The 56970-nt window shown below is 68.4% G+C and carries 49 protein-coding genes, 1 tRNA gene and 1 pseudogene (1 of these 51 only partly in view); 25 read left to right on the forward strand and 26 right to left on the reverse strand.

Translation table 11 applies throughout. The annotated features are described in order from the left end of the window. From AC1RL8_RS29900 to AC1RL8_RS29925, 6 genes are all read left to right on the forward strand, one after another. A partial coding sequence (locus AC1RL8_RS29900) for a DUF2345 domain-containing protein (RefSeq protein ID WP_492687290.1) occupies positions 1-598 on the forward strand: 598 nt, incomplete at its 5' end. Further along, on the forward strand, positions 595-1251 hold the full coding sequence (locus tag AC1RL8_RS29905) for a hypothetical protein (RefSeq protein WP_492687291.1): 657 nt from the start codon (positions 595-597) through the stop codon (positions 1249-1251). The genes AC1RL8_RS29900 and AC1RL8_RS29905, both read left to right, overlap by 4 nt. Beyond that, complete coding sequence (locus AC1RL8_RS29910) at positions 1241-1993, forward strand: MINDY family deubiquitinase (RefSeq protein ID WP_492687292.1); 753 nt, start codon at positions 1241-1243, stop codon at positions 1991-1993. The genes AC1RL8_RS29905 and AC1RL8_RS29910 overlap by 11 nt, the downstream gene beginning before the upstream one ends. 447 nt (positions 1994-2440) lie before the next feature. Beyond that, positions 2441-3088 (forward strand): hypothetical protein, encoded by a 648-nt coding sequence (locus AC1RL8_RS29915; protein ID WP_492687293.1) that lies wholly within the window; start codon positions 2441-2443, stop codon positions 3086-3088. 229 nt (positions 3089-3317) lie between these two features. Then, a complete protein-coding gene (locus AC1RL8_RS29920) occupies positions 3318-4625 on the forward strand; it encodes an MFS transporter (RefSeq protein ID WP_492687294.1) in 1308 nt (435 codons plus the stop codon). Between the two features lie 142 nt (positions 4626-4767). Continuing rightward, a complete protein-coding gene (locus AC1RL8_RS29925; protein WP_095743481.1) occupies positions 4768-5748 on the forward strand; it encodes an AraC-like ligand-binding domain-containing protein in 981 nt (326 codons plus the stop codon). Between the two features lie 9 nt (positions 5749-5757). Here the strand turns inward: AC1RL8_RS29925 and AC1RL8_RS29930 are convergent, their stop codons facing one another. Next, positions 5758-7056, reverse strand: coding sequence for a hypothetical protein (locus tag AC1RL8_RS29930; protein ID WP_492687295.1), 1299 nt, complete (start codon positions 7054-7056; stop codon positions 5758-5760). A 4-nt stretch (positions 7057-7060) separates the two neighbouring features. Continuing rightward, a complete protein-coding gene (locus tag AC1RL8_RS29935) occupies positions 7061-8050 on the reverse strand; it encodes a tripartite tricarboxylate transporter substrate binding protein (protein ID WP_492687296.1) in 990 nt (329 codons plus the stop codon). 163 nt (positions 8051-8213) lie between these two features. On the opposite strand from AC1RL8_RS29935, the gene AC1RL8_RS29940 reads away from it, so the two are divergent. Further along, complete coding sequence (locus AC1RL8_RS29940; RefSeq protein WP_492687297.1) at positions 8214-9146, forward strand: LysR substrate-binding domain-containing protein; 933 nt, start codon at positions 8214-8216, stop codon at positions 9144-9146. Here AC1RL8_RS29940 and AC1RL8_RS29945 read toward each other — a convergent pair. From AC1RL8_RS29945 to AC1RL8_RS29990, 10 genes and pseudogenes are all read right to left on the reverse strand, one after another. Then, positions 9143-9850 (reverse strand): ABC transporter ATP-binding protein, encoded by a 708-nt coding sequence (locus AC1RL8_RS29945; protein WP_492687298.1) that lies wholly within the window; start codon positions 9848-9850, stop codon positions 9143-9145. The two genes, AC1RL8_RS29940 and AC1RL8_RS29945, sit on opposite strands and share 4 nt — an antisense overlap. 7 nt (positions 9851-9857) lie before the next feature. Continuing rightward, positions 9858-10565, reverse strand: coding sequence for an ABC transporter ATP-binding protein (locus tag AC1RL8_RS29950; RefSeq protein WP_492687299.1), 708 nt, complete (start codon positions 10563-10565; stop codon positions 9858-9860). Then, positions 10562-11632 carry a branched-chain amino acid ABC transporter permease gene (locus AC1RL8_RS29955; RefSeq protein WP_492687300.1) on the reverse strand — a complete coding sequence of 357 codons (1071 nt, stop codon included), beginning with the start codon at positions 11630-11632 and terminating at the stop codon, positions 10562-10564. The genes AC1RL8_RS29950 and AC1RL8_RS29955 overlap by 4 nt, the downstream gene beginning before the upstream one ends. Further along, the gene (locus tag AC1RL8_RS29960) at positions 11629-12498 is read right to left on the reverse strand and encodes a branched-chain amino acid ABC transporter permease (RefSeq protein ID WP_062476232.1); all 870 of its coding nucleotides are present in this window, start codon (positions 12496-12498) and stop codon (positions 11629-11631) included. Before AC1RL8_RS29960 ends, AC1RL8_RS29955 begins: the two co-directional genes overlap by 4 nt. A gap of 12 nt (positions 12499-12510) precedes the next feature. Next, the gene (locus AC1RL8_RS29965; RefSeq protein ID WP_492687301.1) at positions 12511-13776 is read right to left on the reverse strand and encodes an ABC transporter substrate-binding protein; all 1266 of its coding nucleotides are present in this window, start codon (positions 13774-13776) and stop codon (positions 12511-12513) included. A gap of 42 nt (positions 13777-13818) precedes the next feature. Next, positions 13819-15321: an aldehyde dehydrogenase family protein gene (locus AC1RL8_RS29970; protein WP_492687302.1), complete on the reverse strand. Its 1503-nt coding sequence runs from the start codon at positions 15319-15321 to the stop codon at positions 13819-13821. 46 nt (positions 15322-15367) lie between these two features. Beyond that, entirely contained in the window at positions 15368-15760 is a 393-nt protein-coding gene (locus AC1RL8_RS29975) for a nuclear transport factor 2 family protein (protein WP_492687303.1), read from the reverse strand. Positions 15761-15787: 27 nt separating this feature from the next. Next, entirely contained in the window at positions 15788-16588 is an 801-nt protein-coding gene (locus AC1RL8_RS29980; RefSeq protein WP_492687304.1) for a MoaF C-terminal domain-containing protein, read from the reverse strand. 13 nt (positions 16589-16601) lie between these two features. Further along, entirely contained in the window at positions 16602-17408 is an 807-nt protein-coding gene (locus AC1RL8_RS29985; protein ID WP_492687305.1) for an SDR family NAD(P)-dependent oxidoreductase, read from the reverse strand. A gap of 79 nt (positions 17409-17487) precedes the next feature. Then, positions 17488-19080: pseudogene (locus tag AC1RL8_RS29990) on the reverse strand (GMC family oxidoreductase); the annotation flags it as partial. A gap of 143 nt (positions 19081-19223) precedes the next feature. Here AC1RL8_RS29990 and hemE point away from each other — a divergent pair. Both hemE and priA read left to right on the forward strand, forming a co-directional pair. After that, positions 19224-20333 carry a uroporphyrinogen decarboxylase gene (hemE, locus tag AC1RL8_RS29995; protein ID WP_070063917.1) on the forward strand — a complete coding sequence of 370 codons (1110 nt, stop codon included), beginning with the start codon at positions 19224-19226 and terminating at the stop codon, positions 20331-20333. A gap of 413 nt (positions 20334-20746) precedes the next feature. Next, complete coding sequence (priA, locus tag AC1RL8_RS30000) at positions 20747-22894, forward strand: replication restart helicase PriA (protein ID WP_492687330.1); 2148 nt, start codon at positions 20747-20749, stop codon at positions 22892-22894. A 22-nt stretch (positions 22895-22916) separates the two neighbouring features. Here the strand turns inward: priA and AC1RL8_RS30005 are convergent, their stop codons facing one another. Next, the gene (locus tag AC1RL8_RS30005; protein WP_492687306.1) at positions 22917-24560 is read right to left on the reverse strand and encodes a S41 family peptidase; all 1644 of its coding nucleotides are present in this window, start codon (positions 24558-24560) and stop codon (positions 22917-22919) included. Positions 24561-24666: 106 nt separating this feature from the next. Continuing rightward, positions 24667-24876: a hypothetical protein gene (locus AC1RL8_RS30010; RefSeq protein ID WP_062476199.1), complete on the reverse strand. Its 210-nt coding sequence runs from the start codon at positions 24874-24876 to the stop codon at positions 24667-24669. 288 nt (positions 24877-25164) lie between these two features. Between AC1RL8_RS30010 and AC1RL8_RS30015 the strand changes: the two genes are divergently transcribed. Continuing rightward, entirely contained in the window at positions 25165-25803 is a 639-nt protein-coding gene (locus AC1RL8_RS30015; RefSeq protein ID WP_070063936.1) for a hypothetical protein, read from the forward strand. 9 nt (positions 25804-25812) lie between these two features. Here AC1RL8_RS30015 and AC1RL8_RS30020 read toward each other — a convergent pair whose 3' ends face one another. Further along, entirely contained in the window at positions 25813-26832 is a 1020-nt protein-coding gene (locus tag AC1RL8_RS30020) for an AEC family transporter (protein ID WP_492687307.1), read from the reverse strand. A gap of 149 nt (positions 26833-26981) precedes the next feature. Here AC1RL8_RS30020 and AC1RL8_RS30025 point away from each other — a divergent pair, with 149 nt between their 5' ends. The 7 genes from AC1RL8_RS30025 (at position 26982) to AC1RL8_RS30055 (ending at position 36518) form a co-directional block, all read left to right on the forward strand. Beyond that, a complete protein-coding gene (locus AC1RL8_RS30025) occupies positions 26982-29078 on the forward strand; it encodes an ATP-dependent helicase (RefSeq protein ID WP_062476196.1) in 2097 nt (698 codons plus the stop codon). Then, a complete protein-coding gene (locus AC1RL8_RS30030; RefSeq protein ID WP_492687308.1) occupies positions 29075-29533 on the forward strand; it encodes a hypothetical protein in 459 nt (152 codons plus the stop codon). The genes AC1RL8_RS30025 and AC1RL8_RS30030 overlap by 4 nt, the downstream gene beginning before the upstream one ends. Next, a complete protein-coding gene (locus AC1RL8_RS30035) occupies positions 29530-30711 on the forward strand; it encodes a phospholipase A (RefSeq protein WP_492687309.1) in 1182 nt (393 codons plus the stop codon). Before AC1RL8_RS30030 ends, AC1RL8_RS30035 begins: the two co-directional genes overlap by 4 nt. A 28-nt stretch (positions 30712-30739) precedes the next feature. After that, complete coding sequence (gene nadE, locus AC1RL8_RS30040; RefSeq protein WP_492687310.1) at positions 30740-31588, forward strand: NAD(+) synthase; 849 nt, start codon at positions 30740-30742, stop codon at positions 31586-31588. Positions 31589-31785: 197 nt separating this feature from the next. Then, the gene (locus AC1RL8_RS30045; RefSeq protein ID WP_070063911.1) at positions 31786-32523 is read left to right on the forward strand and encodes a response regulator; all 738 of its coding nucleotides are present in this window, start codon (positions 31786-31788) and stop codon (positions 32521-32523) included. 28 nt (positions 32524-32551) lie between these two features. Continuing rightward, on the forward strand, positions 32552-35218 hold the full coding sequence (locus tag AC1RL8_RS30050) for a hybrid sensor histidine kinase/response regulator (protein WP_492687311.1): 2667 nt from the start codon (positions 32552-32554) through the stop codon (positions 35216-35218). Between the two features lie 256 nt (positions 35219-35474). Next, entirely contained in the window at positions 35475-36518 is a 1044-nt protein-coding gene (locus AC1RL8_RS30055) for a helix-turn-helix domain-containing protein (RefSeq protein ID WP_492687312.1), read from the forward strand. Here the strand turns inward: AC1RL8_RS30055 and AC1RL8_RS30060 are convergent. The 5 genes from AC1RL8_RS30060 to AC1RL8_RS30080 all read right to left on the reverse strand — a co-directional run bounded on the left by AC1RL8_RS30060 (position 36509) and on the right by AC1RL8_RS30080 (position 42334). Beyond that, on the reverse strand, positions 36509-36964 hold the full coding sequence (locus AC1RL8_RS30060; RefSeq protein WP_492687313.1) for a hypothetical protein: 456 nt from the start codon (positions 36962-36964) through the stop codon (positions 36509-36511). The two genes, AC1RL8_RS30055 and AC1RL8_RS30060, sit on opposite strands and share 10 nt — an antisense overlap. Before the next feature lie 206 nt (positions 36965-37170). Then, a complete protein-coding gene (locus tag AC1RL8_RS30065; protein ID WP_492687314.1) occupies positions 37171-38298 on the reverse strand; it encodes a fimbrial protein in 1128 nt (375 codons plus the stop codon). A 43-nt stretch (positions 38299-38341) separates the two neighbouring features. After that, positions 38342-40948, reverse strand: a complete 2607-nt coding sequence (locus AC1RL8_RS30070; RefSeq protein WP_492687315.1) for a fimbria/pilus outer membrane usher protein — start codon at positions 40946-40948, stop codon at positions 38342-38344. 13 nt (positions 40949-40961) lie between these two features. Continuing rightward, positions 40962-41732 (reverse strand): fimbrial biogenesis chaperone, encoded by a 771-nt coding sequence (locus AC1RL8_RS30075; protein WP_492687316.1) that lies wholly within the window; start codon positions 41730-41732, stop codon positions 40962-40964. A 65-nt stretch (positions 41733-41797) separates the two neighbouring features. Then, positions 41798-42334: a fimbrial protein gene (locus tag AC1RL8_RS30080; RefSeq protein WP_492687317.1), complete on the reverse strand. Its 537-nt coding sequence runs from the start codon at positions 42332-42334 to the stop codon at positions 41798-41800. 578 nt (positions 42335-42912) lie between these two features. Between AC1RL8_RS30080 and AC1RL8_RS30085 the strand changes: the two genes are divergently transcribed. The 5 genes from AC1RL8_RS30085 to AC1RL8_RS30105 all read left to right on the forward strand — a co-directional run bounded on the left by AC1RL8_RS30085 (position 42913) and on the right by AC1RL8_RS30105 (position 49124). Further along, complete coding sequence (locus tag AC1RL8_RS30085) at positions 42913-43470, forward strand: fimbrial protein (RefSeq protein WP_095743456.1); 558 nt, start codon at positions 42913-42915, stop codon at positions 43468-43470. Between the two features lie 220 nt (positions 43471-43690). Further along, positions 43691-44476: a fimbrial biogenesis chaperone gene (locus tag AC1RL8_RS30090; protein ID WP_492687318.1), complete on the forward strand. Its 786-nt coding sequence runs from the start codon at positions 43691-43693 to the stop codon at positions 44474-44476. Between the two features lie 80 nt (positions 44477-44556). Next, positions 44557-47118 (forward strand): fimbria/pilus outer membrane usher protein, encoded by a 2562-nt coding sequence (locus AC1RL8_RS30095; protein WP_492687319.1) that lies wholly within the window; start codon positions 44557-44559, stop codon positions 47116-47118. A gap of 46 nt (positions 47119-47164) precedes the next feature. Then, entirely contained in the window at positions 47165-48160 is a 996-nt protein-coding gene (locus AC1RL8_RS30100; protein WP_492687320.1) for a fimbrial protein, read from the forward strand. 208 nt (positions 48161-48368) lie between these two features. Then, positions 48369-49124, forward strand: a complete 756-nt coding sequence (locus AC1RL8_RS30105) for a winged helix-turn-helix domain-containing protein (protein WP_095949443.1) — start codon at positions 48369-48371, stop codon at positions 49122-49124. A gap of 129 nt (positions 49125-49253) precedes the next feature. Here AC1RL8_RS30105 and AC1RL8_RS30110 read toward each other — a convergent pair whose 3' ends face one another. After that, a complete protein-coding gene (locus tag AC1RL8_RS30110; protein WP_492687321.1) occupies positions 49254-49616 on the reverse strand; it encodes a hypothetical protein in 363 nt (120 codons plus the stop codon). Between the two features lie 148 nt (positions 49617-49764). On the opposite strand from AC1RL8_RS30110, the gene AC1RL8_RS30115 reads away from it, so the two are divergent. Then, positions 49765-52023 carry a hypothetical protein gene (locus tag AC1RL8_RS30115; RefSeq protein WP_492687322.1) on the forward strand — a complete coding sequence of 753 codons (2259 nt, stop codon included), beginning with the start codon at positions 49765-49767 and terminating at the stop codon, positions 52021-52023. A 5-nt stretch (positions 52024-52028) separates the two neighbouring features. Continuing rightward, positions 52029-52457: a DUF1810 domain-containing protein gene (locus tag AC1RL8_RS30120; RefSeq protein ID WP_492687323.1), complete on the forward strand. Its 429-nt coding sequence runs from the start codon at positions 52029-52031 to the stop codon at positions 52455-52457. Here the strand turns inward: AC1RL8_RS30120 and AC1RL8_RS30125 are convergent, their stop codons facing one another. After that, entirely contained in the window at positions 52458-52784 is a 327-nt protein-coding gene (locus tag AC1RL8_RS30125) for a hypothetical protein (RefSeq protein WP_492687324.1), read from the reverse strand. Positions 52785-52814: 30 nt separating this feature from the next. Continuing rightward, entirely contained in the window at positions 52815-53306 is a 492-nt protein-coding gene (locus AC1RL8_RS30130) for a ferritin-like domain-containing protein (RefSeq protein WP_492687325.1), read from the reverse strand. A 266-nt stretch (positions 53307-53572) separates the two neighbouring features. Here AC1RL8_RS30130 and AC1RL8_RS30135 point away from each other — a divergent pair, with 266 nt between their 5' ends. Beyond that, positions 53573-54001, forward strand: coding sequence for a low affinity iron permease family protein (locus AC1RL8_RS30135; protein ID WP_492687326.1), 429 nt, complete (start codon positions 53573-53575; stop codon positions 53999-54001). A gap of 77 nt (positions 54002-54078) precedes the next feature. On the opposite strand, the gene AC1RL8_RS30140 is transcribed toward AC1RL8_RS30135, so the two are convergent. The 3 genes from AC1RL8_RS30140 to AC1RL8_RS30150 form a co-directional block, all read right to left on the reverse strand. After that, positions 54079-54154: transfer RNA gene (locus AC1RL8_RS30140), tRNA-Phe, on the reverse strand. A gap of 18 nt (positions 54155-54172) precedes the next feature. After that, positions 54173-54874, reverse strand: a complete 702-nt coding sequence (locus tag AC1RL8_RS30145) for a response regulator (protein ID WP_062480363.1) — start codon at positions 54872-54874, stop codon at positions 54173-54175. 77 nt (positions 54875-54951) lie between these two features. Beyond that, positions 54952-56970: the 3' portion of a sensor histidine kinase gene (locus AC1RL8_RS30150; RefSeq protein ID WP_070063903.1), read on the reverse strand. 312 nt of this gene lie beyond the right edge of the window; only the last 2019 of its 2331 coding nucleotides appear in the window; its start codon lies off the right edge, out of view; its stop codon occupies positions 54952-54954.

The raw sequence follows: 56970 nt of genomic DNA on the forward strand, positions 1-56970 counted from the left end.
CATGCTCATCACCACCGAAGCAAGGGGCAACGCGGCGAACCATGCCAAGGACATGGGAGAGACGGTTCAGCGACTAAGAGCAGCGCAAGATCAGCACGACGCGCTGGCCGAAGCAGCGCAAGTGCACAAGGCACAAGAGCAAGGCACCGATCAAGACATCGTGCAGAAGGCCTTGAAGGCGCAGAACGCCGCGATTCAAGGCAAGGAAGGCCAGGACGAGGATGGCCGTTTCCCTGAGCTGAACGAACCACACCTCGTGCTCGCCAGCCCCGCGGGCATCGAGGCCAGCACGCCCGGCAGCATTCACTTGCACACCGGAGAGCACACAGCCTTCACGAGCCAGGGGCACACCTCCATCGGCACCGCCAAGCGCTGGCTGGCCAGCGCGGCCGAGGGCATCCGTGCGTTCACGCACAAGAAGGGCGTCAAGCTCATCGCGAGCGAAGACCCGATCGAGATCCAGGCGCACAGCGACGAGGTGGTTCTTGTTGCGCACAAGGACGTCGTCATCAAGAGCGTGGAGGGCGAGCTGCACATCGCCGCCAAGAAGAAGGTCGTGATCATCGGCGGGGGCAGCTACTCGGAGTCACGTTCATGATCGATGCTGCAAAGAGCGGTGACTCCACAGAGTTGACGGAGTGCGTTCGAGAATTCGCTAGCACCATGTACCACGAGGCACGCCATGCGCAGCAGTTCTTCTGGGTGGCAGCCATGGCGCAGCAGTTCCCCGATGACTACAAGAATCTGCCCAGCATGCGGGGATTCTGGAAGAGCGTGATGCCTTCCAGAATATTCGAATTGGCCGGCACAACCCCCGTGCCCAATGAGCCCAGCGCTCGCGCGGGACTACACCGCATGGTCATCGGCATGTACTACTGGCAACTGACCCGCATCGCGGCGCATGTCAAACGCGCCCCTCCCACCGTGAACAAGCCCATCGCGTTCTCCGACATTCTTCCAATCGAACTTCCCCTGGCACGAAAGGCTGCCTATGACCTCCTTGAAAACGTGGGCCTCGGCGGCCTGTCCATCGACGTGGATGCGATGGCCAAAGCCGAGGGAGGTGGCACCGGCTACCGCATGCAGCCTTGGGAAGAAGACGGCTTCGCGTGCGACGAACTGGTCAAGCGCCTTTGGGTCGATGATTCTGACAATCATCTACCTGAACCCGGCTTTTGCACAACTGCGCTCCGCTACGCCCTTAGAGGTCGGGGTAGCGGCACCTCAGAAGCAGCCAGCCATGCGAACTGAAGCCGAGAAGAAATCCCAGCGCGAGGCCTACAAGGAGGAGGCTCAAAGAGCCCAGGATGCCTATGACAACTTCCGCTACACCGACGCGCAGCGCGAGCAGACGATCGAGTTCATCGCGGCGGCGATGAGGGTGATTCGTGGCGAGGTCGATTTCGACAGCTTGAAACGCTTGCTGCCTGTCCTGCGCACGGGCATCGGGCTGAAGCCAAACACCAGCGCCAGATTTGATTTCGATTCGAGTTTCTTGAATAAGTGGACCGGCATCGACATGAGCACGATTCCGAAGCGGGATGGCAGCGCGGGCTTCGAACCTGTGTGGTTCCAGATCGACTTCGGCCCCGAAATGAACATCCCGCGCGAGCGCCTGGAGACGCTGCTGCAGCTCAAGGTCGTACATGGGTGGACCATGGACGGGGGAAATCTTCGGTGGGAGATGGCTCCGCTCCATGGCTTGCCATATTTCAATGGCGGCTCATTCCTGTATTCACCCCTGAAGCAGCCACAGGAGGATTTTGATGTTGAAGTCAGATTCACCTACCTGAACGGCCCGGACAAGGATCCCTGGACAGCGCAGAGGCTTGTGCGTCTTCAAATCATCCGCGACTACTTGACGCCCGAGCAGATCAAGAAGCGCAACGACCAGAAGCTCCGCCATCTGCCTCAGACCGGTGAGCGCGCCCCGAAGGACGGGCACTGCGCGGCGGTGTTTGCAGACGACGCTTTGACCGCTTCGCCCCCTTGAACAGCGCACATGCACCTATCGCGAAGGCCAGTGGCTAGGAGTGATGGATGCCCCAAACCCCACGACCAGGCAGCGGCAACCTGTGTACGCGTGGTGGCAGTTGCTGGGGTCCGATCGACTGGCAACCGAACTGAACAGGCTTTTTCCATCGAGCGGACAACAGAGGCTTTGAACAGAGCCGCAGTGCACGAGAGGCCGCAAATGACCTTTAAGACGTCGGCCTTGGCGGCCTGTCCATCGACCTGGATGCGATGGCTAAAGCCAAGGGAGGCGGCTCTGGCGACCACATGCCCCCCTGGGAAGAAGACAGCTTCGCATGCGACGAGTTGGTCGAGCGCCTTTGGAGCGGTGATCCTGACAATCTGCTGCCTGAACCCGGCTTTTGCACAACTGCTCTCCGCTACGCCGTCCAGGCCCGGGAGAGCGGTACCCCGGGAGGAATCAGCCATGCAAACTGAAGCCGAGAAAAAAGCTCAACGTGCGGCGTACAAGGTAGAGGCGCAGAGGGCTCAGGCTGCCTATGACAACTTCCGCTACACCGACGCGCAGCGCGAGCAGACCATCGAGTTCATCGGTGCGGCCATGCAGGTGATTCGCGGCGAGGCTGAGTTCGACAGTCTGAAGCAGTTGCTTCCTGTCACCGGCACGGGTATGGGGTTGAGGCCGAACACCAGCTCCAGATTCGATTTCGATTCGGATTTTTTGAACAAGTGGACCGGCATCGACGTGAGCACGATCCCGAAACGGGATGGCGGCGCGGGCTTCGAGCCAGCGTGGTTCCAGATCGATTTCCGTCCCCCAATGAACATCCCACGCGAGCGCCTAGAGAAGCTGCTGCAGCTCAAGGTCGTGCATGGGTGGAGCCCGGACGGGGGTAACCTTCAATTTGAAATGGCCCCGCTTCATGGCTTGCCCTATTTCAATGGCGGCTCATTCTTGTACTCACCGCTGAAGCAGCCACAGGGGGATTTTGATGTTGAGGTCAGGATCACCTATCTGAACGGCCCAGACAAAGATCCCTGGACCGCCACGAGACTCAGTGATATTCAAATCCGTCGCCAATATCTGGTCTCAGAGCCCGTCAAGCTGCGCTGACCAGCAGTTCGACTTCCATCCCCGACGGTGATCCATGGCAACTCCTGGCCGATTTCAATCGACATGAGGACTGAAGACCCTTCCTTTGGATTGGGCCGCACAAGGCACCTGCACAAGCGCCCAAGCACGCGCGGCGCCGCATTGACAGCTACCTGACTCCCCCCGTCAGGTCCCGGTCGGGAACCCCGACCTACCCTTGGGCCCACAACACCGCCCCAGGGGACACACCATGACTTCCGCGCCTGCCAACGCGCATTCCTCCTCGAAATTCGCCACCGTCCTGCGCGTGACCGGCGGCAACTTCATGGAGATGTTCGACTTCTTCCTGTTCGGCTTCTACGCCACGCAGATCTCGAAGGCCTTCTTCCCCGCGGGCAACGAGTTCGCGTCGCTGATGCTGACCTTCATGACCTTCGGCGCGGGCTTCCTGATGCGGCCGCTGGGCGCCATCTTTCTCGGTGCGTACGTCGACCGCGTGGGCCGCCGCCAGGGGCTGATCGTCACGCTCGCGCTGATGGCCGTCGGCACGCTGCTCATCGCCTGCGTGCCGAGCTACGCGACCATCGGCGTCATCGCGCCGCTCTTGGTGCTGGTCGGACGGCTGCTGCAGGGCTTCTCGGCCGGCGTGGAACTGGGCGGCGTGTCGGTGTACCTGTCGGAAATGGCCACGCCCGGCCGCAAGGGCTTCTACGTGAGCTGGCAGTCGGCCAGCCAGCAGGTGGCGATCGTCGTCGCCGCCGCCCTCGGCTACTGGCTCAACGTGACCTTCACGCCCCAGGAGATCGGCGACTTCTACTGGCGCATTCCGTTCTTCGTCGGCTGCCTGATCGTGCCGGTGCTGTTCATCATCCGCCGCTCGCTGCAGGAGACCGAGGAGTTCATGGCGCGCAAGCACCGCCCCGACGCGCGCGAGATCTTCCGCTCGATGGTGGCCAACTGGGGCCTCGTGGTCGCCGGGATGATGCTGGTGTCGATGACCACCGTGTCGTTCTACCTGATCACCGTCTACACGCCCACCTTCGGCAAGGCCGTGCTGCACCTGAGCACGACCGACGCGCTGATCGTCACGCTGTGCGTGGCCATTTCCAACTTCTTCTGGCTGCCGGTCATGGGCTCGCTGTCGGACCGTGTGGGGCGCAAGCCGCTGCTCGTGCTGTTCACCGTGCTGACCATCCTCACGGCCTACCCGTCGCTCAAGTGGCTGGTCGGCGCGCCGAGCTTCGCGCGCATGCTCGAGGTGGAGCTGTGGCTGTCGTTCCTGTACGCCAGCTACAACGGCGCGATGGTGGTGGCGCTCACCGAAGTGATGCCGGTCAGCGTGCGCACCGCCGGCTTCTCGCTGGCCTACAGCCTCGCCACGGCCCTGTTCGGCGGCTTCACGCCGGCCATTGCCACGGGCCTGATCGAGATGACCGGCGACAAGGGCGCGCCCGGCCTGTGGATGACGGCCGCCGCGGCCTGCGGGCTGGTTGCGACGCTCGTGCTGTACCGCCGCAACGTCGACCCGGCCGACGCGGGCCGCGTGCCCGTCGTCTGATCCCCGGGCATTGACCCAGCGCGCACCGGCCGTTGACCGGGAGCGCACCGCCCCTGCCGCCCCGGGTGGAAGTACCGATGATGGCGCGCGCCGACCTGCCTATCCTGCACCAGCGCTTCCGGCGCCCCCAGGGAACCACGGCATGAACGCACACCACTTCAGCACCCGGCTCGAACACCCGGCCGACCGGCAGGCCTGCTGGGGCCGCATCAACGAGTCGTACTTCGGCGCGCTGCGCGTGCAGTGCCTCGACCCCGGCCCGTTCGACGCGCGCATGGACGCCTACGAGCTCGGGCCCCTGGGCATGTTCATGATCGAGGCGCCCTCGCACCGCGTGGCGCGGCCCGACACGCACCGCGAGATCGCGCTCGACGAGCACTACAAGCTGGTGCTGCAGCTGGAAGGCCACGGCCACATCTCGCAGCGCGACCGCGAGTTCCACCTGCACCCGGGCGACTGGAGCCTGTACGACCCGCGCGTGCCCTACGCCATCACCAACCCCGAGCGGTCGCGCCTGCTGGCCATCACGATCCCGCGCCAGCAGTTCAAGGGCATGAAGATGCCCGACCTGCACACCTGCGAGGCCCACACGCCGGCCATGCAGGGGCTGTACGCGGTGCTCGGTTCGTTCCTTACCTCGCTGGCCGACCAGCTGCCGTCGCTGCCCAACGCCGTCGGCCGCTCGGTCAGCGACACCGTGCTGGGCCTGCTGGCCTCCACGCTCGCCACGCATGCCGACGAGCAGTTCGGCGCGCAGCCGCTGCCCGGCGTGCTGAAGGCGCGCGTGAAGCAGTTCGTGCACGCGCACCTGGCCGACCCGGCCCTGTCGCTGGACCTCATCGCGCAGCAGCTGCGCTGCTCCAAGCGCTACCTGCACCGCGTGTTCGAGGACGAAGACCAGACGCTCGACCGCTTCATCTGGCAGATGCGCCTGGAGCGCTGCAGCGAGGCGCTGCGCCAGGCCGCGGGCGGCCGCGCCTCGGTGTCCGAGATCGCCTTCGCCTGGGGTTTCAACAGCAGCGCGCATTTCTGCCGCGTGTTCAAGGCCCAGTACGGCGTGTCGCCGCGCGAGTTCCAGCGGCGCGAGGCGCAGCGGGCGATGTCGCCGGCGCTCACGCACTAGGCGCCCCCTTCAGGGGCTGCCCACGATCCCCGACACGTCGACGATGTACATCTGCCGCTGCGACTCGTGCACGGAGTCGATGCACACCTGCAGTCCGTCGCGGCGCCAGCGCGGGTGCAGGTCGCACCGGTTCTCCTTGCTCAGGTCCGGCGAGGCGTAGAAGCTGCCCAGGTCGTGGCGGCGGCCGGTGACCATGTCGAACAGGAACAGCACGCGCTCGTGCGTGCGGGCGTCGGGGTAGGTGTCGCTCAGCAGCCAGCGCGTGTTGACCGGCGAGAAGGTCATGTGGCCGTTCTCCACCAGCACGCCATCGCCGATCACGCGGACCTCGCCGCCCACGCGGTCGTGGTACAGGTGGTAGTGGATCTTCCCGGCGTGCGGGCCCCACACGATGATGTGTTCGTCGTCCTGCCACAGCGGGTGCGAGATCTGGTACTCGGACTTCTCGTAGTCGAAGGTGCCCACGGCCGTCGGGTCGAAGTCGTCGGCCAGCTGCGGCAGCGGGTGGTCGGAGCACTCCAGCAGGCGCAGGTCGGAGCCGTCGGGGTTCATCGTGAGCAGGCGGTGCAGAAAGCAGGTCTCGTCCTCGACGCGCTCGGTCCAGCGGTGCAGGAACAGCACGCGCGACGACGACGGGTTGACCTCGATGTGGCTCACCCAGTGGATCGCCTTGTCCATCGACGCGCGCGGGTGGAATTGGCGCAGGTCCTGGTAGCTCAGCAGCAGGCGCGCCGTGCCGGTGGCCAGGTCGGTCGCGTGGATGCCGTCGTCGGCCGGTGCCAGCGGCAGCTCGAACGGCCCGCCAGCTTCGCTGTAGCCGATGGTGCGGTGCGTGACGTACAGGCGCCGGTAGTCCACGCTCAAGGCCCAGCGGCTGTCGGGCGCCACCACGTAGATCGGCAAGGGCAGCAGGCGCCGGGCGCCGGTGTCGACGTCGAGCACCGTGGCGCCGAAGCCGGGGTAGAACGCATCGGCATCGCCGGTGCGGCTGTTGTAGATCAGCTGGCGGCCCGGCGCGCCGTCGAGCCACTGCAGCTGGCTGCCCATCTGCCAGTTCCACGCGGTGGTGTCGCCGACCGCGTGGAAGCGGTCGTTGTCCTGCAGGTCGAAGTAGCCGATGCGGGCGGTGGCCGTCGGCGTGAGTTCGGCGTCCATCCAGGGCACCTGCTGCGCCAGCAGGTAGCGCCCGCTGCGGTCCCAGGCGCTCTTGTTGTAGTAGCCGAAGAAATGGTGCTGCGCGCCATCGCCCACGCGGCGGCAGGGTGCCGGCGCCAGGCGAGGTTGTTCAAGAAGTGGGTTCGACGACATGGGCTCACTCCGCGGCAATGCGGCCTTGCTGGATCACCTTGTCCCAGCGCAGCTTCTCGGCGGCGATGAAGCGCGTCGCGGCGTCGCGCGTGTTGGCCACCGGCGTCATGCCCTGCTCCGACAGGCCCTGGCGGAACTCCGGCGCGGCGACGATCTTTCGGATGTCGGCATTGAGCTTGTCGGCGATGGCATCGGGCACCTTGGCGCTCACCGCCACCGTGGTCCACGAGGTGGCCTCGAAGGCCGGGAAGCCCGACTCGATCGCGGTCGGCACCTCGGGCAGCGCCGGCAGGCGGGTCTTGCCGGTCACGGCCAGCGCCTTGAGCTTGCCGCCGCGGATGTGGGCCAGCGTGGTCGGCGGGTTCTCGAACATCAGCTGGATCTGCCCGGCCAGCAGGTCGTTCAGCGCGGCGGTGCTGCCCTTGTAGGGCACGTGCACGATCGGTGCGTTGGCCGTGAGCTTGAAGAGCTCGCCGATCATGTGCACCGACGACCCCACGCCGGCCGAACCGAAGTTGATGGTGTCCGGCTGCTTGCGCGCCAGCGCCACCAGTTGCTTCAGGTCGTTGGCGGGCAGCGCGGGGTGGGCGACCACGACGTGCGGCATCTCGGCCAGCACCGTGACCACCTTCAGGTCGGTCGCGGGGTCGTAGCTCAGCTTCTTGAACACGCCGTAGGTCGCGTGCAGCCCGATCGAGCCGAGCAGCAGCGTGTAGCCGTCGGCCGGTGCGTCGGCCACGAACTTGCCGCCGATGTGCCCGCCGGCGCCGGGCTTGTTGTCGACCACCACCGACTGCTTGTACAGCTTGCCCAGCCGGTCGGCCAGCATGCGGGCCTGCACGTCGGAGCTGCCGCCGGCGGTGAAGGGCACCACGAGCCGGATCATCCGGTCGGGATAGGCCTGCGGCTGCGATGCCTGCGACATCGAAGCGACGCCCAGGGCCAGTGCGAGAAGGCCGAGGCCGGCGACCCTGCGGGGCCAGTGCTGTGTCATGCGTCTTCCTTGCTGTGCGCCGCGACGGCGCGATGGAGGGGGTGGATAGGGCGCAGTCTAGGAACGCAGCATCATTCTGAAAAATTCATTTTCATTCACAGGCTATGCAGAAAAGATATGCCATGCTTTCTGCCTTGTACCGTGCAGCCCCAGGAGCCCCCGCATGTCGCGCCCGTTGAACTTCCGCCAGATCGAGGCCTTTCGCGCCGTGATGCAGACCGGCACCACCACCGCCGCGGCGGCCCTGCTGCACACCACGCAGCCCTCCGTGAGCCGCCTGCTCTCGCAGATCCAGCATGCCACCGGGCTCAAGCTGTTCGACATCCACAAGGGACGGCTGCGCCCCACGCACGAGGCACGCCAGCTGTTCGACACCGTGCAGCGCCACTTCCTGGGCCTGGACCGCATCGAGCAGAGCGTGGCGGTGCTGCGCAAGTCGGGCGCGGGGTCGCTGCGCGTGGGCTGCACGCCGGCGCTCGGGCTCGGCGTCATGCCGCAGGTGATCCATGCCTTCTCGCGGCTGCATCCCGAGGTGCACGTCAACCTGCAGACCGTCGGCACGCACGCCTTGCGCGAAGGCCTGCTCTACGGCCTGTACGACGTCGCGCTCAGCACCGCCGCCTTCCACGACCCGCAGCTCGACGCGGTCAGCCTGCACAAGGCGAGCGCGGTGTGCGTCGTGCATCCCGGGCATGCGCTGGCGCACCGCGACGCGATCCATGTGCGCGACCTGAAGCAGCAGGTGCTTCTCACGCTGAATGCCGACGACGAGATCCACCAGCAGTTCCAGCGCACGCTGCAGCAGCACCGCATCGAATGCGCCGCCACGGTCGAGACCACCTACTCGGTCACCATCTGCATGATGGCGGCGCAGGGCACCGGCGTCGGCATCGTCAACCCCTACGTGGCTTCCGTGTTCGCGCGCGACCTGAAGATCCTGCCGCTGTCGCCGCGCTGCCCGGTGGAGGTGTCGATGGCGTTCTCGCCGCAGTCGGCGCCTTCGGCCATCGCCGAGGAGTTCACCGCGCGGCTGCGCGACCACTTCCAGGCCTTCGTGATGCCCACCGCACGGAAGGCGCAGCTATCTCGCGCCTAGGCCGCCGCGAGATAGCTGCTGTGCAGGATCTCCGGCCGGCTGCGCAGTTCTTCCGACGAGCCCGCGAACGCCATGCGCCCGCGCTCCAGCACATAGGCGCGGCTCGACACGGCCAGTGCCACCGTCGTGAACTGCTCGATCAGCAGCACGCCCACGCCCTCGCGCGCGACCTGCTGCACCACCTCGACCAGCCGCTTGACCACCGCGGGCGCGAGCCCCAACGAGAGCTCGTCGATCGCGAGGTAGCGCGGCTTGCCGATGAGCGCCTGCGCGATGCAGACCATCTGCTTCTGTCCGCCCGACAGCGAGCGCGCGGGCAGTGCGAGCTTCACGCGCAGCTCGGGGAACACGCCGAGCACGCGCTCGACCGCATCGGCCACGCCGGCCGCAGGCAGTGCGGTGGCGGCGGCGCGCAAGTTGTCGAACACCGACAGCTCGCCGAGCACGCGATGCCCTTCCGGCACCACCGCCACGCCCAACGCGCGCACGCGCTCGGGCCGCTGGCCATGCAGCGCGTGGCCCTCGACCTCGATGCGCCCGCCCGCGAGCGGCAGCACGCCGCCGATCGCCATGACGGTGCTCGACTTGCCCGCACCGTTGGCGCCCAGCAGCGCCGTCACCTCGCCCGGCGGCACCTGCAGGTCGATGCCGTGCAGCACGGCCTTGCCGCCGCGCTGCAGGCGCAGATCCGTCACGTTCAGCATGGGGTGGTCACTCCGTTCCCAGGTAGGCCTTGCGCACGGCCGGATCGTCGAGCACCTCGCGCGTCGGGCCGAGCGCGAGGCGGCGGCCGAAGTCGAGCACCAGGGTCTGCGTGCAGGTCGCGGCGATCAGGTCGACATCGTGGTCGATGAGCAGCACCTGCGCGCCGCAGAAGGCGTGCACCGCGCCGATCGTGCGGCGCAGCACGCCGGCCTCCTGCTCGGTGAGGCCGGCGCCGGGCTCGTCGAGCAGCAGCAACTTGGGCGCGCCGACCAGTGACTTCGCGAGCTCCAGCATGCGGCGCTGGAACAGGTTGAGGCGGTGGCCCATGACGGTCGCCACGTCGAGCAGGCCGGTGTGCAACAGCGCGCGCGGCACCTGCGATGTTGCTTCGCCGCGCGCATGCGGCACATGGTCGAGCAGCGCGCGCACGTTGTCCCACACGCTGAGGTCTTCCACCACCTGCTCGGTCTGGAACGAGCGGCGCAGGCCGAAGCGCACGCGCGCGATGGGCTTCAGGCCCAGCAGGTCGGTGCCGTCCACCGCCACGCCGCCGGCGCTGGGCGACACGAGGCCGCTGAGCACATTGACCAGCGTGGTCTTGCCCGCGCCGTTCGGCCCGATCAGGCCGCACACGGGCGCGTCAAGCTGCGCCGAGAGCGCGTCGATGGCCTTGACGCCGCCGAAGGCGACGGTGAGATCGTCGATGCGGATCATGGCGCGGCGTCCTTGTCCTTCGGTGCGGCGAAGCGTTGGCGCACCGCATCGAACACGCCCGTCAGCTGCCCCGCGATGCCGCTCGGCGCGGTGATGAGCGCATGCAGCAGCGCCACGCCGAAGAAGATCATCGCGAGGTAGCCGTTGACGCCGAAGTCGGTCAGCAGCGCCGGCACTGCGCGCAGCAGCAGGCCCGCGATGAGCGCACCGGCCCAGTGGTACACGCCGCCCACCACCGTGAGCGCGAACAGCATCACCGATTCGCCCGCCGTGAAGGCGCGCCCGTCGAGCTGCCCCACGCCGCCCGCGAGCAGCGCACCGGCCACGCCGGCGCAGAAGCCCGCGAGCCCGAAGGCCCAGGTCTGGTAGCGCAGGATGTTCACGCCGGCGGCCACGGCCGCCGCCTCGCCGCGCCGGATCAGCGCCCACGAGCGGCCCGCGCGCGTGCGCCGGTGCAGCTCGATCAGCGCCAGCACCGCCGCCAGCCACACGGCGACGTAGCGGAAGTACGCGGCGTCGGACAGCGCCAGCGCGGGCCGCGGCATCATCAACCGCTCGCTGCCGAACACGCGGCCGAGCCAGCCCGCGCCGCCGTCGGGAAAGCCCGTCACGTTGACGACCACCTGGAAGCCGCCCGCCATCATCATCGTGACGAGCGCCAGGTACAGCCCCTTGAGCCGCAGCGCCGGCAGCCCGGCGAGCATGCCCACGACGCACGACAGCAGCCCGCCCGCGAGCACCGACAGCTCGAAGGGCCAGCCCAGCCCGTGCCCCGCGCGCAGCGCGACCCAGCCGCCCGCGCCGAGCAGCGCGTACTGGCACAGCGACACCAGCCCGAGCTGGCCATAGAGCAGCGCCACGCCGGCCGCCGCGACCGACAGCGCGAGCGACGAGGTCAGCGTCTTGATCCAGTAGGCATTGGCAAACCACGGCACGGCCCAGCCGATCAGCAGCACGCAGGCCACCATGAGCACGAGCGAGCGGCGGGCGCGGCGCGTGGCCTGCGCGAGCGCGGCGGGCGCCGCGTCGGACGCGGGCATGGCGCCTTCGAGGACCGACGCGTTCATGCCGAGCGCGTCCCCGCGCGGTAGAAGACGATCATCGCCAGCGCGATGAGGAACGGCGTCGCCGTGCGAAAGGCCGCGAAGCCCGGCACCGTGATCGCCAGCGCCTCCAGCACGCCGATGGCGATACCGCCCGCCACGGTCGCCGGCAGCGAATGCAGGCGGCCGATGATGGCGGCGGCAAAGGCCGGAATCACCAGAAAGGTCAGCAGCGTGGCCTGCAGCCGCACGATGTTGGCCAGCAGCAGCCCGCACACGCCCGCGAAGGCGCCGCTCAATATCCACGCCACCGTGTCGACGCCGAGCACACGAATGCCGAGCAGCGCGCTCAGGTCGCGGTCGTTGGCCAGCGCGCGCATCTTCAGCCCCACGCGCGTCTTCGACAGCAGCAGGCCGACGCCGCCCATCATCAGCACCGCCAGCGCCAGGCCGAGCGCGCGCGTGTGCGTGAGCCGCACCTCGACCTCGCCCAGCACGAATTCGAGCGCGCCGCCGTCGGTCGGCAGCACGAGGCGGCGCGGCTGCTCGCCCCAGGTCCATTCGGTGAAGCCCACCACCACGAGCGCGAAGCCCAGCGTGGCAATGCTGCGGATGGTCGGGTCGCGGTGGGACAGGCGCGGTGCTAAGAGGCGCCCGTAGGCCAGCGACAGCGCCATGGCCGCGAGCACCGCCGCGCACCACGCCAGGCCCTGCGGCCAGTCGGCTTCGAGCAGCGTCCAGGCCACGTACGCACCGAGCGCACCGATGGCCCCGAAGGCGAAGTTCAGCACGCCCGACGAGCGATAGAGCACCACCAGCCCCACGCCCGAGAGCGCGTACACCGCGCCCAGGCCCAGGCCCGAGATGACGAAAGGCAGGTAGTCCTCCATGGCCCGGCGCGCTTACTTCAGGCCCATCTTCTGCTCGTCGGCACGGATGTCGACCAGCTCCGGGTCGTCCGCCGTGAGGCAGCCGCCGGGCGCGAAGCGCCAGCCGTTGCCGTCGGGGCTGGCCATGGGCCCGCTGTTGTTGGCGTTGTGGCGGTTGTCGCTGCCCACGTAGAAGGGCTTGCACAGGATGTCGCTGCGGAAGTCGCTCACCTTGCGCAGCGCATCGGTCACGCCGGCGCGGTCGATCTTCTTCGGGTCCATCTTCAGCATCGCCTGCGTGGCCAGGCGCGCGGCCAGGTAGCCGGCCTGCGAGAAGGTGTCGCGCGGGTCGCTCTTCGCACCATGCCTGTCCATCACGGCCAGCCAGTTCTTGTTGTCGGGCCCGGCCGATTCGAGCGGGTTGAACTCGAGGTTGACGTCGAAGTTGCCCTTCCAGTACGGCCCGATGGCCTTGGGCACGTCGACGTTGTAGGCCGGCGCGGCCGACACGAAGTGGATCTTCTTGCCCAGGTTCTGCTGCTCGGCGGCGGCCAGCATCGGCACGAGGATGCCCTTGGGCACGTTCATGATGATGGTGTCGGGCTTCTTCGCGGCGGCCTGCAGCATGGTCGATGTGGCATCGGCCGAGCCGGGGTCGATGGTGAGGGTCTCGACCGTCACGCCGTTCTTCTTTCCCCATTCCTTCGGCCCTTCGCAGGCCCAGTTGCCCAGGCTCGGGATGTTCGGAATGATGCAGACCATCTTCTTCGCCTTGTACTTCTGCGCGGCGTACATCGCGGCGATGGTGGCCGACACGCGCGGCCCGGCGTTCACCGGCACGTAGTTGCGCGCGTTGAAGCACTCGCGCGGCACGCCGGTGCCGGCGATGACCATCACGCCCTCGTCGGCGTACATCTTGGCGTTGGCGCCGCACTCCACGAAGCTGGTGCTGCCCACGAGCGCGACCACCTTGCGGTCCTTCACGAGCTTGGAGGCCACCTGCGCGGCCGTCTCGGGGTTCCACTGGTCGTCGAGCACGAGGTAGTCGACCGGCCGGCCGTGGATGCCGCCGTTGGCGTTGACGCACTTGAAGTACGCAGCCGCCGCCTGGCCCGAGGCGCTGAAGTCGTCGGGGCCGGTCTTGCCGACCACGGCGCCGATGGGAATGGGCTCGCCCGTGGCGGGCTTGCCGGTGTTGAGGCCGCAGTCGGGGCCCGCCTGCGCCCAGGCGCCGCTGAAACCGGCCAGGCCCAGCGCGCCGGCAACGGCCGACAGCGCGATTCGTCTTTTGCTTTGCATGAGGTGTCTCCTTCTTTCTGGGTGATCGAAACCGGGGCGGGGCTACACCGCCATGCACACGCTCTTGAGTTCGGTGAAGCTCTCCACCGCCGCGCGCCCCAGGTCGCGCCCGCAGCCCGACTGCTTCACGCCGCCCAGCGGCAGCGCGTTGTCGAGCACGTTGTGCGCGTTGACCCAGACCACGCCCGCCTGCAGGCGCGGCACGATGCGGTGCACGGCAGAGAGGTCGTTCGACCAGACGCTGGCCGCCAGGCCGTAGGCGCTGTCGTTGGCCAGGCGCACCGCATCGTCCACGTCGTCGAAGGGCACGACCGTCGCGACCGGGCCGAACACTTCCTCGCGCGCGATGCGCATCGACGGCTGCGCGTCGACGAACACGGTGGGCTGCACGAAGCAACCGCCGTCGAAGGCCTGGCGCCCGCCGGTGACCAGCGTGGCGCCCTCGGCCACGGCGCCGTCGATGTGCGCCATCACGCGCGCCAGGTGGCGCTTGGACACGAGCGGCCCGAACTGCGCCTTCGGGTCGAAGCCCGAGCCGATGTGCAGGCCCTCGGCCGCCTGCGCGAGCCGGCGCACCACCTCGTCGAACAGGTTGCGCTGCACGTACACGCGCGAACCGGCCGTGCACACCTGGCCCTGGTGAAAGAAGATGCCGTTGGCCGCGCCCTGCGCCGCCGCCACCGGGTCGGCGTCGCCCAGCACGATGAGCGGCGACTTGCCGCCCAGCTCCAGCGTGAAGCGCGCCATGCTGTCCACGGCCGCGTGGCCGATGTGCCGGCCCACCGCCGTCGAGCCGGTGAAGCTGATCTTGCGGACGTCCGGGTGCGCGGCCAGCGCCGCGCCGGCCGTGGCGCCGCGCCCGCACACCACATTCAGCGCGCCCGGCGGAAAGCCCGCCTCCAGCGCCAGCTCGGCCAGCCGCAGCGCGGTGAGCGGCGTTTCCTCCGACGGTTTGAGCACCACGGTGCAACCAGCCGCCAGCGCGGGCGCCACCTTCCACAACGCGATGGCGAGCGGAAAGTTCCACGGCACGATGGCCGCGACCACGCCCACCGGCTCGCGCCGCGTGTACGTGACCCACTGCGCGCCGGGGATGCCGATGGAGTTGTCGAGCGTCTGGCCTTCGAGTTTGGTGGCCCAGCCCGCCATGTAGCGCACGAACTCCGCGCCCGCACCCACGTCGACCATGCGCGCGATGCCGCGCAGCTTGCCGCTTTGCAGGGTCTCGAGCGCACTGAGTTCGTCGGCGTGCGATTCGATGAGCGTCGAGAGCGCGTACAGCATGCGCTCGCGGTCGGCCGGGCGCAGCGACTTCCAGGCGGCGCTCTCGAAGGTGCGGCGCGCGCCGGCAACGGCGGCGTGCACGTCGTCCGCGTCGCTGTCGGGCGCCTCGGCCACGGTCATCTCGGTGGCCGGGTCGACCACCGGCAGGTACTGCCCGTTGCGGGGCACGACCTCGTGGCCGTCGATGTGGTTGCCGCGGCGGCGCTGCGCCAGCAGGCCCACTTGGCCGAGGTGTTCGATCGACAGGTCGCGCAGATTCATGGGCGGGCTCCGGGAAGGGATGCGAGGGATGCGAAGGAAAGCGGCGTCACGGCTGCATGGCGCGCGCGACGAGCAGCGTGTCGGTGAACTGCTCGAAGCGCCGCACCTTTCCGCCCTGCACCTGCCACACATGCGTGACGCGGGCCTGCATCGGCTTGCCGGTGGTGCGGTGGCGCGCGTGGTAGTCGCCGATGCCGACCACGGTGTCGCCGCCGTCGACCAGCCGCTCGAGCACGAAGCGGTAGCCCTCCCACTCGACGCCGAGCACCTGGAAGACCTTCTCGACCACCTGCGCGGGGCCGACGTGCGTGCCGGCGCAGGGAAAGCCGGCCATCTCGGTCCACTGCACGTCGTTGGCCACGTCGGCGAACATCGCGGCGAGGTCGTGGCGGTCGGAGGCGGCGTAGTGGTCGGCCACGATCTGGTAAGGGGTGCGCATGACAAAAGCTCCTGGACAACGGTGAGATCAGACGGGCCCGAACTCGGGCGGGTAGAAGGTCTGCGAGGCCTTGCGCATGAAGGCGCCGGCGGGGTTGTTGGCGATCGCGCCGGTGCCGGTGAGCCCGAGGAACTTGCCGGTCGAGCGGCCGTTCGCGAAGTCGAAGAAGAACACCGAGGCGACCGGAATGAGGAACTCGCGGAAGGTGAAGACGTACTGGTCGTCGTCGAACTTCCAGTAGCTCGCGAGGTCGACGTCGCCGTGGCCGCGCTGCACGCCCACGAGGCACTGCCAGGCGTAGCGCTCGGCGCTCAGGTAGGTGTGCTCGTAGGTGTGGTTGGGGCTGTAGGTCTGCCAGGTGCGCAGGCCGATGAGGTCGCGCGTGGCGTGCGGCGCGAGGCCGCTGACAGTGCCGCCTTCGAGCGTGCCGGGCCAGAAGTCCTGCGGCACGCGCGGCTGGCCCGCGGCCTCGTCGGCGCCGATGATGCGGCAGCGGATGGCGAGCGCGCGGCGCGTGCGCGTGTTGAGGACGACGGTCAGCGCCTCGCTCGGGCGGCTGGCCTGCGTGATGTCGAGGAAGAAGGTGTCGGGCGCGACCTCGATGGCCTCGTACCAGTCGCCCTGGCCTTCGCCCCCGCGTGCGCCGTCTTCGTGCCAGTCGAGCGTGTGCTGCGTGCGTGGCTGCAGCGTGAGCTGGAAGCCGGGCAGCGCGAGTCGCAGCGTCTGGCCGGCGAGCGCGTCGGTGACGGGCTGGCGGTTGGTTGCGATGCCGAGGGCGAACTGGTCGTAGGTCTTCCAGTCGGCGGGCTTGGTGGTGTCGGTGCTCATGGTGCGGCCCCTTTCAAGCGTCGTGCGCGAAGGCGATGGTGGGCAGGTCGACCGCGGACGCACCGCCATCGACCATCAGCGAACTGCCGCTGACCATCGCGGCCAGCGGCGAGGCGAGGAACAGCACGGCGTTCGCCACGTCGTCGGGGCTGGCGGCGCGGCCCATCGGCACGTCGCGCGTGACGAGGTCGTAGGCCGCGTCGGCATCGGGCAGGCGGTGTTTGTCGACGAGCACCTGCATCTGCTCGTCGGCCATCTCGGTGCGCACCCAGCCGGGGCACACGGCGTTCACGCGCACGCCCTGCCGGCCGTAGTCACGCGCCAGCGAACGCACGAGGCCGATGAGCGCGTGCTTCATGGTCACGTAGCCGACCACGCCCGGCCCCGCGAAGTGGCCCGCGAGCGACGAGAGCACGACGATGTTGCCGCGCCGCGCGATGAGCTCGGGCAGCAGCTCGCGTGCGCAGACGAAGGCGGTGTCGAGGTTCAGGCGCGTGGACAGCGCCCACGAGGCGTCGTCGGTCGCAAGCGCGTCGCCCACGCCGTGACCGCCCGCGTTGGCGACCAGCACGTCGACGCCGCCGAAGCGTTCGCGCGCGGCGGCCAGTGCGCGTTGCACGTCGGCAGTGTTCGCTGCATCGCCCGCCACCGCGAGCCCGCCGAGCGTCGACGCCACCGCTTCGAGCTGCGCGAGGCGGCGCCCCATCAGCACCACGCGGCCGCCCGCCGCGACGAACTGCGCGGCCACCGCCGCACCGATGCCGGTGCCGCCGCCGGTGATGAAGGCGACCTTGCCGGCCATGGAATCTGTAGCACGCATTCGCTCTGTCTCCTTGTTGGAAAGGACTCTAGGTTTCAGTGCGCTTCGGCGATTGACCGACCGTGCAGTCTCAGTTGCCTGACAGCGCGAAGTCGGCGCAGCGTTCGGCCAGCATCACGGTGGGCGCGTTGGTGTTGCCGCTGACGAGCGAAGGCATCACCGAGGCGTCGCACACGCGCAGCCTGGCCACGCCATGCACGCGCATGCGCGCATCGACCACGGCCATGGCGTCGCGGCCCATGCGGCAGGTGCCGCTCGGGTGGTAGACGGTCTTGGCGCACTCGCGCACGTAGGCCTCGAGGGCCTCGTCGGACATGTCGTCGGCGGCCGACGGCGCCAGCTCTTCGGACACCACCTCGCGCAGCGCCGGCGCGCGCAGGATGCGGCGCGCCAGCTTCACGCCGCGCACCAGCGTGTCGACGTCGGCCTGCGCCTGCAGGTAGCCGCCGTCGAACAGGATCGGCGCCATCGGGTCGGCGCTGCGCAGCGCCACGCGCCCGCGCGACTGCGGGCGCAGGAAGCAGGGGTTGATCGACAGGCCGTGGCCGGCCAGCGGTTCGCGGTCGACATCGCCCACGAGCACGGGCAGCACATGGAACTGCAGGTCGGGCCGGCCCTCGCCGGTGGTGTCGACGAAGCCGCCGCTCTCGACCACGTTCGAGGTGAGCAGGCCGGAGCCGAACATCATCCATTGCAGGCCGTGCTTCAGCGCCGCCAGGCCGCGGTCGTTGCCCAGCAGGCTCACGGGCTCGCGCGTGCGGCCGTAGACCGACACCTCCAGATGGTCCTGGAAGTTCTCGCCCACGCCGGGCAGGTCTTTCACCACCGGCAGGCCCAGCGCCTGCAGCTGCGCGCCGGGGCCGATGCCCGACAGCAGCAGCAGCTTGGGCGAGGCGAGCGCGCCGGCCGAGAGGATCACTTCATCGCGCGCGGTGGCGATCACCTCTTCGCCGCTGCCGTTGCGGCCTGTGCGGTAGACCACGCCGGTCGCCGCGCCGTCCTGCGTGAGCACGCGCAGCACGTGCGCGCCCGTCACCACGGTGAGCTTCGGGTCGTCGCGCACGGCCGCGAGGTAGGTGGCGGCGGTGCTCGCGCGCCGGCCTTCGAAAGTCGTGGTCTGGTAGAAGCCCACGCCGGCCTGGGCAGCGCCGTTGAAGTCGTCGTTGTAGGCCAGCCCGCTTTGCTGCGCGGCGCGCAGGAAGGCCAGGCTCAGCGGATGGCGAAAGCGCGTGTCGCTCACCTTCAGCGGCCCGTTCGTGCCGTGCAGCTCGCAGGCGAAGCGTGCGTTGCCCTCGGCCTTGCGGAACCACGGCAGCACGTCGCGCCAGCCCCAGCCTTCGCAGCCCTGCGCCTCCCAGCCGTCGTAGTCGGCGGGCGTGCCGCGCACGTAGACCATGGCATTGACCGAGCTGCCGCCGCCCAGCGTGCGGCCCTGCGGCACGAACATCTTGCGGCCGGCGGCGGCGGGCTGCGGCTCGCTCTCGTAGGCCCAGGTGCGCTCGGTGCCGATCACGCGCACGAAGGTGGCGGGCATGTGGATGAAGCGGTCGTCATCGGGCGGGCCCGCCTCCAGCAGCAGCACGCGGCGCCCGGCGCGCACCAGCCGGTGCGCCAGCACGCAGCCGGCCGAGCCGGCGCCCACCACCACCACATCGAAAACCTGCTGCGCCATGTCCGTTCCAGACTGAAGTTGTTGTCGGGAACGGATGCTCGCGGCTGGCGCGCGCCCTGGCGCATCGGGGCGGGTTGATGCAACGCAAAGTGCGCTGTCGGTCAACTGACGGCGAACGCGGGGGGCCCTGCGACAATCGGGCCATGCCTTTCGCCCCTTTGCAAAACGACACCTTCCTGCGGGCCTGCTGGCGCCAGGCCACCGATCACACGCCCGTCTGGCTCATGCGCCAGGCCGGCCGCTACCTGCCTGAATACGTTGCCACGCGCGCCAAGGCCGGCAGCTTCATGGGGCTGGCCACCAACACCGACTACGCCACCGAGGTCACGCTGCAGCCGCTGGCGCGCTACCCGCTGGACGCGGCCATCCTCTTTTCGGACATCCTCACGGTGCCCGACGCGATGGGCCTGGGCCTGTCGTTCGAGGCCGGCGAAGGCCCGCGCTTTGCGCGCCCGGTGCGCGACGAAGCGGCCGTGGCCGCGCTCGAAGTGCCCGACCTGGACAAGCTGCGCTACGTGTTCGACGCCGTGGGCTCGATCCGCAAGGCGCTGAACGGCCGCGTGCCGCTGATCGGCTTCTCGGGCAGCCCGTGGACGCTGGCCTGCTACATGGTCGAAGGCGCGGGCTCGAGCGACTACCGCCTCGTGAAGAGCATGCTGTACGGCCGCCCCGACCTGATGCACCGCGTGCTCGCGGTCAATGCCGATTCGGTGGCCGCGTACCTCAACGCGCAGATCGACGCCGGCGCGCAGGCCGTGATGATCTTCGACAGCTGGGGCGGCGTGCTGGCCGACGGCGCGTTCCACGAATTCAGCCTGGCCTACACCGCGCGCGTGCTCGCCGGCCTGAAGCGCCACGGCCCCGACGGCCAGCCGGTGCCGCGCATCGTCTTCACCAAGGGCGGCGGCCTGTGGCTGGGCGCCATGCGCGCGCTCGACTGCGAGGTGCTCGGCGTCGACTGGACCGTGAACCTGGCCGCCGCGCGCCGCCTCGTGGCCGAAGGCACCGAGGACAAGGCCAAGGCGATCCAGGGCAACATCGACCCGAACGTGCTGTTCGCCCCGCCCGCGGCCATCGAGGCCGAGGTCGGCAAGGTGCTGCAAGCCTTCGGCAAGCCCCACACCGACCGCACCACCGCGGGCCCGACGCACATCTTCAACCTGGGCCACGGCATCAGCCAGTTCACGCCGCCCGACCACGTCGCGGCGCTGGTCCAGGCGGTGCACGACCAGTCGCGCGCGCTGCGCACTTGAGCTAACAAATGTGAACTGCCGACCGCCCGGTTGGCAGACTCAGCGCCCCCTGAAAGCCAGTCGCCCGGCGTTTGTCAAGCCCTAAAACGGCCCCGGACGCCCGACTTATGCACAAAACGCGTGTTGCACTGCGCAAGATTATCTGAGGGGGCATTGGTTCTGCTCCTAAACCAATAGCGACGCTAAGTGGTTGATTTATATAGGTTTTGATTTTTGCTTTTTTTACAGGCATTCCAGCGGAAGCCTTGAAAATCAAGGCTTCGGCGACTATCCAGCCGTCTTGTCAACAAAGTTATCCACAGAAACTCTGGATGACCGCCAAAGCGCTGTGAAATCAACAACTTAAGCGGTCTTGCTCCAAAACGCATTAACAAACCTTGCCAAAAAGGACGCCCAGCCCCTCCGCCGAATCGCTGCCCGAAGCCGGCGCGCCGACGGTCACATCCGCCACAAACGTCTCCTACCCCTGGCGACTCGACATCGCGGTGCAGACGCCCGCGCATGCCGCGCTGGGTGACCTGCTGAGCTACGCCGGCGCCGAGCCGCTGGTGCCGGGCACGCTGGTGCGGGTGCCGCTGGGCAAGCGCGAGGTGCTGGGCGTGGTCTGGAACGAGCCGATCTCGCTGGAGGGCGCCGAGCCCGACATGGCGCTCAAACCCGTGGGCGCGGCGCTCGACGCGCTGGCGCCGCTGGGCGAGGCCTGGCGCGACCTGGTGGCGTTTGCCGGGCGCTACTACCAGCGCTCGATCGGCGAAATCGCGCTGGCCGCCCTGCCGCCGCAGCTGCGCGACCTGAGCACGACGCAGCTGGCGCGCCGCCTCAAGCGCAAGACCACGGCCGGGCCGGTGGCCGAGACGGCCGAATCCGCGAACCTGATCGCGCTCTCCGACGAACAGTCGGCCGCGCTGGCCCGCATCGAGGCCGGCACCGGCACCTTTTTGCTGGTGGGCAGCACCGGCAGCGGCAAGACCGAGGTCTACCTGCGCTGCGTGGCCGACCTGCTGGCGCGCGACCCCGAGGCGCAGGCGCTGGTGATGGTGCCCGAGATCAACCTCACGCCGCAGCTCGAGGCCCGCTTCAAGGCGCGCTTCGGCGACGAGGCCGTGGTGTCGCTGCACAGCGGCATGACCAACCCGCAGCGGCTGGCGAGCTGGCTGGCGGCGCACAGCGGCGCCGCGCGCATCGTGCTGGGCACGCGCATGGCGGTGTTCGCGTCGATCCCGGGGCTGAAGCTCATCGTGGTCGACGAGGAGCACGACCCGAGCTACAAGCAGCAGGAAGGCGCGCGCTACTCGGCGCGCGACCTCGCCGTGTGGCGCGGCCAGCGCGAAAAGGCCAAGGTGATCCTGGGCTCGGCCACGCCCTCGCTCGAGAGCTGGCACCAGAGCCGGCCGCCCGAGGGCGACGACCCGGGCGGGCGCTACGTGCGGCTGGCCATGCCGTCGCGCATCGGCGCGGGCGCGCTGCCGGCGGTGCGGCTCGTGGACATGAACCTGCAGCCGCCGAAGACGGTGATCTCGGGCGCGCTGCTCGACGCCATCGGCCAGCGCATCGCGCGCGGCGAGCAGAGCATGATCTTCCTAAACCGGCGCGGCTATGCGCCCGTGCTGGCCTGCGGCGACTGCGGCTGGAAGAGCGAATGCCCGCACTGCAGCGCCTACCGCGTGTTCCACAAGATCGACCGCACGCTGCGCTGCCACCACTGCGGCTTCACCGAGCGCGTGCCGCGCGCCTGCCCGGCCTGCGGCAACCCCGACATCGCGCCCGTGGGCCGCGGCACCGAGCGGCTCGAGGAGCACCTGGCCGAGCTGTTCGCGAGCGTGAAACATGCGGACGGCAGCGCGGTGCGCATCGCGCGCATCGACGCCGACAGCACCAAGAAACAGGGCGCGCTCGAATCGCAGCTCGCGGCCGTGCACGCGGGCGAGGTCGACGTGCTGGTCGGCACGCAGATGATCGCCAAGGGCCACGACTTCCGCCGCATCACGCTGGTGGCCGCCGTGAACCCCGACGGTGCGCTGTTCTCCAGCGACTTCCGCGCGCCCGAGCGGCTGTTCAGCCTGCTGATGCAGTCGGCCGGCCGCGCGGGCCGCGATGCCGCCTACCTCGCGGCGCAAGGCGCCAAGGCCGAGATGTGGATCCAGACGCACCACGCGCCGCATCCGCTGTTCGCGGCGCTGCGCCGGCACGACTACGAAGCCTTCGCCAAGCAGCAGCTCGAGGAACGCCAGGCCGCCGCCATGCCGCCCTTCGCGTTCCAGGCGCTGGTGCGCGCCGACGCGCGCGAGCAGGCGGTGGCGCAGGGCTTCCTGAACCTCGCAGCCGACCAGGCCGAGGCGCTGCCCGGTGCGGACCTGGTCACGCGCTACCCGGCGGTGCCGCTGGCGATCCAGCGCGTGGCGAACGTGGAGCGCGCGCAGATGCTCATCGAAAGCCCCTCACGCGCCGCGCTGCAGCGCCTGCTGGCCGCCTGGCAGCCGCTGCTTCACGAACTGCGGCGCACGCCCGAGGGCAAGGGCGTGATCCGCTGGCTGGTGGACGTGGACCCGCACAGCATCTGAGCGCGGCGCGCGGACGCCTGCTTCAGCGCGGACGCAGGATGCGGTTGCGCAGGCCTTCGGGCTTGTGCAACAAGGGCGCGGCGGGGCCGGCGACGGCACGCTTGGCGAGGCGCCCGGCCGGTGCGGCGGGGCAGGCCCCCGAGACCTGGTGCGCCAGTGCGGCGGCCAGGCGCGCCTCCTGCGGATCGCCGAGCGCACGGCTGAAATCGTCGGGCACGAAGCAGGTAGGCACGATGCCGTCCGGGTAGTCGCCGAAGCCCTTGGCGTTCACGCCCTGGAACTGCACGCTGAAGTAGGTGGTGCCGCAGTTGTCCTCGGGATAGAAGCCGTAGGGCTTGCCGCAGGTGGTGTCGCCGATCTGGACCACGTCGATGTCGATGCCGCGCAGGCCGTTGATGAACGCCTCGCTGGCCGAGCAGGTGTCGGGGCCCGTGAGCACGTAGACGCGTCGCAGATCGAGGCTGGGCAGCGGAAGGGGCGGGTCGATGGGAGAAAGAAAGCCCAGGGTGGTGGCCCAGAACGGCGTGGGAGCGAGCGTGTTGCCAGTCACCGGATCGCGCTCGGTGTGCTTGTTGTTGAACCGCACGGTCTCGAAGGTCTTGCCGCGCGTCTGCGTCTCGCCGGCGACCATGAAGCCCAGTTGACTGGCCAGGTCCAGATAGCCGCCGCCGTTGTAGCGCAGGTCGACGACCAGCTCGGTGGCCCGCTGCGCGCGCAGCCACTCCATGGCGGCCTTCAGTTGCAGTTCCGCCGTGCCGATGTGGTCGTTGAATTGCAGGTAGCCAACCGTGCGGCCCGCGTTCGGGAGCGTCTTGACGTTCTGGACGGGGGTCGAGATCACCGGCGCCGCCGTCAGCGTGATGTCGCGCGGGGTGTTGCTGCCCGCGTCGACGACGGTGAACCGCGTGGACGTCCCCGGTGCAGCGCCAAAGAGCGCCGCGTTGATGACATCGACGCCTTCCTGCGTGGGGTCGTTCACGAAATCGACGCCGTTGACCCCGAGCACCCGGGCGCCGCGCGGCAGGCCGGCGCCCGTCGTGGCCGCGGGAGAGCCGGGCTCCACGTACGCCACGCGCAGATCGCGCGGCGGGGAGAGGGCAAAGAAAGCCCACTGCGCGCCGTATCCGACGGACGAGCCGGCGCCTGAGAGCGCATTCCACTCCTCGGTGGTGTATGTGAAGTGGAACTGGTCCTTGTCCCTGCCCGACGGCGTCACGGCGTAGGTCTTGAGCAGGTCGAAATAGTCGGCCGTGGCGTACAGCGCCGGGTCCAGGTCCGGCACCTCGTCGTACCAAAGGTAGGTGTGGTTGGTCCACGACCGCAGCCAGTTGTTCTCGTCGAGCGTGCGGCCGGTCTTGTCGGCGAAGGGCTTGCCGTCGGGGTCGGTGCCGGTGCGCGGCGCCGCGCAGCGGTCCTTGTAGAGGCTCGCGGTCCGGAACACGCCCTCGACCCAGGGCGCGTTGCGCAAGGCATCGCCGTCGTCGGGCACGTCGGGTGGTGCCGTGGGTGGGGTGGTGGCAGGCGGCGGGGTGGCCGTGCCGCTGTTCGGCCAGAAGCTGGCGGCCGAGCCCCCATCTCCCCCGCCGCCGCAGGCGACGAGCACGGCCATCGGGACGGCCAGCAGCAGAAGACGGGCGAAACGAAAACGTGGGGAGAAAAGAGGCACGGCGAGATTCCTGGAGGGCGGTAAGGCGCCGCCATCCTAGGAAGCTCTGCGTCGTTGCGCATTGGACCAAAGTCCTAGGCGCTGCACGAACGCGCCGCGTCGGTCTTCAGTGATAGCCGGTGGGCTCCTTGCCCATGTCGACGTAGCGCAGTTCGTTGTGCCGTCGCCGCGCAATGCTGTTCGGCCAGGCGAACACGACGAGGCTCAGCGCGGCCAGCGCGAGCGCGGCGCCCGTGCCGATCGTGCCGGCATGCCAGAACCAGCCCACCGCAGCGAGCCAGGCCAACCACATCAGGATGCGAACCAGTATTGCCATCGCGCGCCCCACTTGGACCCTTCACACCTTGGACTCGGAACCACTGTAGCAGTGCAACTGCATACGCAAGCATTCATCTGAAGAGATAACGCACGGTATGCCTTTAGACATGCCCTGGGATTACCCCGAAATAATCTGCAAAAAGAGTTGACGGTACCCCCGCCCTTGCACAAGCTGTGCCTGTGCGGTTCCATCGCTGGGTCCGCGGTGTTTCGTGCCCGCTCGCTTGATGCAAAGGTCGCCGTGAAATCGTCGTCTCTTCTGGCTGGGGTTGCTGTGGCTGTCGCCGTGTCGCTTTCGTACCTTGCCGCTGCGGGGTCCGCGGGTGCGGCGGAGCTCGAACTGCAGGGTCGGCGGCTGGTGGTGTCGGGCACGCTCGACGGCAGCAAGGTCAAGGCCTTCACCGAACTCCTGAGCAGCGGCACGGTGCGCACCGTGGTCTTCGAAGACTCGTTCGGCGGCACCGCCGAAGCGGCCGGCGCATACGCCGACGCGATCCGCGAGAGCGGCGTGCAGACCGAGGTGCGCGGCCATTGCATGGCGGCCTGCGCCTACGCCTTCCTGGCCGGCAAGACGCACCGCTTCGGGCACGGCCTGCAGGTCAACGGCATCCTGGTGCCGGTGGCAACCCGCCCCACGGCGGCCGAGCTGGCGGTGCGCTGGCGCGGCGAGGAAGCCCGCAAGACGCTGGCCGACTTCACGCCCGCCCCCGGCGCCACCGACGCGGCCCGCCCGATGGAAGCCACCGCGCCCGCTCCCAAGGACAACTGGCAGCCGGACCACGGCGTGCTCTTCACGGCCAGCCCGACGCTGTTCGGCCGTATCTACAACACCTACTACTGCGACGGCACGCAGGGCCGCGACTTCTCGAAGTGCGAGCGGCTCTCCGACGCCGATCCGTACAAGCTCGGCGTGCTGACCGAGTGACGCCCCCGGTCAGCGCAGCGCGCCGACCGCCACCGGGAAGGTGAAGAACGCCGCCACCGTCGTCCACAGGATGATGCGTGCGATGCGGCCGTTGTCGGCGCCGAAGCGCTCGGCCAGCATCGACACGTTGCTCGCGCTCGGCAGCGCCGCGACCAGCACGATCACAGCCAGCGCCGAGGGCGCCAGGGGCAGCCCCAGCGCGATGGCGCCGCGTCCCAGCGCCCAGACCGCCAGCGGGTGCAGCACCAGCTTCACGAGCACCACGGGCAGCACGTCGGCCAGCGGCGCTTTCGGCGCGGGCCCGGCGCCGGTGCCCATCGCCGCCGCCACCATGGCGCTGGCGCCGTGCTCGCGCGCCAGCAGCGCCGAGCGCGCCAGCACCGCGCCGATGGTGAAGAGCGCCACCGGCGAGGCTGCGTCGGCCAGCATGGCGATGGTGCGCTCGACCGGCCCGGGCAGCTGCCAGCGCACCGCCGACAGCAGCACGCCCAGCAGGATCGACCACGGCATCGGGTTCACGAGGATGCCGCGCAGCGCCTTGCGCGCGGCCAGCGTGGCGCCGTGCCGGCCCGCGCTGCCGGCACCGTCGAGCCGCGACAGCGCGATGCACAGCGACGAGGTCACGACCAGGTCGAACGCGATGGTGATGATGATCGGCCCGGCCGCCTCCGCGCCCAGCAGCGCCACCAGCAGCGGCACGCCCATGAAGCCGGTGTTCGGAAAGGCCGCCACCAGCGCGCCGAAGGCCGCGTCGTTCCAGCCGATGCGCGCATTGCGCGTGAACAGCACCACGCCCGCCACCACGGCCAGCGCGCAGATGCCCCAAATCAGTGCAACGCTACCGTCCAGCAGCTGCGCGATGGGCGTGCCGGCGCCGAAGCGCAGCAGCATGCTGGGCAGCGCGAAATACAGCACGAAAGTGTTGAGCCCCGGGATCGCATCCAGCGGCAGGATGCGGGTGCGGGCGGCGGCGTAGCCGGCCGCAATCAGGGCGAAGAAAGGAAAAGTAACAAGGAAAACAGGCAGCACGCCGGCATTGTCGTCCTCCTTCGTCGCGCGATGCCCGCTGACACGGACGGCTGGAGCCGGGCCCGTATCATTGCCCGCTTTGCGACGGCCGCGCCCTGCGGCCCCTCCTGCCTTTTTCGCGTTCCCGCTTTCCCGGTTCCCCCTCCCCCATGTCCCACGGTCTCAATCTCGCCCAGCAAGAAGCGGTCAACTACATGCACGGTCCCTGTCTGGTGCTCGCAGGTGCGGGCTCGGGCAAGACGCGCGTGATCACGCACAAGATCGGCCGGCTGATCCAGTCGGGCCTGAAGCCCGAGCGCATCGCGGCCATCACCTTCACGAACAAGGCCGCCGCCGAAATGCGCGAGCGCGCCAAGGACCTGATCGGGCGCGACGCGCGCAAGGTGGTGGTGTGCACCTTCCACGCACTGGGCGTGCGCATGATGCGCGAGGACGGCCACGTGCTGGGCCTGAAGAAGGCCTTCAGCATCCTGGACGCCGACGACGTCACCAAGATATTGAAAGACTGCGGCGGCACCGTCGACATCGCCACCGCCCGCATCTGGCAGTGGACGATCAGCAAGTGGAAGAACATGGGCCTGAACGCTGCGCAGGCTGCAGCCGCCGCGGTGGATGACAACGAGCGCATCACGGCCGAGATCATGGTCCAGTACGAAGAGCGGCTGCAGGCCTACCAGAGCGTGGACTTCGACGACCTCATCGGCATGCCGCTGAAGCTGCTGTACGAGTTCCCCGAGGTGCGCGCCAAGTGGCAGGCCATGCTGGGCCACATCCTCGTCGACGAGTACCAGGACACCAACGCCACGCAGTACGAAGTGCTCAAGGCGCTGGCCGGCGAACGCGGCCAGTTCACGGCGGTGGGCGACGACGACCAGTCGATCTACGGCTGGCGCGGCGCCACGCTGGACAACCTGAAGAAGCTGCCGGTCGACTACCCGACGCTCAAGGTCATCAAGCTGGAGCAGAACTACCGCTCCACCAGCGCCATTCTTCGCGCGGCCAACAACGTGATCGGCCCCAACCCCAAGCTGTTTCCGAAGACGCTGTTCTCCGAACTCGGCGAAGGCGAGCCGGTGCGCATCGTCGATGCCGACACCGAACTGCACGAGGCCGAGCGCACGGTGGCGCGCATCATCAGCCTGCGCGCGGGCGACACGGTGTCGCAGGGCAAGCAGTACAAGGAGTTCCGCGACTTCGCGATCCTGTACCGCGCCAACCACCAGGCGCGCATCTTCGAACAGGCGCTGCGCAAGGCGCAGATTCCCTACAAGGTGTCGGGCGGCCAGAGCTTCTTCGACCGCGCCGAGATCAAGGACCTGTGCGGCTGGTTCCGCCTGTGGGTCAACAACGACGACGACCCGGCGTTCCTGCGCGCCATCACCACGCCCAAGCGCGGCATCGGCCACACCACGCTGGCCAGCCTGGGCAGCTTCGCGAGCCAGTACAAGCTGAGCCTGTTCGCGGCGCTGTTCAGCCCCTCGCTGCCGAGCGTGATCCCCAAGCGCACGCTCGACGGCGTGCACGAGTTCGGCCGCTACATCAACGACCTGGAGTACCGCGCGCGCCGCACCATGGGCGCCGAAGCCTCGCGCGCCTTCATGCTCGAGTGGCTCAAGGAGATCGACTACGAGCGCCATCTGTACGAAGGCGAAGACAGCGAGGCCGCGGCCGCCACGCGCTGGACCAACGTGCTGGAGTTCGTCGACTGGATGTCGCAACGCGCCGGCGGTTCGCTCGACGACGCCTCGGGCGCCGACGACACGAACCCGAACGAACACAAGAGCCTGCTCGAGGTGGCGCAGACCATCTCGCTGCTGTCGACCATCAGCGAGCGCGAGCAGGACCAGAACGTGGTCACGCTCTCGACACTGCATGCGTCCAAGGGCCTGGAGTGGCCGCACGTGATGCTCATCGGCGTGACCGAGGGCCTGCTGCCCTTCAAGCTCGATGACGACAACGGCCGCCAGAAGGTGGTGAGCGACGAGACCACGCAGCGCCTGCAGGAAGAGCGCCGCCTCATGTACGTGGGCATCACGCGCGCGCAGCGCAGCCTGGCCGTGAGCTGGACCAAGAAACGCAAGCAGGGCCGCGACATGGTGCCCTGCATGCCCAGCCGCTTCATCGCCGAGATGGGCCTGGACAAGGCCACGACCAAGGAAGACCCGCGCGAGAAACTGAAGGCGCTGCGCGCCGAGTTCGCACGCAAGGCGCTGGACAGCGCGGCCAAGGCCGCCGCCACGCCATGAGGACGACGGCGACGGTCGCAGTCGCGCTGCTTGCCGCCGCCCTGGCGGCCGGTTGCGCAACGCCCCGCGACCCCAACTGCCCCGCCGACGCGCGCGAGCTGCCGCTGCAGGCGCTGTACGGCCAGTGGGAAGCCCGCTTCGACGACCTGCCCGGCACGGCCGTCGTGCAGCTGGGCAAGCACCCCGAATACGCCGGCGTGCGCGGCACCATCACGCGCCGCGCCGATGCCTCGACGAAGACCACCGTCGCGCAGCTCGCGGGCGATGTCGACGACGAGGGCGCGCTGTCCATCGACGAATCGCTGGACGGCCGCGCCATCAGCGGCGTCTGGTCGGGCACGCTGCAGCCCGGTGCCTGCGGCCGCGAATTCCGCGGCACGTGGCGCGATGCCGCGACCGAGCGCACGCACCCGTTCGTGCTGCGCAAGACCGTCGCACAGGAAGGAAAGCCATGAAGACGACACGACGACACCCTGCTTCTTTGTTCGATCTGCGCACCGTCGCCGCCGTGGCCGCGTGCCTCGGCGCCGCATCTGTCGCACAAGCACAAGCCGTCGACAAGCCCGCCAGTCCGCTGGCCGATGCACAACTCACCTGGCAGCAGTGCGCCGCGCTCGGCGCGAACAACGAGGCACGCCTGGCCTGCTACGACCGCTGGTCGCAACAACAGACGCTGCCCTCGGTGTCGGTGCCCGTGGCGCCGCCGGTGCTCGCGAGCACGCAGCCGCCGGTGGACGGCACGATTCCGGCCACGCGCGTGGTGTCGGTCGCGACCACCGAAGGCTGCCGCGACCGCCAGTACTCGACGCTGTCGCGCTTCTGGGAACTCGAGAACGCCACCGACTGCGGCACCTTCGGCTTCCGCGGCTACCGCCCGCTCACGGTGTCGGCCTCGGCCGCCACCGACAAGCCCCAGCCGCCGACCTCGCCGTCGGCCGGCCACACGGCCGAGCCCGTGGCCTACCAGGCGAATGAAATGCGCATCGGCCTGTCGGTGCGCACCAAGCTCGCGCAGGGCATGCTCACGCAGAACGACCCGATCAAGAAAGACTCGCTGTGGTTCGCGTACTCGCAGCAGTCGACCTGGCAGCTGTTCAACGGCTCGATCTCGCGGCCCTTCCGCACCACCGACCACGAGCCCGAGCTGATGTATGTCTACCCGACCGACGTCCACCTGCCCGGCGGCTGGCGCTGGCGCTATGCGGGCGTGGGCATCGTGCACCAGTCGAACGGCCAGAGCCTGCCGCTGTCGCGCAGCTGGAACCGCGTGTACCTGATGGGCGGCGCCGAGCTCGACGACCGCTTCACCGTCACGGGCCGCATCTGGCAGCGCATGTCCGAAAGCGCCGCGAAGGACGACAACCCCGACATCGCCGACTACATCGGCCGCGCCGAAGTCACGGGCCGCTGGAACCTCAACCGCGACAACCAACTGGGCATCACGGTGCGCAACAACCTGCGCGACAGCGGCCGCGGCTCGGTGCGCCTCGAATGGCTGAAGGCCATCGGCGACCCGACCAAGAGCAACCTGCGCTTCCACACGCAGCTGTTCCATGGCTATGGCGACACGCTGGTGGACTACAACCGCAAGCGCACCGTGCTGAGCATCGGCCTCAGCCTCGTCGATTTCTGATCTTCATCCTCACTTCCAGGCCCTACAGATGAGTGCAGACCTTTCTCCCGTCGATGCCACGCAGCGCGAGATCATCGCGGCCCTGCACGTGGCGCCCGTCTTCGATGCCGCCGCCGAACTCGCACGGCGCACCGACTTCCTCGCCGACTACCTGCGCAGCACCGGACTGAAGACGCTGGTGCTGGGCATCAGCGGCGGCGTCGATTCGCTGACCGCCGGCTGCCTTGCGCAGCGCGCGGTCGAGAAGCTGCGCGCCGAAGGCCGCGACGCCACCTTCATCGCGATGCGCCTGCCCTACGGCGTGCAGCGCGACGAGGCCGAGGCGCAGGCCGGGCTGGCGGTGATCCGCCCCGACCGCCTGCTGACGGTGGACATCCGCCCCGCCGCCGATGCGATGCTGGCCGCGCTGCGCGCGGGCGGGCAGGCGTTTCGCGATGCGGCGCACGAGGACTTCGTGCTCGGCAACATCAAGGCGCGCCAGCGCATGATTGCGCAGTTCGCGGTGGCCGGCGCGCACGACGGCCTCGTGATCGGCACCGACCACGCGGCCGAAGCGCTCATGGGTTTCTTCACCAAGTTCGGCGACGGCGCGGCCGACATCACGCCGCTCACCGGCCTCAACAAGCGCCGCGTGCGCGCCGTGGCGCAGTTGCTGGGCGCGCCCGATGCGCTGGTCTACAAGGTGCCCACGGCCGACCTCGAATCGCTGGTGCCGGGCAAGCCCGACGAAGACGCCTTTGGCGTGAGCTACGAGCAGATCGACGATTTCCTCGAAGGCAAGCCGGTGTCGGCCGCGGCGCGCGCGGTGATCTTGTCGACGCACCGCAAGAGCGCCCACAAGCGGGCGCTGCCGGTCGAACCGCCTGTACTGAAGTGACCCATTCCGCGTGACAAACGGATCACATTGAAGTCCCCGAAAGGGATGCTTCGATGCATGTGTAAAGCATCGGACGAAAAAAAGTCGCGAAATACCAGCCTGAGAGGGACTTGATTAACCTTTAGGTATCAATTGGTGCGCTTTTGTCTGCAAGAATTTTGGACGACCGGACACACAGTCCGGCCTTCTGGAACCTCATGCTTGACGTAGTGAAACCCGAAATCCTGGTGGTCGACGACGATCCCGAAGTCTGCGAGACGCTGGTCGACCTGCTGGAGTCGTCGGGCTTTCGCGCACAGGCCGTGCCGGACGGCCTGGCCATGGCAGCCCGGCTCGACCAGCGCGCCTTCTCGCTCGTGATCATCGACCTGCGTCTGAAGAAGGAAGACGGCATCGAGCTCGCACGCCAGCTGCGCACGCGCTCGCGCATCCCGATCATCATCCTCACCGGCCAGGGCACGGCCGCCGACCGCATCCTGGGCCTCGAAACCGCCGTCGACGATTTCATCGCCAAGCCCTTCGACAACCGCGAACTGGTCGCGCGCATCCGCGCGCTGCTGCGCCGCTCGGCCGAGACCGGCATGCCGCGCTCGCTGCGCACCGACCGCCTGAGCCACGAACGCTATCTGTTCGGCCCCTGGACCCTCAACATCACCGCGCGCGAACTGCTGCACGGCGACGGCACGCCCTGCGACCTGACGCACGGCGAGTTCGCCCTGCTCGAGGTCTTCGTGCTGCATGCGAACCGCGTCATCGACCGCGAGCAGCTGCTGCTCAAGACGCGCAGCGCCCAGTCGGACGCAGTGAGCCGCACGATCGACGTGCTGGTGTCGCGCCTGCGCCGCAAGATCGAAGAAGACCCGGACCATCCGCGCTTCATCTGCACGGAACGCGGCGCGGGCTACCGCTTTGCAGCGAACGTGGTGCGCTGCTGAGGCAGCAGCGCCCGCACCCGCCCGCCCCATGCAAGGCCCCCGCACCTCCTCGAACGCGAACGCGCCTGCGCGCGGGCGCAAGCGCTCGTGCAGCCTGCGCGGGCGATGGCTCTCCGCGTTCGCCGTACTGGCCATCACCACGCTGGTGCTGGCCGCCGTGGCGATGGTGGCGCTGTTCAACGCCAAGGCCGCGATCCAGGGCTTCGACGAGCGCATCCTGCCGTCGGTGGCGAAGTCGCTCGCGCTGTCGGAGCGCGTCACGCACCTGGCGGCGGCAGCGCCGTACGTGGCGGAAATGTCGATATCGGCGCGGCTCAACCAGGAAAAGGCCGATCTGCTGAAGCGACAGGAAGAGGTGCGCACGCTCGCGGCGCAACTACCGCCGGCGAGCGGCGCAGCCACCGGTGTGCCGAAGGTGCTGAGCGCCATGCAGGTGGTGCTGGACGATCTGATCGAGTTCAAGCGCCTGGACCTCGCGCTGCGAGAAGAAGGCCGCGGGCGCATTCACGCGCTGAGCCAGATGGAGCACCGCATCGCCGATCTGCCCGAGCGTTCCAGGTTCGTTGCAGACCACACGCTGCATCTGCTGCGGGTTGCCTTGTACGCCCACAACACGCTCGACCTGGACGAGGCCGAGCGGGTCTATCTCGCCTACGCCGGCTCAGCCAACGCCTTGCGCATCGATGCGGCGATCCGCGCCCAGATCGCCGCGCAGGCCGACAGCATCTTCGCGCTGCGCAGGCAGCACCTCGCGCTGCGCGATCGCAAGACCCTGCTGCTGACCTCCACGCGCGTGCTCTCGGAAGAGCTCACGCGCTCGGTCGACCGCCATGTGGCGGCGCTCAGCGCCGAGGTGTCCTCGCGCGAACATTCGGTGGGCCTGATCGTGCGCTCGGGGCTGATCGCGGTCACGCTCGCGCTGCTGGTCGCAGCCGCCGCGCTGGTGCTCGGGTACTGGAGCCTGCGCGAATCGCTGCGCGACCTCACGCGGGTTACCTCCGCCATCACCGAGCTGTCGCACGGCAACGCCAGCGCGCCGCCCGATGTCTCGCGACGCGACGACGAGGTCGGTGCGCTCGTCGGTGCATTCAACGTGTTCCGCGACAACACGCTGTCGATGCGTCGGATGGGCGCGGACATTTCGGAGCAACGGCGCCTGCTGCGCACGGTGCTCGACAGCATCGACGACGGCCTGGGCGCGTTCGACGCCGAAGGCCGCCTCGTGGCCTGGAACCCGCGCTTCGCCGCGCTGCTGCGCCTGCCCGCGCAGGCGATCCATACCGGCGCGACGCTCGACACGCTGCGCGCGGCGCTGCCGGCGCTGGCCGACGGCCGCCCCGCCGTCGACCTGCTGGGGCCGCCCGACGCACAGCGGCGGCGCGACGACTACCTGCTCGACAACGGCCAGGTGCTGGCCGTGCGCAACCACCCCATGCCGGCCGGCGGCTTCGTCACGCTGTACAGCGACCAGAGCGAGAGCCGCGCGCTCGAACGGCAAGTGCGGCAGGCGCAGAAGATGGAAGTGCTGGGCCAGCTCACGGGCGGCGTCGCGCACGACTTCAACAACCTGCTGGCGGCGATCTTCAGCAACCTGCAGCTGCTGCAGTCGCGCGACGACCTGTCGCCCGACATGCGCCGGATCGTGGACCGGGCGTTCCGGGCCTCGGAGCGCGGCGCCGTGCTCACGACGCGCCTGCTGGCCTTTGCACGCCGCCAGACGCTGCGCGCCGAAGTGATCGATGTCGACCAGATGCTGGCCGGACTGCAGGACCTCATCGAGTATTCGCTCGGCCAGGGCATCCGCGTCGAGCTCGACCTGCAGGCCGACGGGGCGTGCGTGCTGGCCGACGGCGGGCAGCTCGAGAACGCGATCCTCAACCTAGCGCTGAACGGGGGCGCTGCGATGCCGCGCGGGGGCGTGCTCACGCTGCACAGCGCGTGGCACGCGGCGGCGGCGGCGGCTGCGGCGCATGGCGTGAACGGCGCGCAGGGCAGCCCCGGCCCGGTGGTCGAGATCCGCATCAGCGACACGGGCCACGGCATGCCGCCGCACGTGCTGGAGCACATCTTCGAGCCCTTCTTCTCGACCAAGGAGAACGAAGGCAGCGGATTGGGCCTGAGCATCGTCTACGGCTTCGTCAAGCAGTCGGGCGGCGACCTGCGTGTGCGCAGCACTGTCGGCCAGGGCACCGCGTTCACGCTGGTGCTGCCCGAGGCCGCACCGTCGGCTGCGCCGGCCTGCGCACCGCCACCGCCCGCGCTGTCGCTCGAGGCCTTGCAGGTGCTGCTGGTGGACGACGACACCGACGTGCGCGACGCCACCTTCGAATTTTTCAAGGAGCACGGTGCGCGGGTGCAGGCGGTGGCGTCGGCCACCGACGCCACCGCCGCGCTCGAACGCCAGGCCTTCGACCTGGTGCTGTCGGACGTCAGCCTGGGGCCCGGCGGTGATGGCCTGCAGCTGATGCGCGACGTGCAGCGCCTCTACCCGCGCACTGCCGTGGTGTTGATCTCGGGCCTGCCCTCCGACCTGCTCGCGCACCGCTACGCGGTGCCGCCGCGCACGCGGATCCTGCGCAAGCCCTTCCTCACGGCCGACCTGGTGAGGGCCATTGCGCAGGCCCTGGCCCACCACCGCACCACCGCACCGACGCACCAGCGACCACGGCCCACGCGGCCTGACCGAGTTACCTGAGCGGGCGCCCCCGGGCCGCGGGCCTCCGCATGCGCAGAACACTTGTTTGCATTGCGCGTGTTTCTTTGCGCTTTTGAATTGTTTACTTTTTATTTACAGAGCTACGCCCCAATAGGTCTTGAGCGCCGACCGTTCGCCTGCCGCGAATCCGGACGGCCCGGCAACCGCCACAAGACACACACAAAGGGGAGTGCTCGATGCCAGGACGAGGGACACGCAGGAAGACCGCACGGGGCGCCGCCGCGCCGCATCCGCGATGAGGAGCGCCATCAAGCCCCAGGGCGTGCGCCGCAACCCCGCCCCGGAGATCGAGCACAGCTTCATGCACCATCCGCAGACCGGGCCGGTGCCTTCGGGCCAGCGTGGCTTCCTGCACAGCCTGCAGCACGGCAGCCCGTCACCGCAGGAGCGCTGGCACTGCCACGACGCGTACGAGCTGCACCTGATCGCCGACACGGGAGGCTGGGCCTTCGTCGGCGACCACGTCGAGCGCTTCGAGCCCGGCCACCTGGTGCTCACCGGGCCCCGGTTGCCGCACAACTGGGTGTCGCTCAACCTGCCGTCCGAAGGCGTGGAACTTCGCAGCCTCGCCTTGCAGTTTCCGGACGCGCCGCTGCGCCAGGGCATGCAGGTGTTCGCCGAACTGCAGGAAGCAGCCCCGCTGCTCGAAATGGCCCGCTACGGGATCGAGTTCTTCGGCATCAGCGACGACGTGCGCGAACACCTCGAGCGCCTGCAGCGCAGCGAAGGGCCCGAACGGTTCTCCGAGTTTCTCGGCCTGCTGAGCCTGCTCACGCGCTGCAGGCAGCATCGCGTGCTCTCGTCGGGCTGGCTGCCGGTCAAGGGCAACGCGGAGACGGTCGCTGGCATCGGCAAGGCCGTCGCGTACATCCGGCAGCACCTCGACCAGCCGTTGTCACTCTCGGAGGTCTGCGCGCAGACAGGCCTGAGCCAGGGCAGTTTTTCGCGGCTGTTCAGCCAGGCCACGGGCGTGCCGTTCACCGATTTCGTGAACCGGCTGCGCGTCGGCAAGGCGTGCCAGCTGCTGATGGAAAGCGACCAGCAGATCTCGAGCATCTGCTACGCCGCCGGGTACAACAACATCGCCAACTTCAACCGACGCTTCCTGGAGATCAAGGGCATGACGCCCAAGGAGTTCCGCCTGCGGATGGCCATGCGCCACAGCCAGAGCCAGACGCTGCCGATCTCGCGGCTCGACATGGCGGGCGTCGGCGTCGGTGCGATGGCCGCCACCGACACGGTTCACGCCAGCGCCGCGACATCGCAGCGTCAGTCGTAGGCGACCGTCACCAGTGCGGCCGACGGGCCGCCGGCCTGCCGATCTGCCGATGCAAGCAGTGACAGCGTGCCGCCCTGCTGGCCGATCGCATGCCACTGCGCGGGGTCGAGCGCCTGCGTCCGCCCCCGGCTGTCCATGAAGCGCGCCGACACCGCCTGCGTGCGCGCCATCTCGACCTTCATTCGCGCGCTGGGCCGGTCCACGGTTTCACGGGAAAAGGCCAGCTCGGCCTGGCGTTCGCCCGTCGATGTCGCCTTCATCCGCTGCGGCTGTTGTCGTTGATGTTGCTGGGGTTGCACCAGGGCCACCTGGTAGGGCGCGGCGACGATGGCACCGGTGAAATGAATGGTGCCGTCCCCGGCGTGGCTGCCAAGCGCCAGGCCGCCCAGCCAGGAAATGCCAACCATCGCGGCCAGCCGACGAAGAGAAACCGTGCGTCGTTCCATGGGTGCTCCCTCCTTGCCATCTGCCGCCGAAGCGGCACGTTCAAGAGCGCCTTGGGCAAGGCGAAGGAGCCATGTTAAGCGTGCAATGTGACGCGTTTCTCAGTGCATTCACTCCACCTGACGGCGCTGTCTAGGTGCAAGATGGCGTGTTGTGCTACGCGCGTGTGACTTCAATCCGCGAGGTCGGCCGCCAAGGGCATGACCACCTATTGGTAGTTCATCGCAAAGATCAACACGGCGTTTGCCGTACCCGGTGTGACCGTTGCATCGATCTGTTGATAGGCGGCCTGGAATTTGACCGAATGGCTGCTACCGGAGGTGACGTCGTAGTCCAGGCGATAGGCACTCCCGGCACCGAATGGGACAGACGCCGAATTGCTGATGCGCAAGGCAATCCCCTTGGCTGTCGACCCGGAAGAAAGCGCAAACACGTTGGTACGCGGGTTCTCTGTGCCATTTGAGTAGATTCGGTACGCGACAGACACGGGGCGCGGCAAAGGCCCCGTGGTCACAAGCATCATCCCCGGAGGACAGGTGACCGAAACTTCGAAGTCCTTCGCTGGCGTGGTCGTGCCGATGCCTGCGAACGCCGAACTCTTGTACGAGCCCATCGCGACGGTCAGGTCCTTCACTGTGCAAGTCGGAAGACCTTGGACCACCGTCGGCCCTGCCGTAACGCTCCACGTGCCCTTTGTCAGCACCCCGTCGAGGCTGTAGCTCGACTCGAGCATGGGGACAAAGGGCGTTACGGTTCCTCCGCTGATTGCTCCCGTTTTCACAAACTGCATCAATACGGAGGCGCTCACTCGGCCAACTCCTGCGGTACCGCACTTGACCCATACGCCTGAAGAGGGTGTGAACTGAACCGTTGCAGCTGCTCCCGATCCAGGGGCCGTTGATGGCAGGCCACCAGCGTCGACGACACCGCTGTTGCACGGCCCCACGAAAAGGGAGGCGGCAAACGCAACGCCAACGCCCTGGACATTCGTCTCAAAGACGCTGATTGGGGTACCGGAATATAGAACCTGAATACCTGATTTCGACAACCCCACAACCTTGATCGCAGCACCAAGAAGCGCGTTTCCGGTGCAGGTATACATAAGCCCCCCTCCCCCCTGCATTAGAGGCAACCAAGACGTCAGCCCCCCTCCCGTCCCCAGATTCGGGTTCACGTAGATCGTGGCGGGCAGCGCGGCGACCACGCTGGGCGAAGCCGTGCATTTCGATTGCGCGCTCACGGAAAGAGGCAACCCCAGCAAGCACATGGCAAGACACGCCAGCGCCGCGCGCACGGTGCGATTGATCGATTTCGATAGCCATCTCTTGCAGTTCATCGCTTGTCCTTGTTTGTCCGTTGTCTGGAGACTGGTCGCCCTCTCACTGGGCGCACTGAGCGTCCACCACCTGCCATGGCGACGCAGGGGCATCGGTAGACGCCGCGCCCAACAGAAGCGGCAAGCTGCATCGCTGCCCTTTCTCCTCGCCCCACGCCAGCTCGTACTGCGCGGCCTCGGCCATCACGCTGCGCAGCAAGAGCCGCCCGTCCTGCGCCACCGTGCCGACCTCCTGCCCCGCCGCGTCCGTCACCCGCGCACCGAACGGCACCGGCGTGCCGTCGGCCAGGGTGACGCGCACCAGCACCGAGCGCCCGCCGCCCGAGGTTTCGAATTTCAGCTTGACCACGGCGCCCGCCGTGGGCGCGACGCGCTGCGTGCTCGACTTCAGCTCCACGCTCATCGGCAGGCCCTTGGGGTCGAGCTCGACTTCGTTGCTCGCAAAGGGCGCGAGGTTCGACACCACGGCCTGCCCTCCTGGCCCGACACGCAACCCGCTTGCATTGGCGACGCGCGCGCCGTTGGCGCCCTTCGCCTCGACGATGGCGAGCGTTTCGCCCATCGCAGGCGCGAACACCACGCCGCCGCCGTGGGCCACCACGCCGCCCGATACGCCCACGCCCAGCTGCGAATAACCATCGCCGGCCGACGCACTGCCGCGCCAGGTGGCAACGGGCGAGATATGGGCCACCGTGGCGCCGCCGCCGGTGCGTGACGACTTCGATGCCCCTTCGCCCCCGCGGCTGTGGCTCGCGTTGAGGCTGTAGCTCCACGCGTTGTCTTCGCCGAACACGCCGCCTGCGGAGGTGCGCATGTCGATCGCGCCGCTGGAATCGCGCTGCACGCTCGACGTGGTGTAGACCTCACGCGACCCGGCGTCCAGCGGAATGCCGAAGGTCAGCATGACCGTGTTGTTCCAGCGCTTGCGCAAGGGGTCGAATTGCCGGGCGGCCGAGAGCCCGAGGTTCACGCGACCGAAGCTCTTGCTGTAGCCGGCCTGGAACTGCGTGTCCCGGCCCTCGCGGTTCCAGTAGTCCTGGGTCGAGCCACTCAGGTAGAACGACCCCATGTTGCCCGGCAGGTTCTGGTTGAGCATGAGCTGAAGGCGGCCGCGCAGGTGTCCGCCCGGCAGGCCGCTGCCGTCGCCGCGCGAGGCCCCCGGGGCCTCGCCCAGCGCCACGGCTTCGCGCAGACCCAGGTAGCCCTTGCTCGAATAGCGGTAGGCCGCAAGCGTGACGTGGGTGTCGGTGGGCGCCAGGATCTTGGTGTAGGCCAGCCGCACGCTGTGGCCGCTTCGGCGCTCCTGCCCGGACAGGCTGGCCGCGGTGCCGGTCAGGTCGACGCCGAAGGCGCCCCAGCTGGTGTTGAGCGCAGCCCCACCCACCAGGGCGCGATAGCCGCGTGCAAGCAGCACGCCGCCGTAGCCCGTGAGCATGTTCGTGAAGCCATGCTGCACCGTGCCCTGGAACAACGCGCGCCGGCTGTGCAGCTGTGAATCGCGCAATTGGCCCGCCGTCATGCGGTAACGCGTGATGCCGGGACGCAGCGCGTTCACCGCGGCGGCGTAAGGCACCTTCGACACCTGCACGCTGCCGTCGGCTTCGGTGACTTCGACGTCGAGGTCGCCGCCGTAGCCCGTGGGGTACAGGTCGTCGATCACGAAAGCGCCGGCCGCCACCGTGGTCTCGCGCAGCAGGTTGCCGTTCTGCCGCACGCGCACCACCGCATTGCCGCGAGCGATACCTGTGATGCGCGGCGCATAGCCGCGCTGGGACTCCGGCACCATGCGGTCGTCGGTAGCCAGCTGCACACCGCGAAAGCCGAAGCTGTCGAACAGCGCGCCCTCGGTGAAGGCGTCGCCCATCACCAGCTGGCTGCCCCAGGGCTCGATGGCGCGCTGCACGTAGGTCTGCGTGCCCTGGTAGTGGGTGCCGCGCGCCGAGCCGGTCGTGAGGCTGCCGTGGTGCCGCAGCCGCCAGGGGCCGATGTTGCCGCCCGCCACCAGGCCCACATAGCCTTGGCTGTCCGAGCGTCCTGCGGTCTTCGAGCGGTAGTAGTTGGCGTCGTACTGCAGCAAGGCGGCGGGCACGCCGTCGTCCCATTGGCTCGGGTCCACATGGCCGCGCGCCTGGCGCCGAAGCGCCGCCTGCGGCACGCCGATGTCGAGCCGCTGTTCGCCGTTGTCGAAGAACGCGGTCGCGTCGGGCACCAGTTGGGCCAGTGCCACGCAGTCACGTGGCGAAGGCGCGGAGCCTGGCAACAGGGCCACAGCCTCGGGCGACAGCCGTTGCAGGTCGATGCCCACACGCTCGAGCAGATCGCGGTCGAAGCAGGTCGCAACATCGCCGCTGCGCGCGCCCACGGCCTTCAGCGTGACAGTGCTGCGCCCAAGCCAGATCTGGTTGACGTAGAGGTCGGCACGATAGCGCCCCGCCTCAGCGGGGTTGCCCTTGTTGTAGCGGCTCAGGTCCAGCGGCACGCCGTTGCCCAGCCGCAGGAAGTCTTCGTTGAAGCGCACTTCCGCAGGCTGCGTTGCGGCGGCCGGCGTGTTGGCCCTGACCTGCGTGCTGGCCGCCATCGCCAGAAGCGCCGCCAACGCGCAGGGGGACAACCGCCGCACGGTACGCACGGCGTTTTTCGAGGCCTTCATGAATCGCCATCCGCTAGCGTGCGGTGCCCTTGGGGAGCACAGCGTTGCCTTGCACGGCGCCGCCATAGTCGTTCAGCGTCTGATAGCGAAGCTGGAAGTCTGCGGCGCCCAGGCCATCGAGCGAACCCTTCAGCGGGAGCTCCCTGGTTTCGCCCGGCGCCACCATCACGCCATCGTCGAACCCTGCGCGCTTGCCTTCGCTCTCGAGTTCCACCGAGACGAGGTTCAGGTGATAGGGCGTCGGGTTGCGCACCTCGATCGCCGGCGCGCCCTCGCGCCCGACCAGCCGCCAGACCGCCTGGGCCGGAGCCCCTTCGGCCTTGCCCGCCAGCCCGGGCGGACGGAAGAACAGCTTGATCCGCGAACGGAACGCCAGCTGCAGCTTGTTCGCGTCGGCCATGGCCCCTTCGGGACGGGGCGGCACTTCGAGCATGTTGAGCCAGAACACCGACTCGCGGTCGGAAGGCAGCGGCTCACCCGTGTAGGCGATGCGCAGGGTCTGGCTGCGCGTGGGATCGATGCGGGACACCGGCGGCGTGACCAGGAACGGCGCGCCCTTCGCGGCAGGACCGGCTTCGGCGTTGCCGTCGTCGGTCCAGACCTGCACCAGGGCGGGCGACGCCCCCTCGTTCGAGAGCCTCAGCGTGACCTCGGTTTCCTTCGCGGGGTAGATGACGCGCGTGGCGGCAATCACCACCGCCGCCTGCACCCCGCCACACAGGACGAGCGCGCCGACGGCCGCCGTCACGGTCCGCATCGCAGCCGATGCATGCGCAGTCTTCATGGGTCCTCCCGAAGCGGTCATTCCGGACACGGGCGACCGCTGGCTGCGGCTGCCCGCGCAACCCGTCACTGGTAGGCGATCGAATACACGACGCTCGTCGTGACCTTGCCGACGGTGGCGGCACCGCCGCTGGCGACGTACTCGGCCGTGTAGCGCAGCGAGGCCGCGCCGTTGACGATGTCGGTGGCCCTGGAGTTCTGCGCCGACAGCGCCAGGCCGAGCTTGATCGCGCTGGCGTCGTCTGCGTTGCTCAGGCCGACCTGCACATTGGTGGCCCCACCCGGGGCGGGAATGAGGCGGCCGGTCGTGCTGTCCACGGTGGCACCCGGTTCGAACTGGACCTGCACCTTGGCGGGCGTGGCGGCGCAGCCGGTCAGGTCGATGCTGAACGGCGTCTTGCCGGCCGTCTTGCCGGTCGCGCTGAGCGTGCTGGCGGCGACGGTCGGCAAGGTCACGATGATGTCTTTGTTGCCGCCGTTGATCACGCAGGTCTGGCCCGTGATCTCGCCGTTGAAAGAGATGTTCCCGTCCGCCGCCGAGGCGGATTGCGAGAGGGCGAGTGCGCCAGTGAAAGCAACGGCGGCAATGAAATGGGTACGCATATCGAGTGAACTCCTGAAGACGTGGGTTTGGATGTTGTGCGCGCGGGGTTTGTCTTCGGAGGCCCTGTCACGCCGGTGCTCCTGCGCCGGTCGCGTGGGAGTCAGGTCAATTTATGAACGACATGTGTCCCGCAGGCATACGCGCTTGGAGTCGCGTGATATTCCGATGACCTGCGGACATTCAAAGGTGAACTAAATCACTCGAAAATTAACCGTTTGGCCAAGAGCTGCTGCCGCCGGCCCAGCTCAAGCGGACCTTTGCAAAGACTCGGCTGACGGGGTGATCTGCATTTTCAATTAACAATTTGGACGCAATTTCTTGAACACCGACAACCCTCAATCGGCGATCTTCCTTTAAATCACCATATTCATTCGCCTGCGTGCGGCGAGTTTTTCAGCTTCACCGATCTGTATTTCACATGAAATATGTCACCATTTCTTCACAAGAACGAACAACCAAACACAACCAAAGTTAATCACTGAAAACTCCGCATTTCATCGAGAAGATTTAAGAAATAGACTCCGCCCGCCTTACAAAGGCAAAGCGTTATTCATTCTTAAAAATTCAGGGAAATCAAATGCAAAAGGGTAGTTTTTTCAAGGCTGCAGCAGTCGCGGTCACCGTGGTTCTCTCGCAAGGCGCGCTGGCCGCCGACGGCACCGTGAACTTCACCGGCGAGATCGTCGACACGCTGTGCTCGATCGCACCGAGCAGCCAGAACCTGACCGTGCCGCTGGGCAAGGTGTCGCGCACCGTGTTCGACGGCGCCACCGCCGGCACCGCGGTCGTCGGCAAGAAGGCCACGCCCGCCAGGTTCAACATCGACCTGCTGGGTTGCGGCGCCACCGCCAAGGGCGCGACCGTGACCTTCAGCGGCACTGCCGACCTCGACGACGCCAGCAACCTGCGCCTGGCCAACGCCGGGCAGGTCGGCGTCGGTGCCGCCAGCGGTGTCGCCATCGAACTCGGCGATTCCGCCGGCACCAAGCTCCCGCTGGGCTCGCCGTCGGCGGTCTACATCCTGGGCCAGGGCGACAACGCACTCAAGTTCCAGGCTGCGTACGTCGCCACCCGCTCGGCCGTCACGGCGGGTCCGGCCAACTCGGTCGCGCAGTTCACGATCGCCTACAAGTAATCGCCGCATCCGCGGTCTTCGCACGCCGACCGAAGCCCTTCGCATCGCGTCGGCGCGATACCGCCCCGGCCTCACGGCACCACCGCCCGATCGACACACGGCGGCAGGTGCCACCTCCCGTTTTCATTTCTTGCCCGCACGCCGGGCGCACTGCGTGGTGCGCCGGCACGGTCGGGTGCGCGCGGTTCATGTGTTGGAAACGCGCCGAGGAATTTTTTCTATGTTCAGCAAGAACCGCTTCCGATGGACCTTGGCCGTCCTGCTGGCGTTGAGCCTTCCGTGGCCGGCCGGCGCGGGCATCACGCTCAGCGGCACGCGCGTGATCCTCGGCGAGAAGGACCGCGAAGCCTCCATCCCGGTGAAGAACACCAGCACCTCGCCCTACGTGGTCCAGACCTGGATCGACGCCGGCGAAGGCCAGAACAAGACCCCGCTGCTCGTCACGCCGCCGCTGTCGCGGCTCGATCCGGGCATGGAGAACATCCTGCGCATCATGCGCGTGGCCGGCGACCTGCCGGCCGACCGCGAGTCGGTGTTCTGGCTCAACGTCAAGGAGATCCCCGAGCGGTCGAAGGAGGAGAACGTGCTCCAGATCGCGGTGCGCAGCCGCATCAAGCTGTTCTACCGGCCGGCGCGGCTGGCGGGCAAGCCGGAAGAGTCGCGTGCGCAATTGCAGTGGGTGGTGAGCCCCGGCCCCGAGGGGCGCGGTGCGGTGCTGCGGGTCGCCAATCCGTCGGCCTACCACGTGACGTTCACGGCGCTGGACATCAACGACGGCCAGCAGAAGATCAACGCGGACATGGTGCCGCCCTTCGGCGAAGCCAGCTACCCGCTGACCGCGGTGAAGACGCCCGAAGCGATCCGGGTGAGCTTCACCACGCTCAACGACTACGGCGGCGAAACGCCCGGGGAGCGGGTCCGCGTTCCCCAGGGCACCACGCCCGTGGCGGTGAAGGCCGAGCCGCTGCCGCCGCCCGCCGCCCCGGCGGACGGCAGCAAGCAGTGACGACGCCGCGTCCGGGACGAATCGCCATGCGTCACTCCTGCGTCTTTCGCGCACCCGCCCGATCGGTACTTCATGCCGCCATGCTGGGTGCGCTCGGCATGCTGAGCGTGCCGGCGCTCGCACAGCAACCTGCGCCACGGCCGCCGTCGGGTGGTGCCGACTTCAATGCGGAATTTCTCAGCATCGGCGGCGACCAGCCGCACGCGGACCTGTCCCTGTTCTCCACGGGCAACCGCGTGCTGGCGGGGACGTACCTCGTCGATGTCTCGCTCAACGAGCGCAGCACCGGCCAGACCGACATCCGCTTCACCGCGGTGGAAGGCCAGCTCGACGCCACGCCCTGCCTCACACGCGGCATGTTCGACACGTGGGGCCTGAACGTGCCGGTGTTTCCCGGCCTGGCGAGCCTGCCGGACGACGCCTGCGTCGACCTGGTCTCCGCCATTCCCGAATCCGCCGTCACCTACGACGGCAGCAAGCAGCGCCTGACGCTCAGCATCCCGCAAGCGGCCTTGAAGCGGTCGGCACGCGGGGCCGTCGGCCCCGAAAAGTGGGACCGCGGCGTCACCGCCGGGATGCTGGACTACCAGCTGAACTTCGCACGCTACAGCGGCAACAGCACGCGCGACACCGCGCCGATGCCGACGGCGCCACAGAACATCTTCGACGGCAATCCGTTCACCGACAGCGCGCGCAAGCCGCAGCGCAACACGCTCTTCGCCGGACTGCGCGCGGGCTTCAATGTCGGCGACTGGCGCTTTCGCCATTTCTCGACCTACAACCGCGGCCTCGACGGCCACAGCCGCTGGCAAAGCGTGAGCACGTACGCGCAACGCGACCTGGCATCGATCAACGCCTACCTGCGCATCGGCGACGGCAACACGCCCGGCAACTTCTTCGACAGCCTGCCATTCCGGGGCGTGCAACTGGCCTCCGACGACGCGATGCTGCCCGACAGCCAGCAGGGCTACGCCCCCACCATCCGCGGCGTCGCCCAGACCAACGCGCGGGTCACGGTGCGCCAGAACGGCTACATCATCTACAGCACCTACGTCGCGCCCGGGCCGTTCGTCATCGACGACCTCTACCCTACATCGTCGAGCGGCGACCTCGAGGTGAGCATCGCCGAGGCCGACGGCCGGCAGACGCGCTACACGCAGGCCTTCTCGGCCGTGCCCACGCTGCTGCGCGAAGGCACGTGGCGCTTCTCGGCCGCCGTCGGCAGGTACCGCAATGGCGAAGGTGTGGAGACCTCGCCAACCACGCCCGCGGCGGCACGACCGGCCTTCCTGCAAGCCACGCTGGCGCGCGGGCTGGGCAACGAGCTCTCGCTGTACGGTGGGCTGATGGGGGCGAACATGTACCAGTCGCTGCTCGTCGGGGTTGGCAAGAATCTGCGCGATTTCGGCGCCGTCTCGGTCGACCTGACGCACGCGCGGACCACCGATCGCACGCCCCTGAACGGCGCGTCGGTCTACAACGGGCAGTCGCTGCGCTTCCTGTATTCGAAATCCTTCCTGGACGCCGGCACCAGCTTTCGCGTGGCGGGCTACCGCTATTCGACCAGCGGCTACCGCACCTTCCAGGAGGCGGTGCAGATGCAGGACCTGCAACCGCAGGAGTCGTTCCACAGCCGGCGCAACGAGCTGCGCTTCGAGCTGTCGCAGCAGCTCGGCGAGTGGGGATCCGTGTACGCCTCGGCGCGCCAGCAGAGCTACTGGGGCACCTCCGCCCAGGACCGGCTGGTGCAAATCGGCTACTCGGGCAGCTACAGGCAGTTCGGCTACAGCCTCTTCTACAACCACAGCACCAGCCTGAACCGCGCGCCGAACCGGCAGATCATGTTCACGCTGACCATTCCCCTGGGCGACACGCGCGCCCACGCGCAGTACGCCGCCACGCGGGAGATCGGTGGCCGGCTGGTGCAGCAGGCGAGCGTCTACGGCGCGGCGTTCGACGACAGTCGCCTGACCTACAACCTGACCGCGGCGCATGCCAACCAGGGCGGCGACAGCAGCGGCAGCGCAAGCGCCAGCTACCTCTCGCCCGTGGGCCGCTTCGACCTCGGGCATTCGCGCGGCCCGGGCTACGGCCAGACCACGGTCGGCGTGGCCGGTGGCCTGCTGGCACATGCGGGTGGCGTGACGCTGTCGCAGCCTCTGGGCGAAACCGTGGCGCTGGTGCAGGCGCCCAAGGCGCAGGGCATCGGCCTCGAATCGCGTCCGGGCGTGAGCACCGATTGGGCGGGCGACGCCGTCATTCCCAACCTCAGCCCGTACCGGCTCAACCGCGTCGCGCTTCGTACCGGCGACCTGGGTGACACCGTGGAAGTCAGGAACGCCGCCATGGACGTGGTGCCCACGCGCGGCGCCGTGGTGGCCGCGCGGTTCGAGACCTCGGTGGGCTACCGGCTGCTGATCACGCTGACCAACGGCAAGGGACGCGCACTGCCGCTGGGCGCGCGGATCGAGAACGACAGCGGCCAGGAAGTCGGCGTCGTCGGACCGGACGGCCAGGCCTTCGTCACGGGCGCGGGCGACAGCGGCCAGCTCACGGTGCGCTGGGGCCAGGACGCGGCGGACCAGTGCAACGTGCCCTACCGCCTGCCGGTCGATCCCAGCCCCCGCCCATCCGCGAACTGACCGCGCAATGCCAGGCGACAGACAGCGCGCCACCGAAGGGAATGAAATGAGCAGATGCCCCCTGTTGAATGCCTGCACGGCAGCCTCGGCCCTGGGCCTGCTGCTGTGCGCCTCGCCAGTGCTGGCCGAGTGCTACGTGACCAAGGGCTACGTGGAAAAAATCGTCAACATGAACATCGGCCGCGTCGTCATTCCCAACGACGCCACCGTGGGCACGGTGTTCAAGCAGCAGTTCTTTCCCCTGCCCCTTTCCGGCACGACCGACAAGCCATGGACCTGCAAGAAAGGCGGCGTCGTGAAAGGCGTGATGCTGCAGGGCACCCCCGTGCCGGGCTACGACCACGTGTTCACCACCAGCGTCCCCGGGGTGGGCATCCGCCTGTCGCGCTACTTCGACCAAAGCTCGGTCTCCTACTACCCGCACGAGCGCTCGACCACCGACGACTTCGGCGATTTCAACGCGGCGTCCCGCTTTCAGGTGGAACTGTTCAAGACCGCGCCCGTCACCGGCAACGGCCCGCTCGCGCAGGGCACCTACACCCAGTACTACAGCGTCGCCGACACGCAGTCGGTTCTCACGACGAACCTGCTGGGCGAAGGCATCACCATCATCACGCCCTCGTGTTCGGTCGACCTGGGCTCGCGCAACATCCTGGTGCAATTCGGCAAGGTGCCCAAGGACGGCTTCAAGGGCCGCGGCAGCACCACGGCCGAACGCAAGTTCAGCATCAAGCTCAACTGCAAGGCCGGGCAGAACGCGCAGAACACGGTGTACCTGCGCATGGACGCGCCACAAGATCCGTCGAACGAACCCGGCGTGCTGCGACCCACGCGAGGCACGCCGAACCTGGCGACCGGCGTGGGCATCCAGGTGATCAACGCGAAGAGCGTGCCCGTGAAGTTCGGGGAAGAAGCGCTGGTCGGCACCTCGATGAACGGCGACTACGTGCTGAACTACACCGCGCGCTACTTCCAGACCGGCAACCAGGTGACGCCGGGCCGGGCCGACGGCACCGCCACGTTCAGCATCGAATACAAGTAAGAGCCCATGGAGAGGCTCGCTCCGTACCAAGAAGCGGGCAAGGAAGGATCACCCAGCGGCAGGATCGGATCAAGAAAAGCCCCCCCCCTGACCAGAATCAAGATTCTTCGCGCACCGCGGAGGCAGCTTCGGCTCCTTGCAAGCAGGTTCAAGGTCGCTGGCTGATTCCGCTGTGAGTTACCGCCGTCTTTTGGAATCGACCCATCCCATGACCCTCGAGGGAAAACTGTCCCTGGCCCTGCTGGACAACAGCAGCTCGCGCAGCACCTTGCTCCAGGAGCGCCTGCGCACCATGGGTCACCGGCCCGTGATGTTCAGCACCATCGGAGAGTTGCTGTCCACCTTGAGCCGCGGCAGCCGCTTCGACCTGCTGCTGGCTGCGCCCGATGCCATGGGCAGCGAAAGCCTGCTCACCGTGTGCTGGGTGCTGGGCATGCCCGCGCTGCCCATCACCGCACAGGGCGAACCCGACGTGGTTGCGCTGCCCTCCTATTTCGACGACATGCCCCTGCTGGGCAGCGGCACCAACTTCGACTTGCGCCGCATCTCGAACGAGGCGCTGGTGCAGCACATGCACACGCTCTACACGGAGCAGGACACGAGCGCCGCCACGCGCCAGGCCCCCTCCACGGACCGCTGGACCTGGGGCGAGTACCGCTTCGTCGACGGCAACAACACCGTGCTGCACCGCGACCGCGAGATCGCGCTCCAGCCGCGGCAGTTCTCCTTCGCACTCGAGCTGTTCCGCAACCTCGGCAACGTGCTGACGCGCTCCTGGCTCATGAGTTCGGTGTGGAAGCTCCCGCCCGAACGCCCCGTCACGCGCTCGCTCGACGCCTGCGCCACGAACGTGCGGCGCAAGCTGTCGCTGCAGCGCGAAAACGGGTACGTGCTGCGCGCGGTCTACGGGCAGGGCTACCAGCTGGTGCCTGTCTCCTCGCCTGCGCCGTCGTATCGCATGTGAGATCCGGGGTGCGACGGCACCCTCGCGCATCCAAAGAAAAGCGAACGCTTCAGACGGTCGCTTTTTCTTTTTGGGGGGCGACTTCTTGCGAGTCCGAGATCCGCGCAGAAGATCGCAAGACCCAAAGGCTCAGGACCGCGGTGCCCCACCCTCGCGCTGCCGCATGCGCCACTCCCCGACGAAGTAGTCGGCGCGAAACTTCAGCCGTTCGATCACGGCTTCGCGGGTCGGCTGCTGCGCAATGACCAGCACGCACCGCGGCTCGTTGCCCTCGCGAAGTTCCGCCTTGCCCGAACAGGCGCCTTCGGCGGATTGCTGCAGTTCGAACCAGCAACTCCACCCTTCGGGCAGATCGAGATCGATGCGTGTGGCGGTCATGGCGACCGGAGGATAAGTCGGCGCGGCGCATCCACTCAATACCCTGGCATTGACCCTGCTGGCCATGGGTGGGATGCCGCGGTCGTCGGTCGCGATGTCGGCGTCGACCGACATCGCTGCGCGCCGTCTGTCCTCACGACCGCCCCGTCGCGCGATCTAGGCTTACGCCCACGAATTGAAGGCGCTGCGTCGTGCATGACGCACGCAGCCCTCTCTTCAAACACTCCCGATCCCGCACGACCATCCCAAGGACATCAGCCCGTTGACGACCGCCACCGCCCCCGTTCCCGCCGACCTTCCCGGCACCCACTCGCCAGGCCCGACACCGCACCGCTGGCAGTTCATCCGTGCGGGCGGCGTGGACCAGGTGGTGTTCCGCAGCGGCGAGGACATCGCACGCATCGCCGAGCTCGACCAGAAACTGTGGGTCGCGCTCGCCTGCCCCACGCGCGGCATCGACTTCGATGCTCGCACGCTCGACCTCATCGACACCGACGGCGACGGTCGCGTGCGACCGCCCGAGGTCATCGCGGCCTGCCAGTGGGCCTGCGAGCGGCTGCGCAGCGCCGACGTGCTGCTCGCGGGCGGCGGCACGCTGTCGCTGGACGACCTCGACGACGCGCGCGCACCGGGCGCCGACCTCGCGAAGGAAGGCCGACGCATCCTCGATCTGCTCGGCAAGCAGGGCACGCACACGCTGACCCTGGCCGACATCGCCGACCGCGGCGAATGGCTGGCCGCGATGCGCTTCAACGGCGACGGCGTGGTCACGCCGGCCACGGCCGGCACCGACGACGCGCTGCGCGCCACCATCGAGGAAGCGATGCGCACCCACGGCAGCACGCCCGACCGGCACGAGCAGACGCCCGGCCTCGATCGCGCACGCGCCGAAGCCTTCATGGCCGAGGCACAGGCGGTCCGCGACTGGCATGCGCAGGGCGACGAGGAGGCGTTGCTCCCGCTGGGCGCACGCACGCTCGCTGCGGCCGAGGCCCTGCGCGCGGTCGCGGCCAAGGTCGACGACTTCTTCGCGCGCTGCCGCGTGGCCGCCTATGACGTGCAGGCGGTGGTGGCGCTCAACCCCTCGCCCGAAGCCTACGACGCGCTCGCGGGACACACCTTCGATACGAACGTGCAGCCCGTGGCCGAGTTGCCGCTGGCGCCGGTGACGCCCCATCGCGCATTGCCACTGAGCGGTGCGAGCCTCAATCCCGCCTGGGCCGAGGCCATGGCCGCGTTCGCGCGCGATGCGGTGGCGCCGCTGCCCGGCGAACGCGACACGCTCGAAGAAGCCCAGTGGCAAGCGCTGCGCGAGCGGCTCGCGCCTTGCGACGCATGGATCGCCGCGCGCCCTGCCAACGCCCTCGCGGGCCTGTCGCGCGAACGCATCGACGCCTTGCTCGCGACACGCGACGCGTTGCTCGCACTCATTGCCGAAGACGAGGCCGCCGAGCACCACAACCGGCTGCTGACCGACCTCGAAAAGTTGCTGCGGCTGCAGCGCGACTTGCGCGTGCTGCTGCACAACTTCGTGTCGTTCAAGGCGTTCTACCGGCGCGAGGGCGCGATCTTCCAGGCGGGCACGCTCTACCTCGACGGGCGCAGCTGCGAGCTCACGGTGCAGGTGCAGGACACCGCGCGGCACGCGGCGCTGGCCGGCCTGGCCAAGACCTGCCTCGCGTACTGCGACTGCACGCGCCAGGGAGAGAAGATGAGCATCGTCGCCGCGTTCACGGCCGGCGACGTCGACTTTCTTTTCGCCGGACGCAACGGCGTGTTCTACGACCGCCAGGGCCGCGACTGGGACGCCACCATCACCAAGCTGATCGAAAACCCCACGAGCGTGGCGCAAGCCTTCTTCGCGCCGTACAAGAAATTCGTGCGGTTGATCGAAGAGCAGGTCGCCAAGCGCGCGGCGGCCAGCGAGGCCGGCTCGCAGAGCGCGTTGCAGACGCTGGCCGGACGCGTCGCCACCGCCGACCAACCGACCGACGCAGCGGCCTCGTCAACGAAGACGCCGGCCAAGCCGGGACCGATCCTTCCCACCGCCAGCCGCATCGACGTGGGCACCGTGGCCGCCATCGGCGTGGCGCTGGGCAGCATCAGCGCGGTGCTGGTCGGCATCTTCGGCAAGTTCGTCGACCTGGGGCAATGGATACCGGTGGCGCTCGTCGGCATCGTGATCGCGATCTCGGGACCGAGCATGCTGATCGCGTGGCTCAAGCTGCGCCAGCGCAGCTTGGGCCCGATCCTCGATGCGAGCGGATGGGCCATCAACGGGCGCATGAAGGTCAACGTGCGCCTGGGCGGCATGCTGTCTCAGACGGCGCGCGTGCCATCGGGTGCCCAGCGCATCGCACCCGATCCGTACCGCCAGCGGCACGGCCTCGCGGGCGCGCTGGCCGTCACCTGCGTGGTCGGTGCGGTGCTGCTGCTGGCGTGGCGCATGGACTGGCTCGACCCTCGGTTGCCGCCGCGGTTGCAGCATGATCGAGCGACCGCAACCACACCGGGCGCTTGACACACATGACCATCGACTGGCACCTCGAACGCTTCGTGGCGGCGCAAGAGCCCGTCTACGCCCAGGTCTGCGCGGAACTCGCGGCGGGACGCAAGCGCACGCACTGGATGTGGTTCGTGTTTCCGCAACTGAAGGCGCTGGGCCGCAGCGCGACCGCGCAGTTCTTCGGCCTCGACGGTGCCGCCGAGGCGGCGGCGTACTGGCAGCACGCTGTGCTCGGTGAGCGACTGCGCCACTGCGCAGGGCTGGTGCGCGCCCTGCCCGGCACCGATGCGTATCAGGTCTTCGGCTCGCCAGACGACCTCAAGCTGCGCTCCTGCATGACGCTGTTCGAGATCGTGGCGCCTGAAGCCCCCGTGTTCGGCGATGTGCTGGCGCAGTACTTCAACGGTTCGCGGGACGACACGACGATCGCGCTCATCCGAGCTGCGTGATCAAAACCGGCCCTGGCCGTCGCCCGTGCGGTCATGCGCCCAGCGAATCGCCTGTTGCTCGGCATGGCGCAGCGCCTCGGCCTCGCTGCCGTACGCGACGTTGTCCGTGTCGGGCGGCAGGCGCTGCTCCGCGCCTTCGACGTCGCCGCCCCTATGGGCACGGCAGAAGACCACAGGCCTGAAGGTCTGATCGTCCACCTGCTGCGCGGCGCACGAAAACCACCAGCCGAGGTAGCTGAAGGTGAGAAGGCGCTCGCCGACGCCGTCCGCAACTTCCGTCGCGGACGGCGCACGGGGCATGGCGGGCGCGTGGCTGTCACCGGTCATGGTGGAAGGCATCCCGAGGGTGCCGGCCGGTCAGCCCTTGGCGCTGCGGAATTGATCGCGCAGCCCCTTGATCTGGTCGTGGTTGGCTTGCGCACCGTCGGCCTGGCGTTGCACCAGCATGCGCACCTCGGCAGGCAAGTCGGCCTTCAGCGCCTTGCGGTAGCGCGCGAGTGCCGCGTCCTCGCCGCGCTCGCATTCCTCGAGCATCGACAGCGCGCTGTTCGCGCCGACCGCGCCCTTCACATGCACCCAGCCGCGATGCATCGCACCGCTGACCGTGCCGCCATCGTCGGGTTTGCCGCCGAGCTGGCGGATGAGTGCGACGAGTTCGGATGCCGCGCTGGCGCATTGCGAGGCGCGGCTTTCGAACACCGGCTTCAGTTGCGCCGAGTCGACTTCCTTCGCGCAGGCGCGAAAGCCGTACTCGCCGTCGTGCGCGTTCTCCAGCAGGTCGTTCAGAACGTCGATCACCTGATCGTTGGACACCGCGTCCGCGGTGGTTGCCTGGATATCGTTGGCCATGGGTGGTTGCTCCTTGAAGGCCGGTCGCCGAAGCGAGGGCCGGGTTGAGAAAGAAAGACTGCAATGAGCCTTCATGGTCAACACGGTGCGGGAAGCGCCCTGTCGTCTCGACCCGACGACGCGTGTAAGCCGTGTCCGAGGCCACGGCCACACGCCGCTATGCGCCGACAGCCTCAGGGGAATTGCGATGCCATGCGAGGCGGGCGTCGGCTGACGCGCCCACGCGCACCGTCGCGGCAGCATCGCCCCGACTGGAGGACACGCGCATGGAGCGACTCTTTGATTCCTTCGCCAACACCGTCGCACGCTGGACGGGCAGCCCGGCGGCCTTCCTGGTCTGCGTGATCGTCGTTGTGGCCTGGGCGGTCGCGGGGCCGTTCTTCGGCTTTTCGGAAACGTGGCAGCTGGTGATCAACACCGGCACCACCATCGTCACCTTCCTCATGGTGTTCCTGATCCAGAACACGCAGAACCGCGACAGCGTCGCCCTGCAGACCAAGCTCGACGAACTGATCCGCACCTCGGATGCGGAGGACGATTTCATCGGCATCGAGCGGCTCACGGACAAGGAGCTGATCGCGCTGCACGCGCGCTGCGAGGCGGCGGCCAAGCAGAGCCAGGCCACACTGGCGAAGACGCGGGCCGAACGCAGGCGCCGCGGGCATGACGACATCAACGGGGATCGGGCCGGATAACGGGAACGTGATTCCCCAAACACGGCGCCAGAATGCAAAAAGCCCAACCTCGGAAGGTCGGGCTTTTTGACTGAATATGGTGGCCTGGGGCGGAATCGAACCACCGACACGCGGATTTTCAATCCGCTGCTCTACCAACTGAGCTACCGGGCCATTGTGTGCAGCCTTAAATTATACAGCGCTTCTGCGGCCTCGGGAAAGATCCACACCCAATTGTTTGAGTTTTCTGTACAGGTGGGTGCGCTCGAGGCCGGTTTTCTCGGCCACGCGGGTCATCGAACCGTTCTCCATCGCCAGGTGGAACTCGAAGTAGGCCTTCTCGAAACCGTCTCGCGCGTCGCGCAGCGGGCGGTCCAGGTCGAAGCTCTGGGTCGACTGCGGACCCGCGTCGGCCACCGGCACGGCCGCGAGCGACGCCATCAGCAGGCTGTCGCCCGTGGTCGTGATGGCGGCGGCCTGATGGGCCCCCGTGGGCGGCGGCACCACGCCGGCGGCGGTGCGGCGGGCGCTCTCGCGCGCCAGCCCCTGCTCCACCGCCTTGAGCAGCTTCTGCAGCGTGATGGGTTTTTCGAGGAACGCGAAGGCGCCGATGCGCGTGGCATCGACCGCGGTGTCGATGGTGGCGTGGCCGCTCATCATGATGACGGGCATGCTCAGCAGGCCCGCGGTGGACCACTCCTTGAGCAAGGTGACGCCGTCGGTGTCCGGCATCCAGATGTCGAGCAGCACGAGATCGGGCCGGGCGCGTTGTCGGGCCGCGCGGGCTTCGGCGGCGTTTTCCGCGAGCTCCACGTTGTGGCCTTCGTCATTGAGAATTTCGAAGAGCAGGTCCCTGATGCCCAGCTCGTCATCGACCACGAGAATGTTTGCCATGAGTGCTGCTTGTTGTATGCGCTGGTGTGTATTGATCCGCTCCCGATCCAGCCCCTATGCGCTGGATTCGCCGGTACTCAGGCGGACGAAGATTTCGAATCTTCGGTGTGAGCGACCGCTGCCCGCGGTTCGCCTGCCAGCGCGAATGATAGCGAGACTTGCGCCCCCGCCACAGCCCCGTCGACGACACGATTGGAAAGCTCGATGCGCGCGCCGTGTTCGTCGGCGATCTTCTTGACGACGGCCAGGCCCAAACCGGTACCTTTTGTTTTCGTGGTGACGTAGGGCTCGAAGGCGCGCTTGAGGATGTTTTCGGCAAAGCCGGGGCCGCTGTCCTGCACGGTGAGGCGCACGCGCTGGCCCGAATCGCCCAGCCGGGTGCGGATGACGACCTCGCCCACCCGGCCCGTGCCACTGGCGGCGGCCTCGGCGGCGTCCTGGGCGTTCTGCAACAGGTTGTGCACGACCTGGCGGATCTGCTGTTCATCGCCGCGCACGGGCGGGCAGCGCTCGTCGAGCTCCGAGCGCAGCGTGATCGGCAGGTTCTCGGCGTGATACAGCTGCAGCACGTCGGCCAGCAGCGCATTGAGGTCGACCGGCTTGAGGTCGGCCGCGGGCAGCCGGGCGTAGTCGCGGAATTCGTTCACGAGCCGCTTCATCGCATCGACCTGGTCGACGATGGTCTTGACCGACTTCACCAGGATGGCCTGCTCGGGCGGCGCCACCTTGCCAGAGAGCTTCATCTCGAGCCGCTCGGCCGACAGCTGGATCGGCGTGAGCGGGTTCTTGATCTCGTGCGCGAGGCGGCGCGCCACCTCGCCCCAGGCCTGTGCGCGCTGGGCCGAGACGATTTCGGAGATGTCGTCGAACACCAGCAGCCGCGCGTCGCCCGGCAGCTCGGCACCGCGCGCGACGATGTTGATGGCGTCGTCCTGTTGCGGCAGGTCATTGCCGGTGGCGTGCAATTCGAAGGCGTGCTGCCAGTGGTCCAGGCCGTGCTGCATGCGCTCGACCAGGAACTCGTCGAACTGCTGCTGCACCTTGGCGCCGAAATCGGCCAACCCTGGCACATCGACCAGCGCCTTGCCTTCATAGGCAGCGAGCGGCGCGCGCAGCACGCGGGTGGCGCCCGGGTTGGTGGACAGCACGGTGCCCTTGGCGTCGAGCACGATCACGCCCGAGGTCAGGTTGTCCAGGATGGTCTGCAGGTTGCCGCGGGCGGCGTCGAGCTGGTCCATGGTCTTCTCGACCGCGCCGCGCGCGTCGGCCAGCTGCTGGGTCATGACGGCGAACGAGCGCGTGAGGCCGCCCAGCTCGTCCTTGCCCTGCAGCACGGCGGTGGGCCGCAGGTCGCCGGCGGCCACCTGGCGCACGCCGTCGGCCAGCACGAGCAGCGGCCGTGCGAGCTGGTTGCCGAACAGCACGGCCAGCAGCACCGCGCCGAACACGGCGAGGAACAGGCTCAGCGTGAGCGTGCCGATGTACATGCGCCGCAGCCCCTCGCGCGCCAGCGCCCGCTCCTGGTACTCGCGGTTGGCCTCCTGCACGGCCAGGGCGTTGGCGACCACGGCCGGCGGCAGCGGCCGCGTGACCTGCAGGTAGCGCGGCGCGGTGTCGAAGTCGAAGCCCGGGCGCTGCACCATGGCCAGCGCGCGCACGCTGGCACTCGACGGCGTGGCGCTGGGCAAGGCGGTTTCTTCCAGGCCCTCGACATGCGCGACGGCGCGGTCGGGCCGCACCTGGCGGAACTGCTGCGCCGTCGGCCGCTCGGGGTTGAGCTGGAAGCGCGACGCGCCGGCGCTGGCCACCAGCTGGCCCGAACCGGTCCAGAGGATCACGTCGCTGGCTTCGAGCTGGTCGCGGATGCGCTCCAGCAGCAGCCCCGCGCTCGCGTCGGGCACCTGCGACAGCTGGGCGCTGGCGGTGCGGGTCTTGGCGGCGAGGTCGTCGGACAGCGAATCGAGCGTGGCCCGGCCCAGGTTCAGGCCGGCATCGAGCGCGCCCTCGACCTTGACGTCGAACCAGCTCTCGATCGAGCGCGCGACGAACTGGTAGGACACCACGTAGACCAGCGCCCCGGGCACCACCCCCACGAG

The organism is Variovorax sp. GW822-FHT04E09 (genome assembly GCF_058800845.1).

Bases quoted from the DNA above. Each gene is read 5' to 3' on its own strand.
- AC1RL8_RS29905 (WP_492687291.1), top strand. From the start codon at position 595: ATGATCGATGCTGCAAAGAGCGGTGACTCCACAGAGTTGACGGAGTGC.
- AC1RL8_RS29910 (WP_492687292.1), top strand. From the start codon at position 1,241: ATGCGAACTGAAGCCGAGAAGAAATCCCAGCGCGAGGCCTACAAGGAG.
- AC1RL8_RS29915 (WP_492687293.1), top strand. From the start codon at position 2,441: ATGCAAACTGAAGCCGAGAAAAAAGCTCAACGTGCGGCGTACAAGGTA.
- AC1RL8_RS29920 (WP_492687294.1), top strand. From the start codon at position 3,318: ATGACTTCCGCGCCTGCCAACGCGCATTCCTCCTCGAAATTCGCCACC.
- AC1RL8_RS29925 (WP_095743481.1), top strand. From the start codon at position 4,768: ATGAACGCACACCACTTCAGCACCCGGCTCGAACACCCGGCCGACCGG.
- AC1RL8_RS29930 (WP_492687295.1), bottom strand. From the start codon at position 7,056: ATGTCGTCGAACCCACTTCTTGAACAACCTCGCCTGGCGCCGGCACCC.
- AC1RL8_RS29935 (WP_492687296.1), bottom strand. From the start codon at position 8,050: ATGACACAGCACTGGCCCCGCAGGGTCGCCGGCCTCGGCCTTCTCGCA.
- AC1RL8_RS29940 (WP_492687297.1), top strand. From the start codon at position 8,214: ATGTCGCGCCCGTTGAACTTCCGCCAGATCGAGGCCTTTCGCGCCGTG.
- AC1RL8_RS29945 (WP_492687298.1), bottom strand. From the start codon at position 9,850: ATGCTGAACGTGACGGATCTGCGCCTGCAGCGCGGCGGCAAGGCCGTG.
- AC1RL8_RS29950 (WP_492687299.1), bottom strand. From the start codon at position 10,565: ATGATCCGCATCGACGATCTCACCGTCGCCTTCGGCGGCGTCAAGGCC.
- AC1RL8_RS29955 (WP_492687300.1), bottom strand. From the start codon at position 11,632: ATGAACGCGTCGGTCCTCGAAGGCGCCATGCCCGCGTCCGACGCGGCG.
- AC1RL8_RS29960 (WP_062476232.1), bottom strand. From the start codon at position 12,498: ATGGAGGACTACCTGCCTTTCGTCATCTCGGGCCTGGGCCTGGGCGCG.
- AC1RL8_RS29965 (WP_492687301.1), bottom strand. From the start codon at position 13,776: ATGCAAAGCAAAAGACGAATCGCGCTGTCGGCCGTTGCCGGCGCGCTG.
- AC1RL8_RS29970 (WP_492687302.1), bottom strand. From the start codon at position 15,321: ATGAATCTGCGCGACCTGTCGATCGAACACCTCGGCCAAGTGGGCCTG.
- AC1RL8_RS29975 (WP_492687303.1), bottom strand. From the start codon at position 15,760: ATGCGCACCCCTTACCAGATCGTGGCCGACCACTACGCCGCCTCCGAC.
- AC1RL8_RS29980 (WP_492687304.1), bottom strand. From the start codon at position 16,588: ATGAGCACCGACACCACCAAGCCCGCCGACTGGAAGACCTACGACCAG.
- AC1RL8_RS29985 (WP_492687305.1), bottom strand. From the start codon at position 17,408: ATGCGTGCTACAGATTCCATGGCCGGCAAGGTCGCCTTCATCACCGGC.
- hemE (WP_070063917.1), top strand. From the start codon at position 19,224: ATGCCTTTCGCCCCTTTGCAAAACGACACCTTCCTGCGGGCCTGCTGG.
- AC1RL8_RS30010 (WP_062476199.1), bottom strand. From the start codon at position 24,876: ATGGCAATACTGGTTCGCATCCTGATGTGGTTGGCCTGGCTCGCTGCG.
- AC1RL8_RS30025 (WP_062476196.1), top strand. From the start codon at position 26,982: ATGTCCCACGGTCTCAATCTCGCCCAGCAAGAAGCGGTCAACTACATG.
- AC1RL8_RS30030 (WP_492687308.1), top strand. From the start codon at position 29,075: ATGAGGACGACGGCGACGGTCGCAGTCGCGCTGCTTGCCGCCGCCCTG.
- AC1RL8_RS30035 (WP_492687309.1), top strand. From the start codon at position 29,530: ATGAAGACGACACGACGACACCCTGCTTCTTTGTTCGATCTGCGCACC.
- nadE (WP_492687310.1), top strand. From the start codon at position 30,740: ATGAGTGCAGACCTTTCTCCCGTCGATGCCACGCAGCGCGAGATCATC.
- AC1RL8_RS30045 (WP_070063911.1), top strand. From the start codon at position 31,786: ATGCTTGACGTAGTGAAACCCGAAATCCTGGTGGTCGACGACGATCCC.
- AC1RL8_RS30050 (WP_492687311.1), top strand. From the start codon at position 32,552: ATGCAAGGCCCCCGCACCTCCTCGAACGCGAACGCGCCTGCGCGCGGG.
- AC1RL8_RS30055 (WP_492687312.1), top strand. From the start codon at position 35,475: ATGAGGAGCGCCATCAAGCCCCAGGGCGTGCGCCGCAACCCCGCCCCG.
- AC1RL8_RS30060 (WP_492687313.1), bottom strand. From the start codon at position 36,964: ATGGAACGACGCACGGTTTCTCTTCGTCGGCTGGCCGCGATGGTTGGC.
- AC1RL8_RS30065 (WP_492687314.1), bottom strand. From the start codon at position 38,298: ATGAACTGCAAGAGATGGCTATCGAAATCGATCAATCGCACCGTGCGC.
- AC1RL8_RS30070 (WP_492687315.1), bottom strand. From the start codon at position 40,948: ATGAAGGCCTCGAAAAACGCCGTGCGTACCGTGCGGCGGTTGTCCCCC.
- AC1RL8_RS30075 (WP_492687316.1), bottom strand. From the start codon at position 41,732: ATGAAGACTGCGCATGCATCGGCTGCGATGCGGACCGTGACGGCGGCC.
- AC1RL8_RS30080 (WP_492687317.1), bottom strand. From the start codon at position 42,334: ATGCGTACCCATTTCATTGCCGCCGTTGCTTTCACTGGCGCACTCGCC.
- AC1RL8_RS30085 (WP_095743456.1), top strand. From the start codon at position 42,913: ATGCAAAAGGGTAGTTTTTTCAAGGCTGCAGCAGTCGCGGTCACCGTG.
- AC1RL8_RS30090 (WP_492687318.1), top strand. From the start codon at position 43,691: ATGTTCAGCAAGAACCGCTTCCGATGGACCTTGGCCGTCCTGCTGGCG.
- AC1RL8_RS30095 (WP_492687319.1), top strand. From the start codon at position 44,557: ATGCTGGGTGCGCTCGGCATGCTGAGCGTGCCGGCGCTCGCACAGCAA.
- AC1RL8_RS30100 (WP_492687320.1), top strand. From the start codon at position 47,165: ATGAGCAGATGCCCCCTGTTGAATGCCTGCACGGCAGCCTCGGCCCTG.
- AC1RL8_RS30105 (WP_095949443.1), top strand. From the start codon at position 48,369: ATGACCCTCGAGGGAAAACTGTCCCTGGCCCTGCTGGACAACAGCAGC.
- AC1RL8_RS30110 (WP_492687321.1), bottom strand. From the start codon at position 49,616: ATGTCGGTCGACGCCGACATCGCGACCGACGACCGCGGCATCCCACCC.
- AC1RL8_RS30120 (WP_492687323.1), top strand. From the start codon at position 52,029: ATGACCATCGACTGGCACCTCGAACGCTTCGTGGCGGCGCAAGAGCCC.
- AC1RL8_RS30125 (WP_492687324.1), bottom strand. From the start codon at position 52,784: ATGACCGGTGACAGCCACGCGCCCGCCATGCCCCGTGCGCCGTCCGCG.
- AC1RL8_RS30130 (WP_492687325.1), bottom strand. From the start codon at position 53,306: ATGGCCAACGATATCCAGGCAACCACCGCGGACGCGGTGTCCAACGAT.
- AC1RL8_RS30135 (WP_492687326.1), top strand. From the start codon at position 53,573: ATGGAGCGACTCTTTGATTCCTTCGCCAACACCGTCGCACGCTGGACG.
- AC1RL8_RS30145 (WP_062480363.1), bottom strand. From the start codon at position 54,874: ATGGCAAACATTCTCGTGGTCGATGACGAGCTGGGCATCAGGGACCTG.